The sequence below is a fragment of the Kitasatospora sp. NPDC094028 genome (assembly GCF_049543595.1).
GTDB lineage: Bacteria > Actinomycetota > Actinomycetes > Streptomycetales > Streptomycetaceae > Kitasatospora.
On the sequence record NZ_JBMVFA010000003.1, the window covers coordinates 225,875 to 281,088 of the forward strand.

The window sequence follows — 55,214 nt, forward strand, 5'->3', positions numbered from 1 at the left end:
GTCGACTTGTCGTCAGATAGCTTGCTGAACGACACAGTTGGGACGATGGCGACCCACTCGGCGGTCACACCGTCAGGACGATCTTGCCGCGCAGGTGCCCGTGCTCGCTGAGCCGGTGCGCCTCGACCGCCTCCGCCAGCGGCAGCACCCGGTGCAGCGGCAGCCGCAGGGCGCCCTCCTCGTGCAGGGCGAGCGCGGCGGCGTAGGCGCGCTGGTGGTACGGCTCGCCGCCGTCGGTGCCGCCGGTGAAGCGGACGCCGTGCTCGGGCGCGCCCATCGGGTCGGCGATGGTCAGCACGCGCTGCGCGTCGCCGGCCAGCTCGATCGACAGCGGCAGCACCCCGCCCTGGCCGGCGGCGTCCAGCACCCGGTCGACCCGGCCGCCCGGGGCGGCCGCCCGCACCCGCTCGGCCAGGCCCTCGCCGTAGGTGACCGGGATCGCGCCCAGGTCGCGCAGGTGGGCGTGGTTGGCCTCGCTCGCGGTGCCGATGACGGTGATGCCGCGCGCCCGGGCGAACTGCAGCAGCAGGGTGCCGACGCCGCCGGCCGCGCCGTGCACCAGCAGCGTCTCGCCGGGCCGGACGCCGAGGACGTCCAGGGCCCGCTCGGCGGTCTCGGCCGCCACCGGGATCGCCGCGGCCTCCGCCCAGCCGAGCGTGGCGGGCTTGTGGGCCAGCGTCGCGGCGTCCACCAGGGCGTGCTCGGCGTAGCCGCCGCCCATCGGTGCGCCGAACACCTCGTCGCCGGGCGCGAAGCCGGTCACGTCGGCGCCGACCGCCTCCACCACGCCGGCCAGCTCGTAGCCGGGGACGGCAGGGAAGACGACCGGGAAGAACGCGGCCATGGCGCCGCTGCGCAGCTTGTGGTCCAGCGGGTTGACGCCCACCGTGCGGACCGCGATCCGCACCTGGCCGGGGCCGGGGGCGGGCAGCTCGATCTCGACCGGGGCCAGCACGTCCACGTCGCCGAACCGGTCGAACGCGATCGCCTTGGTCGGGGTGCCGGCCGGCGTGCGGGTGGTGGTCTCGGTCATGGGAATCCCCTTGGTCCGTGGTGGGTTGTGGCCGGTGGCTCGTGTTCCTCCGACGTGTCCCATCCTGCGGTCCCGGCGGCGGGCGGCGGGCCGGCCGTTCGGACAGTTGCACCTGGCCGGAAGGACAGGTCGGCTCCGGCGGCCGGCGGGCTAGGCTCGGCACCATGGCCGACACCCGGGACGACACCCTGGACCACACCCTGGACACCCTGGACACCTTGAACACCGCGGACACCGCAGGCGACAGCGCGGACGGAAGCGCAGGCGACACCGCAGCCGGCAACGCGGACGACCGCACCTGGCGGGCCCACTGGGGCCGCCCCGAGGACGCGCTCGCGCACGCCGTCCAGGTCCTGCGCACGCCCCGGCCCGACCTGCTGCCGCGCCTGTCCGAGGTGCTCGGCACGCTCGTCCCGCACCAGGCGATCGCGCAGCTGAACGGCGCCTGTACCTTCTCCCCCGCCCGGACCATCGGCCCGCCCGAACTCGCCGACGCGATCAGCGGCCTCGACCTGTCCCGGCTGGCCGACCTCGCCGCCGGGGCCACCGCGCAGGGCCGGCCCTGGCAGGGCGAGACCGAACTCGCGGGCCGCACACGGACGGTGGTCGTCACCGCGACCACGCCGGGCGGCACCACCGGCGCGGTGCTGGTCCTCGTCCGGGCCGACGCCGAACCGGTCGCGCCCGGCGCGCTCACCGTGCTGCAGCAGCTGTGGGACCTCGTCGTCGCCCACTCCGAGCACCGCGCCACCGACGCCGCCCCCACCCACGCGGCGATCTCCCGCGCGGCCGCCAACGCCCGCGCCCGCAGCATCGCCGAGTTCACCGGCACGCACAACGCCGCGCTCGCCGCCGTCCTCGCGCCGCTGCGCTCGACCGCCCTCGACGACGCCACCGCCCGGCGCGCCGCCACCGACCTGGCCGTCACCGCCCTGCTCGACCTGCGCCGCGCCGCCGACCTCGACCGCGCGCTCAGCGAGGAGCCCGCCGACGCCGCGTTCGCCCGTCTCGACCGGGAACTGCGGCCGCTGCTGCGGCACACCCGGATCCGGCTCGACGTGGCGCCCCCGGTCGGGGCCGCCGCCCGGACCGTCCCCGCCGACACCGCGCACACCGCGCGCGACGCCGTCCGGGCGGCCGTGCTCGTCATGCTGGAGCAGGAGCGGCTGAGCCGGCTGCACGTCAGCTGGTCGCTCACCGGAGACACCCTGCACGCGGTCGTCCGCGACGACGGCCCCGGCCTGCTGCCCGCCGACGCCCTCGCCGTCCACCGCACGGCCGACCGGATCACCGCGCTCGGCGGCAGCTGCGCCGTCGAGGCCGTCCCCGGCTGGGGCACCACCGTCACCGTCGACCTGCCGCTCACCTCCCCCGAACCGCTCCTCGCCGCCGACCCGTTGGACGGCCTGCAGCCGCGCGAACGCGAAGTCCTGCTGGAGCTCGCCCAGGGGCGCCGCAACCGCGACATCGCCCAGGCGCTGCACATCAGCGAGTCGACGGTGAAGTTCCATGTCGCCAACATCCTCGGCAAGTTGGGCGTCGCCACCCGCGGCGAGGCGGCGGCCCTCGCGCACCGCTCCGGCCTGCCGGGCGGCACGGGGGTGCTGCACGTGGCGTCGTGACGGTCGACGGCGGGCCCGGGGTGTCGTCAGGGGCGGTGCCCGGTCGGTGAATTCGGTGGCCGCCGCCGGTCGCCGGTGATTCGCCGGTGATTCGCCGGTGGTCACACTGCCGAGATGGATCAGGTGACAGTCGCGGGTACTCCGTGGAGGCCACGCGGGCCCTGTGCGACTGGGGCTGGGCCACGCTCGACGTGCACCGCATCGAGTGGTGGGCCATGGCCGGGAACACCGGCTCGCGTGCCGTCGCCGAGAGGCTCGGCTGCACCGTCGAAGGGACACTGCGCCGTCGCGGTATCGCCAACGACGGTGAGCCGCACGACTGGTGGGCGGGCGGACTGCTGCGGCCCTGACGCCCGGGCCACGGGCGGGCCCGCCCGTGGCCGGCCGTGCGTGGCTTCGCCGTTCCCGACCACTCCGGCGGGCGGGGGTGAGAGGGTGGGCGTCCGACGACACCGTGGAACGTCCGGCGACACCGTGGAAAGCGAGACCATGACCCAGCCTCCCGCCCCCACCACCTGGGACCCGTCCGCCCCCGGCGTGCTGCGGCTGCCGTCCGGCCGGCTGCTGCGCGGCCGCGGACTGCTGCGCCCGCTGCCGCCCGGGCCCCGGCCCGAGGCCGGCTTCTACCTGCTGGGCCGGCCGCCCGCGGCGATGGACTGGCCGGGCCGGTGGGTGCGCTGGCCCGACTTCCGGCTGCCCGCCGACCGCGCCGACGCGGCCGACGCGTTCCGCGAGGCCTGGGAGCGCTGCGCGACCGAGCGCGTCGAACTCGCCTGCGCCGGCGGGCGCGGCCGCACCGGGACGGCACTCGCCTGCATCGCGATCCTGGACGGCGTCCCGCCCGCCGAGGCGGTGGCGTACGTGCGGGCGCACTACGACCGGCACGCCGTCGAGACGCCCTGGCAGCGGAAGTTCGTGGAACGCCAGCCCCCGGTGCCGGCAGGCTGAGGCCCCACGCGGTCCGGCTCGCCGTCCCGCCGTCCCGCCGTCCGGAGTCCGCCGTCCGGACGGGGAGACCGCGCCGATCGGGGAGGCGTTCGGGATCGTGGCCTCCGGACACGCGGGCGGGGCGGGCGGGGCGGGCGGGGCGGGGCGGGCCAGGCTGCGACGGGTGGACGGCCCGCCCGACGCACCCGCGGCCGGCTTCCGCCCCGCCGCCCTGAGCGAGCCCCAACCCGCCCCGGCCACGCCGGAGTTGTTCCCGAAGGGACGGGCGGGCCGGAACTCTCCGGCCCGCCCTTCGCGGCGCTGTCGACGGGGACGAGCTTCCTGCTCTTCGTCGTCGAGGTGCCCCCGGCCGCCCGGGCGCTACCCGCGGCCCGTGCCGTCGCCGGCCGTCACGGCTGGTCGCCCGCGCGCAGTTCGGTGGTGAGCCGGCGCCGGCCGGCGACCAGGGTCTCCAGGACGACGGCGAGGCCGACCAGCAGGGCCAGGCCGCCGGTGGGCAGCAGGACGGGCAGCGGCGCGGGGGCCAGGGCGTGGCCGACGCGGGCGCCGACGAGGGTCGAGAGGTCGAGGGCGGGGCCGAGCAGGGCGACGGCCGCGAGGGCGGCGAGGGCGCCGCCCGCGGTGGCGGTGAGGGTTTCGGGCAGGGCTTCGGCGACCGTCAGGGCGAGGCCCTGCCGGGGCCGCAGGCCCATGGTGCGCAGCCGGGCGAGGACGGCGGCGCGGTCGGGTGCGGCGCGCAGCAGTGTCAGGAGGACGGCGAGCAGGGCGAATCCGGCGGCGGCGAGGGCGGCGAGGCGGAAGAGTCGGCCGGCGGCCTGCTGGAGGGGGTCGGCGGCGAGTTCGGCGGCGAGTTCGCGGCTGCTGCGGACGGTGTAGCCGGGTGGGAGGCCGTGGGTGCCGCGGCCGGCGGCGGTGGCGTCGGCCTGGATGAGTTCGAGGATGCCGGTGGGCTGGGTGAGGCCGCGTTCGCGCAGCAGGGACCGGACCTGTTCGGGGTCGGGGTCGCCGGCGGCGAGCCAGGTGGTGGCCGGGGCGAGTTCGGGGAGGCGGTGGGTGGCGGGGCCGGCGGGGACGACGACGAACGGCAGGCTCGGGTCCGGCAGGGCGGGGGTGGCGGTGACGGTCCCGGCGACGGTGGTGCGCAGGTCGCTGCCGCTGGGCAGGTGCAGGGTGGGCGGTCCGGCGGCGAGGCGGGCGGCCAGGTCGCGGCTGAAGAGCGCGGGCACGGGGGTGTCGGGGCCGCCGGTGGTGGCGAGCGTGGCCGGGTCGAAGGTGCCGGCTCCGGCGGCGCGGGCGAGTTCGGCGTACGCCTGCGGTTCGGCGACGACGGCGATGACCTTGGTGTAGTCGGCGCCCGCGCCGACGAACAGGGCCCGGGGTTCGACGTGGACGGTGGTGGCGGTGCGGACGCCGGGCAGGTGGGCGGCGGCGTCGGTGAACGACGGTGCCAGGGTGGCGAATTCGGGGACGGTGACGGCGATGTCGCCGCCGGTGGCGAGGCGTGCGGCGCGGATCCGGCCGTGGTCGACGGCGTCGAGCACGGTGGTGCCGAAGCCGGTGGCGGTGACGGCGATCAGCAGGGCGAGCAGCGGCAGGGCGGAGGGCCGGCGGCGGCCGGTGGTGCCGCGTGCGGCCCGGGCGAGGCCGAGGAAGCCGATCAGGCCGCGGCCGCGGCGGGCGAGGGCGGCCAGTCGGCCGATCAGCAGCGGGTGGAGGCGGGCCAGCAGCAGTCCGGCGGTGACGGCGAGCAGCAGGGGCGCGGCGATCAGCAGCGGGTCGGACGCGGTGCCGGCGTGGCCGAGGCCGCGGCGGCGGGCTTCGGCCACGGCGGCGACGGTGACGGCCAGGACGGTGAGTTCGCCGACCAGCCGGCGCCGGCCGCCGCCCGCCCGCGCCCCGGACCCCGCCTCCGGTCGTGCCCCCGCCCCGGACCGGGACCACAGCAGCGCGGCCCGGACGGGGAAGGCCAGCAGGGCGAGCAGCGTCGCGGCGAGCGCGGCCGTCACCGCGTGGCCCCAGCGCGGGGTGGGCAGCAGTAGCAGGGCGAGTGCGGTGCCGAGCGCCGCCGCGGGCAGGACGGTCACCGCGCCCTCGCCGAGCAGCCGCAGCAGCACGCCGCCGCGCGAGCCGCCGCGGGCGCGCAGCAGGTGGAGTTCGGCGCGGCGCCGGTCGGTGGTGAGCGCGGCGGCCAGGCACAGCACGACGGCGGCGGCGCCCGCGACGCCGGCCGGGCCGATGGCGCCCAGCGGCACGGCGGCCCGGTAGCGGGCGTCGGCGCGGTCGAGGGTGTCCGGCAGGTAGGAGGCGGTGCGCAGGTCGGTGCGGCCGGTGGCGGCGACCAGGGTCTTGGCGTCGCGCCCGCTCAGGAAGGAGCGCACGGTGGCGCGGGTGCCGTCGAGCCGGTCGGCGCGCAGGGCGGCGGGGTCCACGGGCAGTCGCCAGAAGTCCTCGGCGCCGGCGCCCCAGCGGGCGAGGGCGGGCAGGCTGTCGCCGCCGGTGAAGCCGGTGGTCTGCCACCAGTCGTGGCCTTCGCCGTCGAGGCGCAGGCAGGCGCGGTCCGGGCAGCCGAGGTCCTCCCAGAACGGGTCCTGCGGGTCGTTGACCCGGTAGAGGCCGACCACCGTGGTGCTGCGCGCCGCGCCGGACTCGTTGGTGCCGTTGTCGATGGTGTCGCCGAGTTTGACGCCGATGGTCTCGGCGGCGCGGCGGTTCAGCACGATCGGCAGCGGGCCGTCCGCGGCGGCCGGTCCGGGCCAGGTGCCGTCGGTGAGGGTGACCCGGTCGGCGAGGCCGTGCAGGTAGAGCAGGTCCATCGTCGGGGCGGTGCTCGGGACGATCCGGGCGTAGCCCGGGTTGTTCAGCGGGGCCTGGCCGCCGGCCCGGGCGCCGTGGGCCTCGCCGGGCGGGGAGAGGGTCAGGGCGGTGCCGAGGCGGTCGACGAGGGCGCGCCGTACGGTGGCGAGGCCGGCGGCGGTGTCGGTCGGGCGGGTGCGGGAGGTGTACTGCAGGCTGGTCGTGTGGAGGCCGCGGTGGCTCACGTAGTCGTGCAGCGCGGCGTCGGCGCCGCGGTCCTGGATCCGCGGGAAGGCCGCCGCGAGGAAGACGGTGACGAGGGCGAGGGCCGCGGTGAGCAGCGCGGCCGGGAGGTCGGCGCGCAGCCTGGTGCGGACCCAGCGGACGGGGCGGCCCGCGGCTGCGGTGGCGGGCGCGGCGGTCCGGGCGCGGCTGGTGGTCATGCTTCCTCCGGGCCCGTCCGTGCGTGTTCGGGCCGCGCGTGGGTGTTCGGCGGCATGCTGATGACCCGTCTGTGCACGGATCACCGGCGGCGGTTCGCCGGAGAGCGGACGACTTCGCCGGACAGCGGACGATGCTGTCAGACTCGATCGAGGAACGGAAGGGTCGTGTCCGCTCTTTGCGGCGGCGGGCGGCAGTGGGCGGCGGCGGGTGGAGTCCGCGGCTGTGCGGCCCTACCGGCAGTTTGCCTCCGCCGCGAAAATTTCCGCCGACGAGCTGAACCCGGCGGGCCGCGAGGGACGTTGACGGTAGTGGAGCGGGTTCGCGGGCGTCGGCGTGCTGAGGGGCCGATGGACGCCCGGGGCTTCCCGTACCGGCGCCCACACCCCTGAGGGCGCCGGTACGGGACCAACGTCCGTATGGTGTAGGGGACTTACGTGGGGTCCGGGGCCCGGGCCGCCCGCAGGCGCGGGATCACCGGGACGGCTGCCAGGAAGGCCAGGGTGGTCAGCACGAACGGCCAGGTGAAGGCGTGGCCGCCGGAGGGCGCGGCGATCGCGCCGAGCGCCGGGGTGAGGACGGTGGCGGACGCCGCGCCGAGCAGCGCGTAAGCCCCGTTGCGCACGCCGGGCGTGAGGAAGGCCCCGCAGAGCGCGAGAGCCGTCAGCACGCCGCTGTAGCCGTACAGGCCCTGGCCGACCTGTTCCCCCGGCGCGCCGAGTGCCCAGGCGGTGAGCAGGGCGGCGGCGCTGCCCGCGCAGGCCGTCAGGGCGGCGATCCGGCTGGCCGCGAGGAGGCCGGCCAGGACCAGCAGGCCGCAGTACCACTGCGGGAGGAGGAAGACCTGTCCGAAGTCGGCGAGGAAGCCGTGCCAGAGCTGGCCCCAGGTGAGGCCGCCCGGCCCGGCGGCCGGGGCGGGCAGGGCGGCGGCCGGGACGGCGGGGTCGGGCCACAGGCGCCGGAAGCCGGGTGCGGCGACCGTCACGGCGGTGGCGACCAGGCAGAACGGTGCCGTCAGCACGGGCAGCCGCCGGGGGCCGAGCAGCGCGCCGAGGGCTGCCGTGAGCACCACGGTGACGGCGGCGCCGAGGACGGCGACGGCCACGGTGGCGGGGCGGTCCGGGTCCAGCAGGACGGCGCAGGCCAGCGCCGCCAGGCAGCCGTTGTAGCCGTGCAGCCCGGCTTCGACGGCGTCGGAGGCAGCTCCGGTTCCGCTGCCGAGGCCCAGGGCGTGCGCGACGGCGGTGGCGGCGGCGCAGCCGAGCAGGCCGTAGGCGCCGTCGTGCCAGTCGGCGGCGAACAGGGCGGTGGCGAAGAGGAGTCCGCAGGCGGCGGAGCGCATGAAGGCGACCTGGCCGAACCCGCGCAGGACGGCGACCGCCCAGGCGGCGGACGGCGGTTGGGCGGCGGACGGACGGGCCGCGGCGGGGCCCTCCGCCCCCTGGTGCTCACTCATGCCGCGCACCCTAGTGGCGCCCGGCCCGGCGGTCACCCGATGTCACCGGCTGGACGCCCACCGGAACTCCGGGGGGGGCGCAACCGAGTCCGCGCGCCCCGCCCCTCCCCGCGCCCCGCGTGCCCCACCCCCGGCCCGCGCCCCACCCCTCCCCGCGCGCCCTACTCCTCCCCCAGCAGCCGCCGCCGCAGCGAGCCCTCGGCGGCCGCCAACTGCCGCTCCGGCACGTCGCCGTGGCCGCCCGGGTTGGCGTGCAGCGTCCGGTCCGGGGAGCCGAAGGCGCCGTAGAGGGCGAGCGCCCCGGCGCGCGGGACGAGGGCGTCGTCCCACTGCATCAGGAAGTCGAGCGGCGCGGTGACCCGGCCGGCCGGCTCGTTCTGCGACTCGTGGCCGGTCAGGCCGAACACGGCGGCGCCGATCCGCGGTTCGGCGGCGGCGAGCGGGATGCCGATCACGCTGCCCAGCGACAGTCCCCAGAACCCGACCCGGCCGCAGCCCTCGCCCTCCTCCCGCAGCGCGTCCAGGACGGCGGTCCACTCGGGCACGGCCCGCTCGGCGACGGCGGTGGTGTGCCGGGCGACCCAGGCGCTGATCGGCCGACCGGCGGCCTGCAGTTCCGCGATCTCGCCGCCGAACCGCTCGTCGGCCGGGGTACGCGGCCGCTCCCCGTGCCCGGGCGCGTCGAGCGCCACCGCCGTGGACCCGGCGTCCGCGACGAACCGGCGAGCCCGGTCGACCAGTCCCGGTGCGAGCTTGTGCCCGCCGCCGCCGTGCCCGAGCAGCACCAACGGCCGGCCGTACCGCATCGGGCCGGTGGGCCGCCAGAGGACGCCGGGCACCGCGCCGAGGGTGAAGGGGTACTGGACGACGCCGTCCGAGAACGTCCGCGTACCGATCCGCACGATGAATCCCCCTTCGCCCTGCTCGCCTGCCGGGCCCGGCCGTCCGGGCCGCTCGAACAGGCGCTCCGGCAACGTATCGCGGACCGGCGCTCACGCCGGGGGGGGGGCGGGCGGGTGTCCGCGCGCGGGCCGGGCCCCGGCCGACCGGGCCGCCGGTGGTGCGGTCCGGCAGGCTCAGAGCGCCGGTCGCGCCGGTTCCAGCGCGTCGGCGCGCCGCTCCAGGTCCAGCGCGATGTCGTCCCAGTCCGGGCCGTGCGACCACAGGCTCCGGGCGGCCTCGCGCATCAGCTCCGGGTCGTCCGGGCGTTGCAGCAGCACGAGCCGGTACGCCAGGTTCCGCACCCATACCGGCAGTTGCCCGTCGACCAGGTGCGGGCACAGCTCGCGCAGCATGGCCAGGATCGGCTCCGCGCCGGCGAAGGTCAGCCGCTCGACGAAGGCGGACTCGACGTGCTCCTGCGGGCAGTCGGGCACGGGCCCGTACTCGTCCCCGTAGAGGCACCGGGCGTGCTCGGTCAGCGTGCTGTGCATGGCCGACACCCTACGAGCCCGCGCCGCGCCGATCGGACGCCGACCCCGGCTGAGCCCTGCGCACCCCCCGGGCCGTGGCACCGGGCGGAGGGGGCGGGCGGGAGGCGCGGGTAAGCGCTTTCCCCCGCCCCCGGGCTCTAGGTGGGTGAGGAGGTGCTCAATGGGAGAACCGAAGAGCGACCGGGACGAGGAGTTCCAGGCGTTCATCGTCGGGGCCTGGCCGCGGCTGCTGCGGACGGCATACCTGCTGGCCGGCGAGCAGTACGCGGCGGAGGACCTGGTCCAGTCCGCGGCGGAGCAGTCCTGCGCGTCCTGGTCGAGGGTGCGCCGGGCGGACGACCGGTACGCCTACGTGCGGCGGATCCTGGTGAACCAGCACGCCCGCCGCACCCGGCGGCGGCCGCCGGAGCTGCTCGTGGAGGCGGTGCCGGACGCGGCCGGCACCGAGGACGGCTACGCCCGCTCCGACCAGCGCGGGGCGCTGCTGGCCGCGCTGGCCACCCTGCCGCCGCGGCAGCGCCAGGCGGTGGTGCTGCGGCACTGGGAGGACCTGAGCGACAGCCAGACGGCGACGGCGATGGGCTGCTCGGTCGGCGCCGTGCGCAGTCACGCGGCGAAGGGCATCGCCAAGCTCCGCCAGGTCTCGACGCTGGTGGAACCCAAGGACAGGACCCACATCGGAGGTGCGGTATGAGCTCGAACGGTGACCACGACACGGACCTGTGGGTCAGCCTGGGCATGGCCGAGGCGGCGGCCGAGACGAAGATCGTCCCGGCGCCGCTGGCGGACATCATGCAGGGCGGCCGCCGGATCCGGCGCCGCCGCCGCACGGTGGTCGGCGCGGTGGCGCTGGCCTCGGTGGTGGCGCTGGGCGGCGGCGCGCTGGCGCAGCTGCGTCCGGCGCCGGTGGGCAGCGGCACGACGGCGCTGGCGCCGGCGGCGGCCGGGTCGTCCGCCCCGACGAACGCGGCGGCCCCGACGAACGCGGCGGCCCCGGCGCAGCGGGATCCGCTCAAGCCGACCCGGACGCTGCTCGCCCGGGGGACCACCAACGGCCACGAGTGGAAGGTGTGGCGGGCGATCTGGCCGCTCGCGCCGAAGGAGCGCGCGTTCGAGCAGGCGACGGCGTTCTGGCAGGAGCGCAGCACCTACAACCCGCGGGTGACCCGACCGACCGAGGACTTCGTCCGGCAGTACTGGCAGCCCGACTCCGACCTGGTGAACGACTACGTCGAGGTGGACGGCGTCCGGCAGAGCCACGACAGCGGCGGCAGCATCGTCGCCGAGGGGCACATCGCGGAGCAGGCCGCGCACCAGACCACCTTCGGCGCCGGCATGCTCGGCCACTACAGCAAGGACGACCCGGGCCCGTTCTTCCCGGCGGAGGTCGGGCTGGTCGACCTCGGGCCGCGCGTCGGCAAGGTGTTCGTGACCTGGTCGGACGACACCAGGACGGAGCTTCCGATCGTCACCGTGCCCGGCTCCCCGATCCGGGTGGTCGCGATGGGGCAGCCGCAGGACAAGCGGGCGAAGCTGTGGGAGTTCTTCGACCAGGACGGCGGGAAGATGCCGAACGAGGGCACCACGCTGTTCCGTTGACGCCCGGCCCGGCGGAGCCGACCGGGCGCCGGCCCCTCACCCCCGTGGGGCCGGCGCCCGGTCCTCGCGCGTCCGGAGCCGTCACCGCCGGGCGGGGTCAGACGGCCTCGGCCTCCGGCTCGGGCGTGTAGCGCGCCGCGACGAGGCGGGCGATGACGCGCAGCCGCTCGTAGTAGGAGCGGGCGTACGGGTCGGTGATCCGCGGGAGCACGGTGTCGAGCTCGCCGCAGCACTGGTGGAGCATGGCGACGCCCTGGCGGTCGAGGCCGCGGTTGAGTTCGCCGGTGACCAGGCCGGCCGTGGCGGAGTCGAGGTACACCAGGTCGATGCCCTCGATCTCGTTCCGCTTGACGCAGTCCGGGAACTTCGCCTCCCAGTGCCGGCGCCAGAGTTCGGCGAGTTCGGCGTCCGCGGGGGTGGTCGAGGGCAGTGAGGTCTCCATCCGCCCAGTCTCGCCGCCGGGGGCCGTGGCGCACCAGCACATTTCGCCGGTTCGCCCGGGCCCCCTCTCCCCTCGGCCGTCGATCAGCAGCCCTGACCGTCGACCGTCAGCCCTGACCATCGATCAGCAGCCGCGCCGCGACCGCGGCCCCGTCCGTCCGGATCCGCCCCCGCACGGCGACCGCCCGTTCGCGCGTGGCGCCGTCGAGGGCGCGGGCGAGCGCGGCGGTGAGGCTGTCGGCGCTCGGCACCGGCCGGGCACCGCCTCCACCCCGGCGACCGCCAGCCGCCGCGCGAACTCCTCGTCCGGCGGCGCGCACACCGTCGCCCGCACCCCCGACTCCCGCAGCCGCACCGCCAGCGCGGCCAGCGGCTGCACGTCCCCGCGCGACCCGTACGTGGACAGCACCACTCGCATCCCGTGGATCTCCCAACTCGCCCTGCTCCGGCCTTGAGTGGGACATTCTGGGGCGCCTGGGGGGGCCTTGCGGCAAGGCCCCCGGCGCGCTATGCCTTGAGAGTGGCGGGGAGTGGGTCCACCTCCGGTCGCCGTACCCTCAACTCCGCGCGCGGGTGTCCTGGTAGGGCAGGCCGACTGCGTAGAAGCGCTCCCAGTCCTCGCGCGACAGCCCTCCCCCGGCGATCCGGCAGGCCAGGCCGACCGGGTCGGCGGCGATGGCGGGCAGGGCGCCCAGGTCCCAGAACTGGGCGGTACCGTCCTCGCGGAGCACGAGCAGCGTCTTCCGGTCGGTGCTGAAGCGGACGTCCTGCACGTTGCCGGCGGAGTCGGGGAGGTCGACGGCCAGGCCCGGGACGGCCGGGTCGGCGACCGCGTAGAGGCGGACGAGGCCTCGTTGATCCTGACGAGGTTGCGGAAGATCGCCTCGACGGCCCGACTGCCGTCCTTGTCGAGCCCCAGGTAGACGTCCTCGGCGGTGGCCCCGATGGCGCCGTGGCACGAACCGAACATCCGATAGCAGTACGCCGTCAGCTCGCCCCGGTGCGGCTCGAATCCATCGGCCATCGCGCTGGACCGGCATCGGGCCGCCTGGCTAAGCGCCGAAGACAAGATCAGCAGCCACTCAACAGCCCCAGCCGAACAAGATCCCCAAGTGCGAGATCAAGAACTCGCCACAGCGAAGACGATGAGCCACTACTCCCGACCGGATGACTTAGGCGAGACTGTCTGACCCGGGGGCGCCAGTATTCGCTTCCGGGAATCAACGAGCGCTTTCGCCGTCTCGGCTAGTGACTGGATCTGCGTGTCACCGAGGACCTTCGACTTCAGACCCCGGTCATTCCCGTTACCACCAAAGATCGGGTCGTTCCAGGGCGCATCGAGCAACCTATAGAAGTTGCCCTCCGAGTCATCGATGTGTTTGGCATATCTGTCACAGGCGTCATCGAGCTGCCGACAGGATGACGTCAGGTTCGCCAGCAATGAGTGCGTGCTGTCCGGCTTCACCGGGTAGCACTGCTCGCCAACGAAGCCGGCGAAGAAACCTGCGATCGCCTGATTCATCTCGCCCTCCAGGGAATCGGCGATGATGCGCAGAGCGCCCTGTGCATCGCCCAGGGTCTCTTCAGTGCGCCGGTGGGCAGCCTGCCAGGTCTTCGACACCTTCCTCAGCTTGTCCGGGTTCCCACGGTACTTGTCCCCCCAGACCCACCTGTCGACACCGCTTGTTCCACCGACCACCTCCGGCAGGTTCTCATCGGCGCCTTTGGGGGTGGCCGCATACCCGCCAGACGTCGCCCACCCTGGCGCCATACCAGCACCGGGGCTGCCACTCGGATTCGGGTACGCACCGCCGAGATCCCCAACTATCGCGTCCTCAGTGGCCTGAAAGTTCCTCGCGGCCTGATGCAAATTCACAGCGCTGAGAGTCATGTACTGCCGAGCGCAGGCCAGTTGGTTCAGCACCTCTTTTGACGCCGGCTTGTACACCGCCGCGAAGATCTCTCCCGCCTCATCATCGCCGATCATCCCACCGGACTCGCTCAGGCCCGACGCAAGAATCTCCGCAGTTGCATCCAGCCCGCGGGCAGCCTCATCCAGCCTGTCGGCTCCCCTGACCAAGTCGGCTATGTTGACCGTGTATCCGCCACCCATTCCACCCCCGCTTTCTTATCAACTACGCCCCACACCAGGACATTGCGCTCAACTGGCGATCAAAGTTCAGTCGGCGCACCCCGGGCTCCCAGCGGCGCGACGCCACCCCTAGCCCAACGCCCCCACGCAGGCCCTCGTCGAGGCGTTGCAGCCGAACCACTTCACCCACGTCGCGCCAAATGCAGCCATGCCTGACCACGCGCCGCGATCCACCCTTCGGCCACCTCCGGAGGCGATCAGATGACAGGGAAGTACCAGACACCACAAAGAACTTCATCACACTATCTGACAACTCATCAGATGTTCACTCATTGGAGTGATGCGTGCATGATGCACGGAAGTGCGTGGGTAGGTCGGGTCCCGACGGGCGGGCCCCGGTCCGGTCGTCCTCCCCCCTCAGCCGGTTCGCTGCGGGGCTTACCCACCCTTGGAAGGACTTGCCTTGACCACCCAGAACGAGCCCGGAATCGAGCCCTTCGGCTTCCTCGCGCCGCCCGCGCCGCCGGAGATCCCCGCCGCGCCGGCACCCGACGAGACCTGGCCGCTGCCCGGCGGCAAGGCCTGGGTGTACCTTGCCAACCCCAAGCACGGGCTCGTCAGGCCGGTCATCCTCTCCGACGGCTTCAACACCGGCCCGAGCAAGCTCGACGAGCTCTACCACGGCCTGGAGCGCGGCCAGTTCCCCCTCATCAGCCAGCTGCGCGCCCGCGGCCGCGACCTGATCCTGATCGGCTACGACGAGCGCAGTGCCCGCATCCAGGACAACGCCCTGGCCGCCAGGGAATGCATCCAGCGGGCCAACGCCGAGAAGCTGGGCGGCGCGCAGCTGACGGTCGGCGGCTTCAGCATGGGCGGCCTGGTCACCCGCTACGCCCTGCTCCGCATGGAGAGCGACGGCATCGACCACCAGACCGCCACCTACCTGTCCTACGACAGCCCGCACCGCGGCGCCTGGATCCCGATGGCCCTCCAGGGCTTCGCCCACTTCCTCACGGCCACCCCGGCTCTGTCCAAGCAGATCAACAGCCCGGCCGCCCGCCAGCTGCTGTGGCGCCACATCGAGACCGTGGAGGGCACGCCCCGCGAGGACCCGCTGCGCACCGAGTTCCTGGCCGAGCTGGAGCGGATGGGCAGCTGGCCCCGGCGCCCGCGCCTGCTCGCCGTCGCCAACGGCGCCGGGAACGGCGGCGGCAACGGCGTGAAGCCCGGCATCGACGCCATCAAGGTCACCTCCGGCTGGTTCAAGGGGACCACCCTGCGCACCCAGTCGATGGGCACGGCCCAGGAGGTGGCCCACCTCAAGGGCCTGCTGTCCGAGAAGCGCGTGGTCACCGACGACCTGCCCGAGCTGGACGGCGCCCCCGGCGGCACCCTGGAGAGCTTCGGCATCGCCGGTGAGAAGCTGAAGGCCACCGGCACCGTCGAGATCGAGCCCGGCACCGAGTCGATCTGCTTCGTCCCCGCGGTGAGCGCGGTCTCCGTCCGCAACCTGGACACGCAGGCGGACGTCTACGCCGACATCGAGCAGTTCTCCCCGGACGAGAGCGACGTCGACGACTTCCTGTGCTCGTCGACCAACACCCCGCACAGCGCCATCACGCCCGAGCTGGCCGAGTGGATCCTGGACCGCCTGCCCGAGTGATCCCGCCCGCACCCCGGTCCGGCCCCACCGCGTGCGGCGGTGGGGCCGGACCGCGCTGTCCTCAGCCGGTGTGCAGGATCCGGAAGCGAGCGGCGTCCGCCGGATCCCGGTCGACGACCTGGACCGGCGGCCACGCCCACTGCCACACGCTGACGCCCGGCACCCGGGAGAACCGGATCCGCCTGCGGGTGCCCTCGACGTCGACGCCCGGCCAGGCCCCGGCGCCGGCCCTCTCCGACCGAAGCAGCTCGGCGAGCACGGCGACCGTGTCGTACCCCTCGAAGGCGACGAACGAGGGCGCGGCGCCCAGCCGTTCGCGCAGGCCCGTCTCGACGCGCAGGCCGAGCGGGCCGAGCCGTTCGGGCCGGTAGCGCAGGAACGGGATCGCGGAGCCGTCCCCGCCGAGCAGCGCCGTCCACTCGGCGAACTCCGGCTGCCCGGCCGGGGCGCCGATCAGGACGTCGGCGAGGCGGGGGTCGGCGCGCACGGCCCTGACCACCGAGGCGGCCGGCTCCGGATGCCCGGCGAGGAGGAGGACGGCGGTGGCACCCCGCTGGGCGAGTTCGTCGCACACGGCGGCCGGGTCGAGCACGGTCAGGTCGAGTTCGTCGACGGTGCCACCGCGCGCGGCGACGTGCTCGCGCAGGATGCGGGTCCCGGCGGCCCAGTACACGCTGGGCTGGGCGGCCACCGCGATGCGGCGATGCCCGGCGGCGAGGAGGAAGTCGGCGTAGATCCGCCAGCCGTGGGACTGGGCCGGGCACAGGCGCGCGACCGAGTCGGTCGGCTCGTCGGTGAGCGCGTCGAGCACCGCCGAGGAGCAGAGGTACGGCAGGCCGAGCGCCGAGGCCCGGGCGGCGACGGCGCGGGCAACGACGCTGTGGTACTCGCCCGCCAGGGCGGCCACGCCCAGGCCGGCGAGTTCGTCGACGGCCGTCTCGGCCCGCCGCGGATCGGCCGCCGTGTCCCGCACGAGCAGATCCAGCGGCCGTCCGCCGATCCCCCCGGCGGAGTTGACGTCGCGGACGCCCAGTTCGAGCCCGGCCAGCAGGTGCCGCCCGGCCTCGGCCCACCCGGGCCGGGTCAGCGGAGCGAGCGCCCCGATCCGTACGGACGGCCCGTCAGCGTGCAGTGGTGGAGAGGTCATGCGACGAAGTCTCCACCACCTTCCCTGCTCGTCGGGCACCGAGGCAGCCCTGGACCCTACCGGTCAACCGGGCCGCTTCAGCCCCCACCGCCACCCCCGCCACCCCCACCGCCACCGCCACCGCCACCGGGCGAAGCCCCGGTGACGGCCTGCATCTCCCGCGTGGTGATCTCCTGCCGTGGCAGGCCGTCGCAGTTGCCGAGGATCACGCCGACCCAGCCGGTGTACGGGTAGACGCTCCAGCTGGCGGTGACACCGGGGTTGCCGCCGGCGCGCCCGAACATCCACTGGCCGTTGACGATGCGGACCGGCATGTCGTAGGCCCCGAACGACGAACCGCCGTGGGGGATCTTGGCCCCGGTGAGCAGCTCGGCCCAGGGCCGGTCCAGCACCGTGCCGTCGCCCAGCGCGCGTGCGAGCCGGACCAGATCCGGTGCGGTGGCGAAGCCGCCGTCCCCGGGGGCGTCGATGAAGCTGCGGCCCGGGTTCTTGCCGAGGACGTCCGGGGACGGGCTGCTCCTGTCCAGGTTGCGGATCGCGTCCACCTGGCTGCCGTCCGCCAGCGTCATGTACGGGTGCGCGATGTGCTCGTCGGTGAGCCACTGCGGCCTGGTGCGGAACCCCGAGTCGGTCATGCCGCAGCGCCCGAAGATGTTCTCCTGCACGTAGTCCCAGTACGTCTTGCCGCTCACGGCCTCGACGATCAGCGCGGGGATGCCGATGTCGGCGCCGGAGTGTCCGGTGGGAGTGCCGGGGGCGGCCACCGGCTTGGACTGCCGGACCCACTGCTCGTAGTACTGGTGCACCTCCTCCTGGCTCTGGAAGGTGCGCTGCACGTCCTCGTCCGGGGTGTCCAGCCCGGAGGCGCCGGACAGCAGGTGGTGGATGGTCACCTGATCGGCGATGTCCTTGGGGAAGCCCTTCAGGTGGGTGCCCACCGTGTCCGACAGGCTCAGCTTTCCCTGCTGTGCCAGTTGCAGGACGGCCACCGCGCCGAACGGCTTGCCCGCCGAGGAGAGGCTGAACGCGATGCCTTCGTCATTGCGGATCCCCTTCTCCCGGTCGGCCATGCCGTAGCTGCGGGACAGCACCGTCCTGCCGCGGTGCGACAGCATCACCACGCCGGAGAACTTCCCCTCCGCGGCCAGCTTCTCCACGTACTGGTCATAGGCTCCGCCGGGACGGGTGGCCGGTGGGATCTCGAAGTCGGTGGGGACCGCTTCGGCGTGGCCGGGTCGGGAGCCCAACAGCGGCGCGCCGGCCGCCACCGCGCCCGCCGCCGCCAACCCGCCCCACCCGAGCAGCCGCCGCCGGTTGATGCCACGTACGGGATCCGAGTCCATGATCACGGTCCTCTCCTGATCGACAAATCGACCGTCGCAGGTCTACGGGGCCGCCATCGGCCATCGATCACCCACCCGTGCGGTCCCCGTGCCTCCAGTGAAGACGGACGGCTGTTGCCGTGGCGTATGCGGTTCTTGATACGCCCGCGACACACCGGAATCCGGGCGTCAGGGCACCGGCGCCTCTGTGCGCGGAAACCGGATCGTGACGAGGAGACCGCCGGCGGGACGGGGGGCGAGGTCGATGGTCCCGCCGTGTGCCCGGACGATGCTGTGCACGATGGCCAACCCGAGTCCGGCCCCGACGTGTTCGTCGGTGCGGGTGCGTTCCGTTCCGCACCGGAAGGGTTCGGTGAGGGTCGGCAGGAGCTCCGCCGGGACCTGGGGGCCGGTGTTCTCGACCCGCAGCACGCCGGCGTCCCGCTGCGACTCGGTGTGGACCGTGACGGTGCCGCCGGAGGGGAGGTTGTGGACGACGGCGTTCTGGACGAGGTTGGTCACCATCCGCAGAATGAGCGCCGCGGAGCCAGGGGTCTCCGCCTTCTCGCCGGTGACGTCGAGTGTGATCCGGCGCTTCTCGGCGAGGGGAAGCAGCGTCTCGGCGGCTTCCTCGGCGACGAGGGACAGGTCGACGGGCTCGCGGGTGAAGCTCCTGCGGTCGGCGCGGCCGAGCAGCAGGAGGGCCTCGGTGAGGTCGATCGCCCGCGCGTTGACGGTGTGGAGGCGTTCGATGAGTTCGCCCTGGTCCCGTGTGGGGTCGTCGCGGGCGAGGTCGAGGAGTGCCTTCGAGATCGCCAGCGGGGTGCGCAGTTCGTGGGAGGCGTTCGCGGCGAACCGCTGCTGTTCGGCGACGTGGGATTCGAGTTGTTCCAGCATGGTGTCGAACACGTCGGCGAGTTCCCGGAATTCGTCTCGGGGACCTTGCAGGCGGACCCGGTGGGACAGCGATCCGTCCGCGGCCAGCCGGGCCGCGTCCGCGATCCGGGTGAGCGGGGCGAGCATCCGTCCGGCGAGGATCCATCCCCCCAGGAGGCCGAACGCCAGCAGGAAGGCCAGCGCCACGGCCGCGGCGGGGGCGAACACGCGCACGAGGACGTAGCGGTTGGGTGCGACCCCGAGAAGGCCCTGGGGGCTGTCGGGGACGTAGCGCAGCAGGAACACCCGCACCACGGCCAGCAGGAGAGTGCCGGCGACGAGGAGGAATCCGGCGTAGCTGACGGTGAGTTTCAGGCGCGCGCTGAGCCCTGGGCGCCTAGGCATGCGTGCTGCCGGGGTGGGTGGTGTCCATCCCGGTGTCCGTGCCGGCGTCCGTGCCAGCGTCCGTGCCAGTGTCCGTGCCGGCGTCCGTGCCAGTGTCGATCCGGTAGCCGACGCCGGGCACCGTGGCGATGAGCCATGGTTCACCGAGCCGTCTGCGCAGAGCGGAAACGGTGATGCGGACGGCGTTGGTGAAGGGGTCGGCGCTGGCGTCCCAGGCCCGCTCCAGGAGTTCCTCGGCGCTGACGACACCGCCCTCGGCGGTGACGAGCACTTCGAGCACGGCGAACTGCTTCCGGGTGAGCGCGACGTAGCGTCCGTCGCGGAAGACCTGCCGGCGGAAGGGGTCCAGCCGCAGGCCCGCGATCTCGCTGACCGGGGGGCGGGCGTGCGCGCGTCTGCGGTCCAACGCCCGTAGCCGCAGCACGAGTTCCCGGAGCTCGAACGGTTTGGTGAGGTAGTCGTCGGCGCCGAGCTCGAACCCGGACGCCTTGTCGTCGATCCGGTCGGCAGCGGTGAGCATGAGGATCGGGATGCCGCTGCCGGACGCGACGATCCGCCGGGCGATCTCGTCGCCCGAGGGGCTGGGGATGTCGCGGTCGAGGACCGCAAGGTCGTAGGAGTTGACGCCGAGCAGTTCCAGAGCGGAGTTGCCGTCGCCGGCGACGTCGGCGGCGATCGCCTCCAGCCGCAGAGCGTCCCGGACGGCTTCGGCCAGGTACGACTCGTCCTCCACGATCAACACGCGCATACCTGGAGCCTAAGCGGCACGGCATATCGCCGACATATGCTTCGTCACCCGGCCCGAACTCGTCCCCACCGTCGCCCGCCGCGACGGCGCCTCCGAACTCCGGGCAGGCAGCGAGCTGTTCGCGGTCCGGCCCCGCTCTCGTCATCCCCACGCGGGGTCGGCCAGGCGGCGGTGCCACCAGAGGTGCGCCGTCCACTCGCGCCGGTCGGCGAAGGGGTCGGGGAGGGTGCGGCGTCGGTACTCCGTGTCCAAGGGGCGGAGCAGGAGGGCGAGTTCGGCGCGAGCGCGTGGTGGCAGGCGTTCCAGAGCGGCGTCCAGGACGTCGCGGCAGTGCCGGACGTCGTCGAAGGCGCAGCCCGGGCAGGACGGGCACTCCGAATCCCGGGGGTACAGCGGGCGGTTGCTGCGTGGATGCAGGAACGCGCGGTAGCCGCGCAGGGCTTGGTCGGTGGCGCCGGGGCCGAGGTGGAAGTCCGGGTACAGGCGCTCCACGCGGTGGACGTCCCGGCTCGCGCGGAGGGAGAGCCCGGGGATCCGCAGGGGCGGGGTGGGCGCCCAGACGCGGGGCGCGGGTTGTTGGGCGCGCAGTGCGCGCGGCCGCTTACGCGGCATGGGCCTTTCGGCAGGTGGTGGTCACGGGGACATTGTGCCAGGAGTGGGAAGTCGGTGGGGCCGACTTCCCACTCCTGGGAGTTCCAGCGTCCACTGCCGCTGCTCGGCCGTGTCCGGGACGGCGAGCCCGCGGGCTCGTTCGATCCGGGCCCATGCGGTGTCGGGGTCGGCACCGTTGAGGATGAGGAGTGCGGCCGCGAGGAGGGACGAGCGGCCGATGCCGGCGCGGCAGTGGGTGACGATGTGCGCGCCGCTGCGCAGCTGTTCGGCGAGCCCGTGGAGGGTGGGCAGGATCGCGGCGCGGTCGGGGACGGTGCGGTCGGGGATGGGTATCGCGACGAACCGCAGCCCGGCTGCGGCGGCTGCCTGCGGCTCGCCCGTGAGGCCGAGTTCGTCCAGTTCGGGGTCGGTGAGCGCGCAGACCAGGATGTCGACACCGTGGCCGCTGAGCGCGGCCATCTCGTCTTCGAGCCAGTCGCGGCCGCGGGGCCTGGCCATCGTGCTCACCCGTCCCGGGCCGGGGAGGTCGATGGTGAAGAGGGCAGGTCGCATGTCGGTTGCACCTTCGGTCGGTGGGGTCGGGTGGTGATCGGCCGAGGGCCGGGCCTGGCGGCGTCGGAATCGGCGGCAGGCACTCCGCGTCCAGGGAGCCGAGAAGGAGGGCGGGTTCGGCGCAGGGGCGCCGTGGCCGCGCGGGGCTCTGGACGGTGCCGCCATCCTGCCAGGTGGTGGGGGCGAATGCGAAGGAGGAGTGGGAAGTCGGCGGAATCGACTTCCCCCTCCGGGGGTCAGGGAGTTGGGGAGGGTGAGGCGGTTGCGGTGGGTGGCGGGGGTGCGGGGTGGCGGGCCTCGGTCACCTACTACGCCGCCACCGCCACCGTCTGACCGAACCCGACCGCTGTCGTCTCAGCTCGGGGCGGTGGTTCCGGTCAGGGTGAGGCCGACCTCCAGCCGGTCGGACATCTGGGCCGCGAGCTGCTGCGCCTCGTCCTGGGTGAACGAGCCGCTGATCACCGCGTTGCCGCCGGTGATGGAGCTGCGCACGGCCGGGTGGGACAGGATCCGGCCGTCCAGCACGATCGCGAACTCGTTGGTCGGCGTCGGCTGGGGCGCGAGCTTGCCGGTGATGTCGGCGAACGCGGCCGCCCCGGTGGCGTCGAAGGTCAGCTGGATCTGCCAGCCGGCGCCGTTCTGCTGGTCGTTGGCGACCGTCGCCGACTTCAGGTTCTGCCCGTCGACCACGACCGGGGCCAGCACCAGCTTCTCCCAGAGGTCCTTCTGGGCCGAGCAGGCGACGACCTCCGCCTCCGGGTCGGCCGTCAGCGCGGCGCGCTGGGCCGCGTCGGCGCAGTTGAGCGCATTGAACTGGGCCGCCAGCGCGGCCGGCACCGCACCCCCCGTCACCGCGTCCGCCGCCCCGGGGCCGGTCGGCATGACCAGCCCGCTCGGGGCGAGCGCGACCACCGGGCGGAAACCGAGCTGGCCCTGGGCCGCCAGCGCCGTGAACTTCTCCTTCGTCCCGCCGGCCGCCGTCACCGTGAGCGTGCCGTTGCCGCCGACCTCGACCTTCGGGTCGGCCAGGCCCAGCGCCACCGCCCGGCGCTTCACCTTCTCGGCGGTCCGCTCCAGTTCGGTCGAAGTCACAACCCGCCGGGGCGTGTAGGTGGCCGTCGCCGCGGGCCCGGCGGGAACCGTGGACGCCACCGCGGGCGTGGAAGGGGCCGGGTCACCACCGCCGTCCGACGCCGAACAGGCCGCCAGCAGCACCGCCGCACCGGACAGGAGAACGCCGTACCTGATCCTCATGCCGCCCAGTCTCCCGCCCGTCACCCCCACCGCCCTGCGGACTTGACCGACCTGTGACCTTCGGAGAGAGAGGTCGTTCGTGCTCATCGTCCTCGTCCTGCTCGTCGCGGGCGTCGGCCTGCTGCTGATCGGCTTCGACAAGCTGCACACCGCCGCACCGACCTGCTTCGGCAGGCCGATGTCGCCCGGCGACGTCTGCCACGCCCGCCCGGCGCACGTCACCGAGGGCATGCCGATGCCCCACGACTCCACCTACGCCCAGCAGTTGGACAGCCTGACCACCGGCGGCTGGACCGCCATCGGCGTCGGCGCCGTCCTGCTGGCGCTCGCGCTCGTCCTGGCGGCCGCCTTCACCGCCTCGGCCGTCCAGGAGCGGCGGGGCTGAATCAACCCGGTTGCGCCCGCGCCGTTTTCCGACCGGTCCTGGGCCGGACGGCTGCGCCAGGCCCTCGCGCACAAGTCCGGGGGCGCCCGGCTCACGACCGACACGCTGCGGTCCGTCGCGCTCGCGGTGCTGGTGACCATCGGCTTCCTCTTCACCAGGACGGCCAGCGGGCGTCGGACCTGCCGACGATCCTGCGCAGCTCCCGGGCGCCCCGCGGGGACAGGGCGTGCAGCACCGTGTCGAGGAGGGCCCGGGCTTCGAAGGGATCGCCGCAGCAGTAGCACTCGACGTCGCCGCGCTCGTAGTCGTCCCACAGTTCGCGTGCGGGGCGGCGGACGTACTCCTGCCACCTCCGCAGGGCCCGGGCCGTCTCGCCCGGCCGCAGCTGGGTGCGGGTGCGTTCGAGGTGGGTGATCTCGGAGAGCGTCCGTGCGCAGACGCCGTCGATCACGGGTCGTGCGCCGTGGGCCGGGTGGCGGGGGCTCCCGGCCCGGACCTGGTCCGGCCGTCTACGCGGCATGGGCCTTTCGGTTGGTCGTCATGCGGGGCATGCTGCCACGGATCCGGTCCCCGGCGCCGGGATTTTCCGCCCGCGCGGAGGTGGCTACGCCGGGTGTTCCCGGCCGATCGCCCGCAGGACGTCGGCGAGCCAGACCAGGTGGTGCCCCACGGCGCCGTCCTGGTCGGCGACCAGGGCCCTCAGGTGCTGCCAGGACTCGGAGACCTGGCCGATCGTCAGCTCGCCGGGCTCCCGGGTGACGTCGTACGTCTCGCGCGGGGGGACGGCCCAGAAGTAGTCCGCCTCCAGGGCGACGGCGCCGCCCGCCGCCCCGGCCTCCAGGTGGCGCAGCAGCACGTCGACCGCCGCGCGCAGTTCAGCGAGGGACACGTTCAGGGGCTCACCGCTCATGATCACCATCATCCGGCATCGACGCGGGCCGGCGGCCCGCGGTCACGCCGCCGGCAGGACGCGCCAGGCCGGTTCGAGGGTCAGCAGGTGGCCGGTCAGCGCGCGGACGTCGCCCGCGAGCCTGGCGCGCGAGCGCAGGCCGGGCAGGTACTCGGCGGCGTAGTGCCGGTGGGCGGCGGCGTCCGCCCACAGGCCCAGGACGTGCGCGCGGCCGCCCGCCGGATCCCAGCCGCCCACCTGCCCGACCAGGCCCGGCTGGTCGCCGATCGCCGACCAGGCGCGTTGGGCCGCGGCGAACCGCCCCCGCGCGGCGTCCGGCACCTCGCAGCCGATCCACTTGCCCCACATGCGCGTCCGGCCTCCCAGTGGTGCGGCACCCGACGAGCCGTCACCAGGGCATCATCGGCCGCGGACCGGGCCGGCCGTCAATCGGCCGCCGGGCCCAGCGGATCCGGGACCGGCGACGTACGACCTCGCGCCCCGTGCACCGTGCACCGCGCCCCGCGACCCGTGCACCACACAAGTCCCGGCAACACCAAGGCTCACCGCTTCCGCGCGGCGGGTCGTTGGCGTACCGTCAGGCCGACCGAGCGCCACGCGCGCCGCCCGCGCGCCGCCCGCGTCCGAGAAACCCGAGGAGCCCCATGGCCGACACCGTCAGCGCCCTCGCCGCCCGCGTCCACGAGCTGCTGGTGGCGACCCTGAGCAGCCCGGTCGCCGCGGCCATCCCCGGGCAGGGCGCGTTCGCCTCGCTGGCGCGGGCGTTCCTGGGCGCCCCGCAGGGCGTCGACCTCGCGGCCGGCTTCCACGACGTGATCGCGCGCGCCGCCGTGCTCGGCCCGGACGCCGCGTGGCTCGTCGCCGCCGGACACAGCGGCCTGTCCGGCCTGGCGTTCAAGCGCGGGCAGTCCGACCAGGCGCTGTACCACCTCAACGCCGCCGTCTCCTCCGGCTTCAACGACTGCGTGGCGCTGCACAGCGAGGTGCTGCGTCCGTTCCACGCCGACCTGGCCTTCCGGGGCGCCTACGAGCGGATGGTGATCTCCCCCGCCGACCTGGACGAGGTCGTCTGGGCCCACCGGGAGATCCTGATCATGTCCCGGGACGCCACCCGGGCGTCCGTCGACAACATCGGCCGTCTCGACACGGGGATCTCGGCACTCCCCCAGGCCCCGCTGCCGACCCGGGTGCCGGACACCCCCGGTGTCCTGGCCACCCGCCTCGAACTGTCCGCCGTCCAGACCGCGCTCCAGCGGGCCGCCATCAAGGCCGACACCAGCCGAGCCTCCGGCAACGTGTCGCTCAGCCTCGTCTCCGACGACTGGGACTACGCCCGCGCCCGGCGCGGCGCCTGGCGCGCTGACGAGCTCGAAACCCACCGCCAGCAGGCCGCCGCCGCCCGCGCGTTCGTGGAGCGGCCCGGCGTCAGCACCGTCCCCGGCCCCTGCCCGCCGCTCGGGTCGATCGTCCCCCCGGCATAGGCTCAGCGCCCGTTCGGCGGGGACGGATTCGAGCAGGGCCGTCATCGGCGGGGAGGCGAGTCCGCCGCCGGTGCCGATCGGGACGGTGGCCGGCAGCAGGAGCCGGGTCGGCCCGTGCGCGCCGACCGCCGGGATCCCCAGGAAGCAGCAGTCGGGAAGGAGTTGGGCGCCCGCCATGGGGTAGCGCGCGCCGGCCCGCCAGGATGTTCGCGGCCAGGAGGAAGACCGTCAGCGGCAGGAACGACAGCCCCGTCCTGACCGGGGACCAGCCGCGCTCCCGCTGGAAGATCAGCGAGAACACGAACACGATCCCGTGGCAGGAGAGGTTCAGCGCGGACCCGGCCGCCGGGCAGGAGACGGACACCCGCCGTTCCCGCCACCGCCGGCGCCGCCCGGCGCGGCGAGCCCGTCGAGGAACTCCTCGACCAACTGCCTTAGGGCCTCCGGCTGTTCGAGGTGGACGTCGTGGCCCGCCGCGGGGACGCTGGCGGCCACCGTCCGCGGGCGCCGTTCGAGCATGGCCGCCGCCTCGGGTGCGGGGATGATGCCCGACCGGCCGAGCACGAGCAGTGTCGGGCAGTCGATGCCCGTCCACTCGTCCCAGAAGGAGCGCCGGGCGAGCTCGGCCAGTGCCTCGACCATCGCGCCGCGGTCGAAGCGCGGCCACCAGCCGCCGTCGCGCTCCTCCAGCCCGGCCGCCCAGGCCTCGCCGACCGCACCGCCGCCGAAGAACTCGACGGCGGCCGGGCGCGACGGGAAGGGCGTCGGCCAGGCGTCGAGCGCGGCGCCGATCTCGGCCGGCAGGCCGGGCTGGGGGCCGCCCGGGCCCGCCTCGACGAGGACGAGCCCGCGTGCCAGACCGGGGTGGGCGGCGGCGGTGAGCATGGCGGTGTGGCCGCCCAGCGACTGCCCCACCAGGACGGGCCGGTGCAGGCCGAGTCGCTCGACCACGGAGACGACGTCGGCGACGTACGCGGCACGGGAGAGGTCGGCCGGCCGGCGTTCGCTCGCGCCGTGGCCGCGCTGGTCGACGGCGACGACGCGATGGCGGCGGCTCAGGCCCCGGGCGAGGGCGTCCCATTCGCCCGCGTGGCCGGCCAGCCCGTGCAGCAGGACGACCGGCGGGCCGGATCCGCCCCAGTCGCGGCAGGAGAGGCGGACGCCCTCGCGGTCGACGGTGCGTTCGGTCCAGGTCATGCCGGGTCCTCCGGGGGCGGGCAGGGTCGGCGGGGTGGCGTCTCAGGCGGACGGGCGGGTGGCCTTGCCGTCGAGCCAGAGGGTGTCGGACTCGTCGCGGTGCGACCCGGTGGTGCCGACGTGCTTCGCGTCGATCCTGGGGCCGTTCTTGATGACGTGGACGAGGGCCATGCCGTGGCCGCGCCCCAGCTCGTAGTCCTCCTTGAGCCAGGCGAGGATCACGCCCGCCTTGGTGGACGGGTCGTCGAAACCGCGCTCCTGCGCCAGCGCGATGAAGGCGCGGGGGGTCAGCCCCGTCTTGGTCTCGATGGTGTCCAGGTACGCCTGAAAGGACATGCGTCCGTTTCCTTCCCGCCGGATGATCATTAGACGAGGATTGATGATCGGCGATCGAACATGAATGATCAACGTCCTTTCCCGGGGCCGGGGGAAAACGTGAGGGGATGGGTGGGAATGTCGGACAAGGTGCTGGTGCTCGGGTTCGCGGTGCCGATCGGGGTGGGGCTCGTCGCCATGTTCGTGCGGCGGGCCGTCCTCGTGTGGCGTCTGTGGCGGCGCGGGGTCAGGACGCGGGGGAACGTGGTCGACCACGTGCGCCGGGAGACCGCGTACTGGCCGTACTGGGAGGTCGCGGTGCTCTTCGACCTGGCAGGCGGCGGGCGGGTGCGGGCGACGTGCGCCGTCCGGTTCGACCAGCTGTTCCGGGTGGGGCAGGAGGTGCCGGTGGTGTACCTGCCGGAGGATCCGCGGCGGATGCGGGTGTTCACGGCCGGGCACCTGGTGGGGGCGGTGCTGTCGCACCTGGTGCTGCTGCTGGTGGGTGCGGGCCTGCTGGTGTTCGGGGCGGTGTTCGCCGCCCGGGGCTGACCGGGCCGTACGGGCGGGTGCGTACGGGCGGGTGCCGGACGGGCGGGTGCCGGACGGCCCGGGGAGGGAGTCGGTCATCGGCCCCTCATGCCCGCGGGCCCGGGGGGCACGTCACGCAGTTTTCACGCGGTCGTCATCCGGCCGGCCGTGACCTGCGGTGACGCCACCTCAGGCGCCGCCGACCAGGGGCGCTTCGTGTGCGGACGTTCAACGCCGGGGTGACGTCGTGTCGATGTGACGACGAGGCACCGCATGGATAGCGCACACCCTTTCACGTCAATCACACGGTATGACTAATATCGGCTCGTCAACTCGTTAACTCGTCAACTCGTTATGGTCCGCACCCCGGACGGCCCGCCCCCTCAAGGCCTGCCGCCATCCCCTAGGAGTCAGCTCTGCGCGCGCGTGCGAATCGGCGGCCCCCGACGCCGAAGGCCCCCCGCAGGCGACCACGCCTGTCCCTGCGGACGGCACTTCTCGTCCTGGCCGTCGTCCCCAGCCTCGCTCTGGTGGCCCTGTGGGCCGTCACCAGCGGCCGGACCGTCCTCGACTTCGACCGGCAGGCCGACCAGGGTCTGCTCGCCCAGAAGGCCGGCCAGCCCTCCAACCACGTCTACTACAACCTCCAGGACGAGCGCCGGCTCACCGCCGAGGCGCTCGCCCGGCCCGGCACCGACGCCGACCGGCTGCGCAGACAGCGGCAGGCCACCGACGAGGCGGTGCGCCAGTTCCAGGCCCTGTCCGCCGAGACCGCCGACAGCGCGCCCCAGGAGGTCCGGGACGCCGTCGCCGAGGCCCGGCAGGCGATGAACCGGCTGCCCGAGCAGCGGGCCGCCGTGGACCGCGCCCTCGCCGACCGCGCGCCCGCCGACCAGCAGGCCGTCTACAGCTACTACACCGACCTGATCGCGGTGGACCTGCGGCTGTTCACCGCCCTCAGCCACGTCGACACCGGCGAGGTCACCTGGATCTCCAAGACCCTGGTGAACGCCTTCTGGGCCAAGGAGATGCTCGCCCGCGAGGACGCGATCCTGGCCCGCGGCTGGCCCGCCGGGCTGCTCGCCAGCGCCGACTACCAGCAGGTCCAGCTCGCCATCGGCGCCCAGGACCACCTCGTCACCGTCCAGGTCCTCCCCTACCTGCCCGGCGGCGAGACCGCGGCCTGGCACCAGCTGATGACCGGCCCCGCCTGGCAGGCCAAGACCGCCGTCGAGCAGCAGCTCACCCGGCCCACCGCCGCCGACGCCACCGGCGCCGTCCGGCTCCCGGCCGCCCAGGACCAGTGGCGCCAGGCCGTCGACCAGCTCAACCCGCAGCTGGTCAAGGCCCTCGAAACCCGCACCGACGGCGTCGTCGAGGTCGGCAAGGGCGCCATCCTCCACCTGCTCACCGTCGTCGTGCTCACCACCGTCGTCGGCCTGGTGACCGTCGTCGCGGTCGCCGTCGCCTCCTGGCGGATCAGCCGCTCGCTGCGCCGCCGCATCGGCGAACTGCACTCCCAGGCCGAGGAGATGGGCCGCACCCTGCCCGAGGTGGTCGACCGCCTCGGCCGCGGCGAGCAGGTCGACGCCCGCACCCTCGCCCCCGAGGTCCAGGACGACGCCGCCGGCCGGGCCCGCACCGACGAGCTCGCCCGCCTCGGCGACGCCCTCAACCTGGCCCGCTCCGCCGCGCTCGCCGCCGCCGTCCGGCAGGCCGAGCAGCACCGCGGCTTCGAGCGGCTGCTGCAGCGCATCGCCCGCCGCACCCAGCTGCTGATCGGCCGCCAGCTGCGCAAGCTGGACGAGCTGGAGCGCAGGCACGAGGACCCGGAGGTCCTGGAGGGCCTGTTCGACCTCGACCACCTCACCGCCCGGCTGCGCCGCTACGAGGAGAACCTCGTCATCATGGCCGGCGGCCAGCCGCAGCGGCGCTGGCGCAAGCCCGTCCAGCTGCTGGACGTGCTGCGCGCCGCGCAGGGCGAGGTGCCGGACTACCGCAGGATCGCCCTGGAGGTCGAGGGGCGGCCGTGGCTGTCCGAGCGGGCGGTCGGGCCGGTCGTGCACGTGCTCGCCGAGCTGATGGAGAACGCCACCACCTTCTCCAAGCCGCCCACCCCGGTGGACGTCCGGGCCGCCATGGTCGGGCGCGGGCTCGCGATCGAGATCGAGGACCGCGGCCTCGGCATGGAGCCGGACCAGTACCTCGCGGCCAACGAACTGATGAACCGCCCGCCGCGCACCGACGTGCTCACCCGGGCCGACGACGTCCGGCTCGGCTTCCACGTGATCGCCCGGCTCGCCGCGCACACCGGGCTGAAGATCGAGTTCCGGCCGTCCGCGTTCGGCGGCACCCGGGTCGTCGTGCTCGTCCCCGACGAGCTGGTCATCGACGGCGACACCTGGCTGCCGGAGGCCGTCCCGACCGAGCCGGAGATCCCGTTGGTGGCGCAGTCGCGCCGGGCGCTGCTCGGCGTCGACGAGGAGCCGGCCGCACCGGTCGGGCCGCCCCTCTCGCCGCTGGAGGCCACCCGGCGGCCGAACCCGCCGGCACGGCTGCCGGACGGGCCGGCGCGGCAGCCCGCGCGGGCCGAGGAGCCGGGGGCGGCCGGGAAGGCCGCTCAGCACGCTCAGCGCGCGAAGGCCGCGAAGGCCTCGCAGGCCTCGCAGGCCGCGCAGGCCTCGGCGGCCGGGAAGCCCGAGCACCCCGAGCAGCCGATCCAGCACAGCTCCCCCGCCTACCCCGACATCGCCTACGCCCGGGTCACCGACGCCGAGGCCCCCTACGCGGACGAGCAGTACCGCCCCGCCGACCACTACCGGCTGGCCGAGCGGCGCACCGCCGGGCCCCCGCCCCCGCCCCCGCCCGGCCCGGTCTTCGGCGGGCAGCCGCCGCTGCCGCAGCGCGTCCGCCAGGCCAGCCTGGCCGCCGAGCTGCGCGTGCCGCCGGCCACCCAGCAGTGGGTCGACGCGCCCGCCCCGGCGGAGGTGCCGCCGCAGCACCCGGTGCGGCGCTCCGGCGCCACCATCGGCGCCTTCCAGCGGCAGTCCCGCGCCGCCCGCGGCCGGGGCCTCGCCGCCGCCCCGGACGAGCGCCCGGCCCCCGGGGCCGGCGCGCCCGGCCCCTTCCCGCGCGCCCACGCGGCCGCGGACCCCGGAACCACACGAACGGATGAGCAGGAATGAACCGCACCACCGCCACCCCGCAGGACCTCGACTGGCTGCTGGACGGACTCGTCGACTCCGTGCCCGGCACGCGCAACGCCGTCCTGCTCTCCGACGACGGCCTGGTGGTCAGCCACTCCCGCAGCATCGAGCGGGCCGACGCCGAGCGGCTGGCCGCCGTCGCCACCGGCCAGCAGTCCCTCGCCCGGGGCGTCGGCCAGCTCTTCGACGGCGGGCCGGTGCACCAGGTGATCGTCGAGCTCGCGGAGTGCTGGCTGTTCGTCATCGCCGCCGCCCAGGGCACCCACCTGGCCGTGATCGCCTCCCAGGAGGTCGACGCCGAGGTGATGTCCGTCGCCATGCACACCCTGGTGCAGCAGGTCGGGCAGAAGCTCACCACCCCGACGCGCGACGGGGCCGGCTCCTTCGACGCCTTCGTCGCCCGGGCCCGGGGCTGACCCGGGTGGGTCCGTACGAACCGCACGGCCCGCACGGCCCGGACGGCCGGGACGGCCCCGGCTCCCGGCCCGAGCCCGCCGAGCCGGGACGGGTGCCGGGCCGGGAGCCGCACTGGAGCGAACTGGCCGAGCAGGACGCCGAGGACGACGGCGGCATCATGGTCCGCCCGTACACCATCACCCGCGGCCGCACCGCGCCCGAGCGCGACGACCTCACCCTCATCACCGTGCTGACCACCAACGGGGAGGCCGCCGACGCCGCCCTGGCCCGGGGCACCCGCTCCGGGCCGCGCGCCCTGCAGCCCGAGCACCGGCGGATCCTCGACCGCTGCCGGCACCCGGCCGCCGTCGCCGAGCTCGCGGCCGACCTCGACCTGCCGGTCTCGGTCACCAAGATCCTGCTCGGCGACCTGGTCGCCCAGGGCCTGCTGACCGCCCGGGCGCCGCTCGCGGTGGCCCGTGCCGCCGACGGCACGGGCCGGGGCGCGGGCAACGGCGCGGTCGGCCTGGACCACGGCCTGCTCTCGGCCGTACGCGACGGACTCCGGAGACTCTGAACCACCATGGCAACCCCCCACCCCAGCACCACCGTCGAAGCACCCGCGGCCGTCAAGATCCTCATCGCCGGCGGCTTCGGCGTCGGCAAGACCACGATGGTCGGCGCGGTCAGCGAGGTCGCGCCGCTGCGCACCGAGGAGTACCTGACCCGGGCCAGCGTCGGCGTCGACGACCTGGCCGGCATCGACCAGAAGGACACCACCACCGTCGCCCTGGACTTCGGGCGGATCACCGTCAGCCCCGAGCTGGTCGTCTACCTGTTCGGCACGCCCGGCCAGGAACGCTTCTGGTTCATGTGGAACGACCTGGTCAACGGCGCCCTCGGCGGCGTCGTCATCGCCGACACCCGGCGCCTGGAGACCAGCTTCGCCTCGATCGACTTCTTCGAGGGCCGCGGCATCCCCTTCGTGGTCGCCATCAACTGCTTCCACGGCGAGAACACCCGCACCCCGGAGGAGATCCGGGCCGCCCTCGACCTCGACCCGCAGGTGCCGCTGCTGATCGGCGACGTCCGCGAGCGCGCCTTCGGCCGGGACGTGCTGCTCGCCCTCGTCGACCACCTGATGGACCTCGCCGCCGCCGTCCCGGTCGGCTGAGCACCCCTTCCGCGCCTTCCCGTCCGATCGTTCGGAGAACCACCGCCCCATGACCCCACCCCTGCGCATCCTCGTCCACGGCGGCGGCATCGGCGGGCTCACCGCCGCCACCGCCCTCGCCCGGCGCGGCCACCACGTCGACGTCGCCGAACTGCGGGACGGGCTGGAAGCCCTCGGCGTCGGCATCATCCAGCCCTCCAACGCGCTGCACGTGATGCGCGAGATCGGCGTGCTCGACGCCTGCCTCGCCGCCGGCTTCGGGTGGGAGACCCTGACCATCTGCGACCCGGCCGGCGGCGTCCTCGCCCGCATCCCGCAGCCCCGGATGGACGGCGCGCCCGCCAACAACGGCATCCCCCGCCCGGCCCTCGCCCGCGTCCTCGCCGACGCCGCCGCACGGGCCGGCGCGGCGCTGCGCTTCGGCACCACCCTCGCCGAACTCGCCGAGGACGCCGAGGGCGTGGACGTCACGCTCACCGACGGCCACCGCGCCCGCTACGACCTGGTGGTCGGCTTCGACGGCATCGGCTCGCCGCTGCGCCGCCGGCTCCACGGCGACGCCTACCCGCCCGAGTACACCGGATTCGCCAACTGGCGCGTCACCCTGCCGCGTTCGCCCGGGCTGGACGGCGTGCTGATGTCCTCCGGCAACCTGCGGGCCAAGGCGCTGCTCACCCCGATCAGCGACGAACTCATGTACCTGGGCTCGGTGTTCGCCGAGGCCGAGGACTTCCGTCCCGACCCCGGCCGGGCCCACGAGCAGCTGCGCGAGCGGCTGGCCGGCTTCGGCGGCCCGATCGCCGACGCCCTCGCCCAGGTCACCGACCCGGCGGCCGTGGTGTACTCCCGGATCTCCCAGGTCACCGTCGAGGCGCCCTGGCACATCGGCCGGATCGTGCTGGCCGGCGACGCCGCGCACGCCTCGACCCCGCACCTCGCCCAGGGCGCCGCGATGGCCGTCGAGGACGCCCTCGTCCTCGCCCAGGCCCTGGACGCCGAGCCCGACGTCCGGTCCGCGCTCACCGCGTGGGAGGAGCGGCGCAGGCCGCGCGCCATGTGGGTCCAGGCGCTCTCCCGGGCCGTCCTCAAGCAGGAGACCGGCACCCCGACCACCGAGGAGGAGGACGCCCTGCTGGAGGTCGGCATCCCCGGCGCGGCCCACGTCCTCGTCCAGCCGTACTGAGGCCGGGCCCCGCAGGCCCCCGGGGGCCGGGCTCCCACGCGTACTTGCCGACGCGCGGGAGCCCGCAGCAGGTCGGCAGGCGACCTGATCGGCCATCAGTCCTGGGGGTACGGTGACACAGGCGTCCCTGTTCCGCATGCTCGGTTGGGACGAGGTGGAGATCGGCCCGGAACGGGTGATCCCGGCCAGCGGCTCCAGCGGACCGCTCGGCACCTTCTGCACCTGGCTGCGGCTGACCGGCGCACCGACCACGAGGGCTTCGTGCGGATCAGCCTGCTCAACGAGCCCGCGCTGGACGGGCGCCGCGCCCTCGCCGGGTGAGTGCGGCGCGGGCCGGTCTCAGCGCGGGGCGATCTCCGCGCGGCGCTCCCACACCGCGGCCGAGATCCGGGCCAGCAGGCGGGCCGCCGGGTCGGTGCGGTCGGCACCGTCGGCGAGCGGGCCGGCGTAGCAGACGGCGAGCAGGTAGGGCGGGCAGTCGGGCGGGTGCACCAGGCCGACGCAGTGCCGGGCGCCGGGCACCCAGCCGTTCTTGAAGGCGATCCGGGTGCCCGGCGGCAGCCCGGCCGCGAGGTCGACCCGGAACTCGTTGCGCTCCAGCAGGGCCAGCAGCTCCGGCTCGTCGGCGAGCGAGCGCAGCAGCCGCACCAAGTCCCGTGCGGTGACGCGGTTGTGGATCCCGGCGGAGCGCGCGGCGTAGTCCTCGATGCCGCGCGGGCTGGCGCTGCGGGTCGCCCCGGCGCGGCGCCACACCTCGGCCACTGCCCGCTGGTCGGTGCGGGTGAGGCAGAGGTTGGTGGCCAGGTTGGAGGAGTGGGTGATCATCCGCTCGGCGAGCAGCCGCAGCGGGGCCCGGCCGCCGAGCAGCTGCCAGGGCAGCGGATCGCTGTCCCAGGACGGGTCGTTGCCGAACTCCCCGCCGACGACGGACTCGAAGCGGTTCTCCACCGGCACCTCGGCGTCCAGGTCGGCCCCGCCGCGGTGCAGCGCGGCGAGCACCGCGACCTTCATGGTGCTCGCCGCGTCGTACAGCTCGTCCGGGAACCGGGTGAACACCGGCTCCGCGTCGCCCGCCCAGGGGGCCACCACGATCGACAGCATGGCGGCGAGGGTAGTGCGGGTACGGGCGACGGCGGAAGGAGGCGCGAGGCCTCAGCTGGTGGTCGGGCGGGCGGACGGGAGCGCCGCCGAGCCGCCCAGCAGCGGCCATTCGCGGTGGAACGGCGGCAGCGGGATCTTCTTCTCGAACAGCGGGGTGCCGAAGATCTTCAGATGGGCGAGCAGGCTGCCGTTCAGGTCGACACCGCCGACCAGCGACCAACTGCCCTGCGCCTGCGGCGCCTTGCCGGAGGAGTCGGCGACCAGCGAGCCCTCGGCGCGAGCGCTCAGGTAGGGGGCGACGGTGGCCTCGACACCGACCGTGTCGTACAGGCCGACGTTGACCTCGGCGCCCAGCGCGGCGCGCACCGAGGCCTTGCCGTTGAGCTTCACGTGCACCGGGGAGACCTTGGTGTCGGCGCTGGTCGTCGACGCCCAGCCCTTGCCGCCGGTGTAGTCGGCCTTCACGGCCCAGGTGCCGGCCGCGTCCTGCTCGGCCTCCAGGTGCACCTGGCCGTCCGCACCGACCTCCAGGTAGCAGGTGAGGCCGAGGTTGACCACGATCGGCAGGCCGGCGACGGTCAGCACCGGGCTGGCCTGCAGCTTGGCGAACGGCACCCGGACGGGCTGGGCGCCGGTGCCGCGGGCGGCGTCGCCGGTGACCTTCCACTGCGCGTGGGCGTCCACGTCGAAGCCGACCGAGGCGGTGCGCGGGCTGCCGCCGGAGGCGCCGTGGTAGGCGAAGTGCACGGCGGGGTGCAGCTGGAGGGAGCCGGCGGCCTCCAGGCTGAGGCCGTCCGGCAGCGGGACGGGAGCCTTGACGTCGAGCTTCAGGGTGCCGGAGGCGTCCGCCTTCACGCCGCCGCTGACGCCGGCTCCGCCCTCTTCCTTGAAGTCGGCCTGCACCGCGCCATCGGTCTTCGGGGCGTCCGTCTTCGGGCCGTCCGTCTTCGGGCCGGGGACGGCGTCCGCACTGACCGTCGACGTGAGGTCCTTGACCAGCGGCGTGACGGTGATGCCGTGCGCGTCGACCGGCACCTGACCGTCCGCCTCGGTGGCGCCGAGCAGTTCGCTCAGCGTGGCGGGGCGGGTGGTGAGGGCGAGCGTGTCGCCCGCGCCCGGCTTGACACCGGTGACGGCGACCAGCGCGCCCTGCGGCGCGGCGGCGGTGGGCGGGCTGGCGATCAGCTGACCGGCCTGGACGGCGGGCGCCGCACCCTGGCTCGGGGCCGCGCTCGGGGCCGCGCCGGAGCCGCCGCCCGACAGCACGGCCGTGCCGGCGGCCGCGTCGTACCCGGTGAGCTGCAGGTTGGTCGTGGTGGCGGTGACGGCGCCGCCGTCCTTGCCCGGGTTGCCGATCGCGGCGCGGTGGTCGCCCGCCGGGGCGGCGGTGACCGGCGCCGCCCCGCCCTGCTGCGGGCGGCCGGTGGCGGGCGCCCCGGCCCGGGCGTGCGGCGTGCCGTTGGCGGGCGCGGCGGCGGCCGGGCTGCCCCCGGCTGCCGTGGTGCTCGCGGCGGCGGTGGCGGTCGGATCGGGCGCGGACTGCGCACCGGCGGGGGCACTGGCACGGCCGCAGCCGGCGGCCCCGACGAGGAGGAGGGAGAGGAGCGCCGGGCCGGCGGCCCTGGCTATCGAGGGTTTGAACACGCGGCGTCATGTTACTGACGAGGAATCATTTTGTCGAAGCGGGGTCAACGCGCCTCAGAATGGCGATTCCGCAGGTCAGCCTACTAGTCGGGCGGCCGGGAGCGGACCGCGGTCCAGCGGTGTGAGATCCGCCTCGCCGGCCAGCTCCGCCAGGTACCGGGCGCGCGGCGCCGGCACCGCGCCGAGGCTGCGCACGTGCGGCCCGTCCCACTGGGCGTCCAGCAGCCGCCCGCCGGCCGCGCCGAACCGGGCGGCGAGGTCCGCGACGGCGACCCGGGCCGCGTCCGGGCGGCGGTGGAACATCGAGTCCAGGCTCAGCACCGGCCCGGCGACGACGCCGAACACCCCGCCGATCAGCTCCTCCCCCTCCCACACCTCCCCGCTGTGCGCGGCGCCGGCGGCGTTCAGCCGCTCCAGCGCGGCGCGCAACTCGGCGGTCAGCCAGGCCGGTTGACGCCCCTCGGCGCAGCCCGCGAGGACCTGCCCGAAGGCGCGGTCGGCGCTCGTCCACCAGGCGACCCCGTTGCGCAGCCGCCGGGCGAGCCAGCTCGGCAGCCGCACGCCGCCCGGCCGCGCGGCGGGCCCGAGCGCGATGACCGGCCGGGGGTCGGGCGACCACCAGGCCAGCGCGTACGGGTCGGCGCCCGGCGCACCCGGCAGCAGCGCGATCTCCCCGGCCTCGACCGCGTCGCCGTACCGCGCCTCGGCGTAGGCGGCCACGAACTCGTCCGCCGCGGGCAGCGGGAACAGCCCGCGCCGGTACCCGGCCAGCAGCTCCGCCGGCCCGAGCACCCCGCCGAACGCCACCGGCCCGTCACCGGGGGCGCGCCGCAGGTCAAGCCGGTCGAAGGCGCTCACACCGCCCGCCCGCGGCGCGCTCATCCCGGCGCTCCCAGAAACCCGTCCGCCGCCAGCCGGTCCAGGTAGTGGTCGAGCAGGGCGGCGTCGACGGCGGGCAGCTCGACGCCGCTGCCGGCCAGCGCCGTCTCGGTGTTCTCCCGGTCGAACACCGGGAAGGTCGGCCTGAAGTACAGCTCGCTGATGGTGAGTTCGCTCCCGGGCGCGCGGTCGACGAAGAGCGGGACGAACGGCGCGATCGGGTGGGTGGGGTGCCCGGCGGCGAAGCGGATCAGCCGCCGCACCCACTCGCCGTACGGGAGCCGCTCGATCCGGTGGCCGCGGGCGCGGAGCCGGTCGGCGAGGTCGGCGAGGTCGGCGGGCTCCGGGGAGGTGAGGTGGTAGACCTCGCCGTCGGCGGGGGCGTGCGCGGCGATGTGGGCGACGGCCTCGGCGAACCGGTCGGCGGGCACGAAGTCGAGCGGCAGCCGGACGTCGGGGTAGCCGCCGCTGTCGGCGAAGTAGGCGATCAGCGCGCAGAGTTCGGTGCCGGTGTTCATGGTGCCGGTGGTGCTGTCGCCGGTGACGTCGTTGGTGCGCAGCACGGTGACCGGCAGTCCGGCGGCGGCGGCCTGGTGCAGCAGCCGTTCGGCGACCCACTTGCTCTCGACGTAGCCGACGCCGAGCCGGTCGGGGTGGGCGAGCGGGGTGCGTTCGCTGACCTCGCCGATGCCGGCGGCGCCGAAGCCGGCGAGGACGGCGAGGGTGGAGAGGTAGTGCACGGGGACGCCCCGGCGGTGCCCGGCGAGCCGGACGACCTCCCGGGTGCCGGTGACGTTGGCGGCGCGCAGCTGGTGGTACGGGTAGAGGAAGTTGACCTGTCCGCCGAGGTGGTGGATGGCGTCCAGGTGGTCGGCCAGCCAGTCGAACTGACGGTCCGTCAGCCCGAGCGAGGGCCGGGTGAGGTCGCCGACCAGCGGCACCACCCGGGGGTCGGCGAGGTCGTGGCGCAGGAAGCGCTGGTGGGCGGCGCGCAGCCGTTCCAGGGCGTGTTCCTCGTCGGGGGCGCGGACGAGGCAGTGGATGCGGGCCCGGGTGGTGGCGAGCAGGGTGTGCAGCAGGTGGGCGCCGCAGAAGCCGGTGGCGCCGGTGAGCAGGATCTCGGCGGGTTCGGCGCGGCTGGGCGCGGGGCTCCAGGACTGCCGTACGGGCGTGCCGAGTCGGGCCTCGGTGGCCCAGTCGACGGCGCCCTCGCCGCCGTCCGCGCCGTCGCGGGCGGCCCGCAGGGCGGCGGCGAAGGCGCGCAGGGTGGGGGCGCGCAGCAGGGCTCGGGTGAGGGTGCGGACGTGGCCGACGTCGAGGCCGAAGACGGTGCGGGCCCGGGCGAGCATCTCCATGGCGAGCAGTGAGGTGCCGCCGAGGGCGAAGAAGTCGTCGTCGGGGCCGACGTGTTCGGTGCCGAGCAGGTCGGCCCAGAGCTGTCCGAGGGTGGCCTCCGCCCCCCGGGCGGGCGCGTCGTGCGGGGCCGCTGCCGCCGGGGCCCCGGCCGGGACCGCCGCGCTCGGCGCGGTCGCGGCCTGCGGCAGCCGCTGCCGGTCGATCTTGCCCACCGGGGTGAGCGGCATGGCCTCCAGCGGGACGAACGCGGTCGGGACGAGGTGCGCGGGCAGCCGCTCGGCGAGGTGGGCGCGCAGCCGCTCGCCGTCGCGGGCGCGGCGCAGCGTGTAGTAGGCGGTGAGCGTGCGGGTGCCGTCCGGGCCGGTGCCGTCCGCGGCGATCCGGGCCTGGCGGACGTCGGGGTGGGCGGCGAGGACGGCCTCGATCTCGGCGGGGTCGACGCGGTGGCCGCGGATCTTCACCTGGTCGTCGAAGCGGCCGAGGATCTCCAGTTCGCCGTCCGAGCGCCAGCGTCCGGCGTCGCCGGTGCGGTACATCCGCTCGCCGGGGGCCGGCGCGTACGGGTCGGGCAGGAAGGATTCGGCGGTGAGGGCGGGGCTGCGCCAGTAGCCGCGGGCCAGGCCGGGCCCGGCGAGGTGGATCTCGCCCTTCTCGCCGGGCCGGACGGGGTTCAGCCGGGCGTCCAGGACGTGCACCCGCACGCCGGGCAGCGGCCGGCCGATCGGCACCGACTGCGGGTGCCCGGCGCCGTCCAGCAGGGCGGGGGTGAGCTCGCAGAGGGTGGAGGTGACGGCCGCCTCGGTGACGCCGTAGGCGTTGAGCAGGCGGACGCCGGGCAGCCGGGCCAGGCTGTCGCGGCAGTCGTCGGCGTGCACGGTGTCCCCGCCGACGACGAGCAGCCGCAGGCCGTCCGGGGCCGGCCCGGCGGGCGGCAGCAGGTGCAGCAGCTGGTGCCAGTAGGCGGGCGTGAGGTCGGCGACGGCGAGGCGGTCGGTGCGCAGCCGGTCGGCGAGTTCGGTGGGCGCCCAGGCGGGCGCGCCGCCGAGGGCGACGGTGGCGCCGGCGAGCAGGGGCGCGAAGGCCTGCTCCAGGGCGGTGTCGAAGCCGAGCGCGGCGAGCTGCAGGACGCGTTCGCCGGGGGCCAGCCGGTAGGCGCGGATCACCCGCTGCAGGGTGAACAGCAGGGCGCGGTGGGTGACGGGTACGCCCTTGGGGCGGCCGGTGGTGCCGGAGGTGTAGATCAGGTAGGCGAGGTCCCCGGGGCCGGGCGGCTCGGCCCCGGGGCCCGGGCCGTCCGCGTCCACCGTCAGCGGGTCGACGCCCGGCAGCCCGGCAGCCCCGGTGACCGCGACCCGGGCCCCGCTGTCCGCGACCAGCCCGGCGAGGCGCCGCGCCGGGCTCGCCGGGTCCAGCGGCAGCAGCGCGCCGCCGGCCTTGAGCACCGCCAGCCAGGCCGTCACCAGGCCGGTGCCGCGCTCCAGGCAGACCGGCACCACCTGCTCGGGGCCGACCCCGCGGGCGCGCAGCGCGGCGGCCAACCGCTCGCTGCGCCGGTCGAGTTCGCGGTAGCTCAGGGTGCCGTCCTCGGCGAGGACGGCGATCGCCTCCGGGTCGTGCGCGGCCCGGGCGCGGAACAGCGCGGGTACGGTGTCGCCGCCGCCCCCGGGCTCCGCCGGCCGGTCCGGGCCACCGGGGAAGCCCAGTTCGGCGGGCCGCCACTCGCGCTCCACGTACGCCCGGCAGTCCTCGCGGCCGGCCGGCCCGTACACCGCCCGCCAGCCGTCCGGGACGGCCAGGTCGCCGGGCCACAGCGCGCACCGACCGTGGCCGTCCCGGACCACGGCGTGACGGGCGGGACGCGCATCCTTCTCCACGCCCCGTGCGCTGTCGGCTGCGTCGTCCACCGGCTTGACCTCGTGCTGTGGCGGCAGAATGCTGGGAGATGCGACATTTCCGACTATACGCACTCGCGCCGCACCCACGACACGCGAACGGCCCCACGGGATCCGGCGGGGCCCGGCCGGTGACGGACGCGCGGTGCGCACCACAGGGCACCGGAGAACGCCCGGCCGTCGACCCGTCGACCCGCCGGGCGCCACTGGGCCGGTGCCGGCCCGACCCGCCCCCGCCCGTCCTCCCCGACCCGAGCGGCCGGGTGAAGTCGCGGAGGAGGTAGCCTCGTTGACCCGTCGGCGACAGGGACTGATGGCCTGCTACCTCCTCTGGATGGTGGTCTTCACCGGCATCTACTACCTCGCCCCGGCGCAGCGCATCATCTGGTGGACGGGCATCGGCCTCGGCGGCGTCGCCGCGATCGTGCTGGGCGTGCGGCTCAACCGCCCGGCGCACGCGTCCTGCTGGTACCTGCTGGCGCTGGCCAACCTGAGCTTCACGGCGGGCGAGGTGGTGCAGGCCGTCCAGTTGGACATCCTGCACCGGCCCAACCCGTTCCCGTCCGTCGCGGACGCCTTCTACCTGGCCGAGTTCGTGCTGTACGCGGCCGGCGCGCTCGGCTTCATCCGCTGGCGGACGGCCCGTCAGGACCACGCCGGGCTGCTGGACGCGCTGATCCCCACCATCGGCCTCGCCCTGCTGTCCTGGATCTACCTGATCCTGCCGTACGCCCGGAACCCGGACCTGTCCTGGCTGCAGAAGGCCGTCTCGATCGCCTACCCGCTCGGCGACATCCTGGTCCTGGCCCTGCTGATGCGGCTGATCACCCCGCGCGGCGGCAGCTCCCGCTCGCTGCAGCTGCTCGCGGTCGGCACCCTCGGCATCCTGACCTCGGACGTGCTGTACGGGCTGATCCAGCTGCACGGCACCTGGCACATCGGCACCCCGGTCGAGCTGGGCTGGGCGGCGTTCTACACCGCGTGGGGCGCGGCGGCGCTGCACCCGTCGATGGTCGAGCTGACCCGGCCGGTGCCCACCCAGCAGCCGGACCTCGGCCCGGCCCGGTTCACCCTGCTCACGCTGGCCGCCTTGATCGCCCCGGCGATCCTGATCGTCGAGTCGCTGGACGGGAACACCACCAACGCGGGCGTGATCGGGGCGTTCTCGGCGGTGCTGTACCTGCTGGTGCTGGCCCGGCTCGCGGTCGTGGTCGCGGCCCGGCGCCAGGCCGTCGCCCGGGAGCGGACGCTGCGCGAGGCGGGCTCCCGGCTGACCTCGGCGGTCACGGTGGAGGAGGTCACGGCGGCGGTGCAGGCGGCCGCGGCCACGCTGATGCCCGCCGAGTCGGGGCACGTCGCGCTGCTGGCGGTCTCCCGGGCCGACGCGCCGGGCTCCCCGGGCTCCCCGGGCTCGCGCGGCGGCTCGCCGGGCGGCTCTCCGGGCTCGCGCGGCGGCTCGCCGGGCGGCTCACCGGGCGGCTCACCGGGCGGCTCCCCGGCCGACGACGAGCTGCTGGCGCTCGCCGCCGACCGGGAGACCCGGCTGCTGGCCACCCCCGGCCTGCCCGGCGCCCTGGCCGCCCACCTGAGCGGCATGCCCGCCGCGCTGCTCTGCCCGCTCACCCTGGCCGAGCGCCCGTCCGGCGACCCGCTGATCGGCGCGCTGGTCGTCACCGGCACCGAGCAGGAGCTGACCAGTCTGTGGGGCTCGCTGGAGATCCTGGCCGCGCAGGCCGCGCTGGCCGTCGAGCGGGTGGTGCTGAGCCGGGAGGTGACCCGCCGCAACAGCGAGCTGTACTTCCGCACCCTGGTGCAGAACGCGAGCGACGTCATCCTGATCCTCGACGCCGACGACGGCGTGCGCTACGCCTCCTCGTCCGCCGAACAGGTGCTCGGCTACCCGAGCCTGGACGGGCGGCGCTTCACCGAACTCGTCCCGCCGGAGGACAGCCGGGAGGTCGGCAAGGCGCTGGCCCGGATGCGCGGGCCCGACGACCCGCCGGCCGCGACGCGCAGCGAGCAGCCGCGCGAGCACTGGCGGCTGCTGCGCCAGGACCGCACCCCGATCGAGGCCGAGGTCCGGCACACCGACCTGCGCGCCGACCCGACCGTCGCCGGCCTGGTGCTCACCCTGCGCGACGTGACCGAGCAGCGCCGGATGGAACGCGAACTCACCCACCGGGCCTTCCACGACTCGCTGACCGGCCTGGCCAACCGGGTGCTGTTCGCCGACCGGGTCGGCCACGCGCTGTCGCGCGGGGAGCGCAGCGGGGCCGTCACCGGGGTGCTGTTCATCGACCTGGACGACTTCAAGATGGTCAACGACACCCAGGGCCACGCGGTCGGCGACGAGCTGCTGGTGGCGGTGTCACTGCGGATCTCCACGGCGCTGCGCAGCTCGGACACTGCGGCCCGGCTCGGCGGCGACGAGTTCGCGGTGCTGGTGGAGGACGCGCTGGCGCCCGCCGACGTGGACGCGATCGCGGACGTGGTGCTCGGGGTGTTCGTCGAGCCGTTCCGGCTGCGCGCGGGCGCCGTCCGGGTGGGCGCGAGCGTCGGGGTGGCGACCACCGAGGACAGCGTGGACGCGGCCGAGCTGCTCACCCACGCCGACCTGGCGCTGTACGCGGCGAAGGCCGCCGGGCGCCGCCAGTGGCGCCACTACCGGCCGGCCCTGCAGGCGGGGTTGGTGGAGCGGCACGAGCTGAACGAGCACCTGGACGTGGCGATCGCCGAATCCGCCTTCCAGCTGTACTACCAGCCGATCGTCGACCTGCGCACCGGCGACCTGGTCTCCTTCGAGGCGCTGGTGCGCTGGCCGCACGACCGGCGCGGCATGGTGCTGCCCGACGAGTTCATCGCGCTCGCCGAGGAGAGCGGCCAGATCGTCCCGCTCGGCGCCTGGGTGCTGGAGCGCGCCACCCAGGAGGCGGCCGGCTGGCACGCGGCCAGCTCGACCGTGCGGACGGCGGCCGGCCGGGCGCCGCTGCGGGTCAACGTCAACGTCTCGGCCCGCCAGTTCCGCGACCCGGGCTTCGTCGACGTGGTGCGCAACGCCCTCGGCGACTCGGGCCTGCCGCCGTGCTCGCTGGTCCTGGAGCTCACCGAGTCGGTGCTGATGCGCCGCGACGAGCGGATCAACGACGACATGGCGACCCTGGACGGCCTGGGCGTCGGCATCGCCATCGACGACTTCGGCACCGGCTACTCCTCGCTGTCCTACCTGCGGGAGTTCCCGATCTCCATCCTCAAGATCGACAAGTCCTTCATCGACGGCCTCGGCCACTCCCCGCAGCAGCACGCCCTGGTCGAGGGCATCACCCGGATCGCCGAGACCCTGGGCGTCAGCGTCATCGCCGAGGGCATCGAGCAACCCGAACAGCGCGACCTGCTCGCCGCCATGGGCTGCCCGCTCGGACAGGGCTACCTCTTCGCCCACCCCCTGACCGCCGCACAGGCCCGCGCACTCGTCCGCGACGCGACGTACGAACCGCGCTGAGCCCGTCCGCGCCCCGCCCCCCGGGCGGGCTCACTGGTCGCTGCCCTTGGAGATGACGGCGTGGTCGCCCGCGAGGCCGTCCGTGAAGCCGCCGCTCGCGGCGTCCGCCGCGCCGTTGGCGAGGCTTTGGACCTTGTCCGGGCCGAGGCCGGCGGCGGCGCCGACGTCGATGACGGCCTGCCGGGCGCCGCCCATCGCACCGCCCCTGGACTGGGCGTAGTCGTCGCCGCCCTGGTCGCGGCCGACCTCGGTGGTGTCGATCTTGTTGGCCTTGACCACCATGTCGGTGATCGAGTCGGCCAGGCCCGGCAGCTTGTCGGCCAGCGGCACCTTCTCCGGGATCAGGCCCAGGGTGCTGTGGAAGACGTCCTTGACCAGGCCGCCGTTGCGCTCCACCGCGTCGTTGTACGCCTGGTCGGAGGCGGCGTGCTGGTTGTGCACCTGGTCGATCCGGGCCTCGCCGAGGACACCGCTGACCACCCCGCCGGAGCGGGCGGCGTGGTTGACGTCCTCGCTCATCTGCCAGTCGGCCGCGCCGCCGCCCGCCACGTGGCCCTGGATGAGGGCGGTGCTGTACGCCTGGTTGGCGTTGGCGACCACGGCGTACGAGTCCGGATCGCGCCCGAGGGCGTCCAGGAACCTGAGCGTGTGGGACGCGTTCAGCCCGGCCGGCGCGCCCTTGACGGGCAGGTTCGGATCCCCGGCCACCGACCGCTGGACGTCACCGATGTAGTCGGCGGTCATCTGGCCCAGGCTCGGCCGCATCGAGGAGAGCTTGCCGTCGCCCTTGAGGTCCTCCAGCACCCCGCCGTCGCCGTGGCTCGTCCCGAAGGTGTCCACCACCCGCTTCAGCAGGCCCGACTGGGCGGCGTCGTGCCCGACCGGCCGGCCGTCCGCCGTCAGGGCCTCCGGCCGCCCGGGGGCGTGGCCGGAGGTGGCCGCCTCCAGGGCCTGGCCGAGCGCGGCCGGGCCCGCCTTGCTCGGGTGGCCCCAGGCGTCCTTGTCGAGGGTGTCCGACCTCCAGTCCTTGTCGTGGACGTAGTAGTCGAGGTAGTCGGCCGGCTTGGCCTGGCCGCCGGCGACGGTGCCGTCGGCGACGTTGTAGGCCGTCGCCGGGTGGGTGAAGAACTCGGTGGCCGCCGCGGGGCTGTGCGCGAGTGCGGTCAGGACCGCCGTGGTCGGCTGGTAGCCGGCGCCGTCCTTGGGGTCGCCGAGCAGGCTCAGGCCGTGGCTCAGCCCGTCCGGGATCGGCGCCGGCCAGTGCCCGTCGTGCTGGTGGGCGTCCATCTGCGTGATGTGCTCGGCGATCGGGGTGAGGAAGTGCGGGTCGTAGTCGCCCGTCTCCAGGATGGGGGCGATCAGCTGGTAGCCGAGGTACACCGGGGCCGGGCCGTGCGGCTTGCCCGACCCGTACCACGCCGGTGCGGCGCCGGCCCGGCGCAGCTGTGCGGCCCAGTCGTCGGACAGGTGCGGCTGCCGGTCCGAGTGGGTGGCGGCGGCCAGGCCGAGGCCGAGGTTCTTCTGCAGCTCCTTGTAGGCGGCCCAGCGGGCGTCGCCCGTCCTGCTGACGTGCACCGGGTCGCCGACCATGGAGTACCAGGACTTGACCAGGCCGTCCGGGGTGAGGTCCTGGTAGAACCTGGTACTGAACGTCGGATCGGCCGAGTTCAGCGCCAACAGGGCGTTCAGTTCGGTGAGTTCGGGGTCACTGATGTCCCCGCCCTTCTGCATGAGGGCCGCGGCGCGGGCGCCGTCCGCCTCGGGGCCGCCGATCGCCCGGCCGTTGAACGCGTGGTCCGTGCCGGTGGCCGCGTCGGAGTTCAGCGCGCCGGCCATCCGCTCGTCGGCGGCGGTGGCCTCGGCGACGGCGGCGTCCATGGCCGCGCGGGCGGCGTCGGCCTTGGCGCCCCACTCCTGCTGGTAGAGCAGGTGCAGGTCCGGGTCGTGCCGGGTGGCGGTGTCCGCGGGCGGCCAGCCGACGACGCCGCTGTCGCTGACCGTCAGCTTCGCGGCGCGGGCGTCCGCGACGGCCTTGTCCAGCTTGGACCTGGCCGCCCCGATGTCCTTCGCCGCCTCCTTGAAGACCGAGGCGAGCGCGTTCGCCTCGGTGACGGCGTCGGTCAGCTGGTCGTTGACGCGTTTCAGCCCGGCTCTCGCGAGGGCGGCCGCGGGGCCGTTCCAGCAGGCGGAGTCGACCTTGCCGGTCACCGTGCCCGTCCAGTCGCCGTCCAGGGACTTGAGCTTCTGCGCGACGGTGGTCCAGGCGGTCGCGGCGGTGTCCAGGACACCGAGGTCGGCGGTGCTGAGATCGTGGAAGTCCACCATGTCCGTGCCCCCTCTCAGACCGTCATGTTGCGCCGCACGTGGGTCTCGTGCTGCTCGTAGGTGGTGGAACTGCCGCGCAGGGCCTGGGTGGTCTCGCCGATGGTCTTCGCGAGCGCGTCGACGCACTGGTCCCAGGTGGCGGCCGCGGTCTTCGCCGCCTTGCCGGTGGCCCAGTTCGCCAGCGCGGTGGCGACCTTGCCGGTCGCCTCGTCGGCGCCGCGCCCGTCCGTGGTCAGCCGGCCGTGGAGCTGGTCGGCGTTGTTCGCGGCGGTGGTCAGCGCGACCGTGTCGGCGCTGAAGCCGGCGCCCCCTCCGCTCGGCCCCTGCGCCGAGTTGAGCCGGGTACGGGCGGGCGCCGCGCCCCGGGCCTCCTCCTGGGCCCGGGCCTGCGCGGTCAGGTTGCCGTCCGCGTCGTAGGCCCACGGATTCATCATCCGGTCGAACTCTCTGGCCCGGTCGTCCACTTCATCGCCCCCTCTGCGCCGGGGCACTGCGGGGCCCGGCGTGCCACCAGTAGAGCGCCGCGGGTGCGGCGGCGGTTGCGCTGCTGCGGGCACGAAATGAAAGCCGCCCGGGACGGGTCGGGCGCGTGGTGCGCTGCGCACTACCGGGTGAGCACCCCACCGGAAAGTGCGTTCTTGATCATCCACGGCCGGTCGCGGAGGCTGATTCCCATGACCCAGAACCCCGTGGGGACGTCCCCGAAGACCGCTGTCACCCTGCTCGGCCTCGGCGCCATGGGCACCGCCCTCGCCCACGCCTGGCTCGCCGCCGGGCACCCGCTCACCGTCTGGAACCGCACCGCCGCCCGCGCCGAACCCCTCGCCGCCGAGGGCGCCGTCGTCGCCGCCACCGCCGCCGCGGCCGTCGCGGCGAACCGGCTGGTGGTCGTCTGCCTGCTGGACGACGCCTCCGTCGACGAGGCCCTGGCCGACGCCGACCTGACCGGCAAGGACGTGGTCAACCTGGTCACCAGCACCCCCGCCCAGGCCCGGGCCCGCGCCACCTGGGCCACCGCGCGCGGCGCCCGCTACCTGGACGGCGGCATCATGGCCGTCCCCCCGATGATCGGCGTCCCGGCCGCCGGCCCGTACGTCTTCTACAGCGGCTCGGCCGCCCTCTTCGAGGAGCACCGCGGCACCCTCGCCGCCCCCGCCGACACCCGCTACGTCGGCCCGGACGCCGGCCACGCGGCCCTGCACGACGTGGCCCTGCTCAGCGCCATGTACGGCATGTTCGCCGGCGTCACCCACGCCTTCGCCCTCGTCCGCGGCGACACCGTCGCCCCCACCGACCTGGCCCCCCTCCTCACCGGCTGGCTCACCGCGATGACCGCCTCCGTCCCCGACACCGCCCGGCGCCTGGAATCCGGCGACTACACCACCGGCGTCGTCTCCAACCTCGCCATGCAGGCCGCCGGCCGCCACACCCTCCTCGGCACCGCCGAGGAGCAGGGCGTCAGCCCCGAACTCCTCACCCCCTTCTTCCACCTGATGCAACGCCGCCTGGCCACCGCCTCCCCCACCGAGGACCTCACCGGCCTCACCGACCTCCTGCGGAGCTAACCGGCGCCGGTGAGGAAGGCGCCGATCTCGTGGGCGACGGTTTCGGGCTCGTCCAGCATCGACAGGACGTACGCGCCGGGGACGGCGGCGTAGCGGCCGGCCGGGAGCAACCGGGCGAGCTGGTGGCCGTGTTCGGGGGGCATGACGCGGTTGTCGGGCGACCAGAGGACGAGGGCCGGGCCGGTGAAGTGGCGCAGGGCCTCGGTGTCGCGGATCAGTCGGCGCCTGTCGACCGGGCCGTGGCAGTAGGCGAGCAGGTCGCGGCGGATGCGCGGGTCGCCGAGGACGGGTGTCGTCCAGCGGCGGATCATGTCGTCCGGGACGGGGCGCCTGGTCATCTGCCCGTAGACCATCGGGAGCCGGCGCAGCGGGCGGATGCGGAGGTTGTGGGCGACGAACCGCACGCCGCCGGGCAGCCGGGTGGTGACGGTCAGCATCTTGCCGGGGAGCCCGGGCGGGAAGTTGTCGAAGGCCTCGCAGGGGAGGATCACCTGTCGGGCGACGCGCCGGTCGAGTCCGTGGGCGGTGAGGAAGAGCGAGCCGCCCCAGTCGGCGTGCACGAGGGTGACGGCTTCGAGGTCGAGGGCGTCGAGGAAGTCGGCGACGAGCCGGATCTGTCCGCGCAGCGTGAGGTCGGCGTCGGGCCGCATGGGGCGCCGGTGGGAGCCGAGGGGCAGGACGGGCCGCAGGTAGCTGAAGCCCGGGGGCAGTAAGGGCAGGACCCGGTCCCACACGGTGTGGTCCATCAGGAGTCCGTGGAGCAGGACGACGGGCGGCCCGGAGCCCGCCACGTCGTATTCGACGACACCGGCCGGGAGTTCGACTTCGCGCACGGCAACCTCCACTAGAACGGTCTCTCTAGAGTGACCGTTCTAGCATGGGACCATGGAAGGCGTGAAGACTGACGAGCGAATCGCGCTGGCGATGGCGGAACTGCTGCGCACCCAGGGATACGGCGCCACGGGCATCAACCAGCTCGCCCGTGCCGCCGGCGCGCCCACCGGGTCGATCTACCACCACTTCAAGGGCGGGAAGCGCGAGGTCGCGGCGGCGGCACTGCGGCAGACCGGGGCCGCCTACATCCAGCTGCTGCCGCTCCTGCTCGACGCGCACGCCGATCTCGCGGTCGCGATCGAGGCGTCGTTCGCCGCGGCGGCCGAGGACATGGCGAACACCGGCTGGGCCAACATGTGCCCGGTCGGCACCGTCACGGCCGAGATCGCCGACACCGAGCCGGAACTGCGCGAGGTCGCGGCGGAGGTGATGGGGGGCTGGATCGAGGAGGGCACCCGGTACTTCGTCGGCCGCGGGCTGTCCGAGACGCACGCCCACGACGTCGCCCTCGCCCTGCTCACCGCGCTCGAAGGGGCGTTCCTCCTCGCCCGCGGGCTGCGCTCCGCCGAGCCCTTCCTGGCCGCCGGACGCACGCTCGCGGTGTACGTCGCATCGCTGGAGACACAGGAGCCCCGGGGCTCGGGGGCGGCGCTTCCCGGGCACTGAGGCCGAGGTCGGCGCCGGCGCGGGAGCGCAGGAAGTCGGCGGGGCCGACTTCCTGCGCGGCGGCTCACTGGTCGAGGACCGCCTGGTAGCCAACGGCGTCGAGGAGCTTGTCGAGCTCGGCCTTCTTCGACGGCTTGAGCTTGAAGATCCAGGCCTCGTAGGGCTCGCTGTTGATGAGCTCCGGCTCGCCCTCCAGCTCCTCGTTCACGGCGACCACCTCGCCGCCGACCGGGGTGTAGATGTCCGACGCAGCCTTGACCGACTCGACGATGCCCACCGGCTCCCCGGCCTCGAAGACCTTGCCGGTCTTCGGCGACTCGACGAACACCACGTCGCCGAGCGCCTTCTGGGCGTGGTCGCTGAGGCCGATCGCCACCGTGCCGTCCGGCTGCAGCTGCGCCCACTCGTGCGACTCGGCGTACCGCCGGTCGGCGGGGATGTTCGACATGCTCGCTCCACTGGTTCGTAGGTGATCAGCGGGCCCAGCATGCCCGAGGCGGGCGGGGAGCGGTGTCAGCCACGCGCCGGGAGCCGACGGCGCGTCAACTCGGCTTGACCGCCCGGCTTCGCCGGTGCCGCGCGGGAAGTCGACCCCGTCGACTTCCCGTGCGACCGCTCACGACGAGGCGGCCCTGATCTCCTCCAGGGACTCGTCGAGCACCACCCGGGCCCGGGTGAACCAGTCGGCGATCACCGCGATCTCTTCCGGCGCGTAGTCGGCGAACAGGGCGCCGATCCGCTCGTAGAACGGGCCGTACACCTGGAGGATCCGCTGCTGCGCGTCCTCGGCCATCACGACGCGCACCCGCCGCCGGTCGCCCGGGTCGGCCTCGCGGCGGGCGTAGCCGGCCTTCTCCAGACGGTTGAGCACGCCGGTGACGGCGCCGGTGGTGAGCTGGGCCCGTTCGGCGAGGTCGCCGGCGGCCAGCGGCTCCCCGGCGAGCGCGGCCTCGATGACGAAGCCGAGGCAGGTGAGGTCGGTGACGTTGAGCCCGAGCCGGGCGGCGATGTCCTGCTGCCCGAACTGGGCGAGCGCGATCATGCGGTCCATCGCGTACAGCGCCTGTTCGGGCGTGGCCCGGGGGCGCGGCTTGCCCTTCACCCAGGATCTCCTTAGCATCTAAGTAACTTATCTCGCGAGATAAATGGTCTGGTCGGGACGACCGGACCGCTGACCTCCACCTCCCCATCTCACACCACGGGAGCAGCCATGAGCACACACGGCGACCACGACATGGGGCACACCGTCGCGGGCTGGACCGGGTCCGTCATCGCCATCCTCGGCTTCGCCGTCGCCGGCGGCGCCCTCGTCCTCGGCTCGGCGGCCGGACTCTGGGCCGGCGGCGCGCTCACCGCCCTCGGCGGCATCGCCGGCTGGCTGCTCCACCTCGCCGGCCACGGCAAACCCACCGGCCCGCGCCCGCCCCACCTCCGCCACTGGCGCACCCCCGACCCGGCCGGGCGCCACGGCCACGCCGACTGCCTCGGCTGCCGCCTCGCCGGCAGGCGTCAGTCGGTACGAGGCCCGCACCGGGCAGCCGACCAACGGGCGGTGGCGGTACGTGATCGACAACCCCTTCGGGACGGCCTGAGGGCCGGCCCGCGGTCGGCGGGCCGGCCGGTCAGCCGATGGAGGGGGTGAGGGTGCCCACACCCGGCAGTTCCTTCGGGTTCACCGTGCAGAAGAAGGCCCGGCTCCTGGCGCGGTTGAGGTAGAAGCTGCCGGTGTAGCGGCCGTGCGTCACCGCGGTGTCGAACGCGTCCGCGTGCAGCCAGCCGTCCGGGCCGCCGATCTCGTCCTTCAGCTCCGCCGGCACGGCGCACCCGATGGGCCGCTCCTGCCATTCGGCGCTCATCATCAGCCCGACCAGGGTGACCGGCGGCAGCGTGACCACGCCGTCGAACTCGACGTCGGTCGGCCCGGGCACCCCCGGCCGTGCGTTCGGGTCGGTCCCCACGCCGAGCGGCCGGCTCACCCAGGTCGTCTCCGAGAACTCCCCCAGCTCCGGGAACAGCTTCGTCACGGTCGCGGTGTCGTGCCCCACCTGCGCCTTCGCCGGCTTCGCCGCCTCGGGCGCCGCTCGGCCGCCACTGCCACCGCAGCCCGACACCGCCAGGGCCACCCCCGCCGCGGCGAGCACCAGCCGCGGCGCCGCCCCTCGCCGATCCGTCCGGATCACCGTACTGCCCCCCTTCGACGGCGACCGGTTCGCCGCCGAAGGTGATCATGCAGCACGGGTGCCGACGCACCAAAGGCTATGCGTACACGGTCGCCGCACCGAGGGCTCCGGAGGCGAACGTCGGCCCCGGGGCCCGTACGGGCCTCAGACCGCCATGCCCGCCGTGGCCACCGCCGTGGGCGGGGTGGTGCTGCCGGCCGTCGTGCCGAGGGTGCGTTCGACCTTGGCGACGGCGGTGCGGTACTGCATCGACGCCGTCTGCGAGGAGGTGTCGTCGCGCTGGAAGTAGCCGAAGGCCATGCCGACCGTGCCGAAGCGCTCGATGCCGACGTAGGCGTTGAGCTGGACCCCGCCGACCGACCCGTCGAGGCGGACGGCGGGAGCGTCCGGGCGGTCGCCGAGGGTGATCGGCGTGACGTTGAAGGTCACCGCGTCGGGCGTGCCGGCGTCGAAGGTGAGGGTGTGGCAGGTCTTGAAGGCGTCGACGGCCTTGGCGAAGTCGGTGGTGATCTTGTCGTTGTCCTCGGCCGTCAGGGACTCGGTCACCATCGGGTTGCCGCCCTGGCCGTCGAGTTCGACCTCGGCGTGCGGGACGGACGGGTCGGGTTGCCCGGCATGCGAGTTGAGCAGGGCACTGAGCGCGTCGCAGCCGCTGACCGGGGTGGGGCTCTCGCCCGGGGTGGGGCTCTCGGTGTTCGGCACCTCGGTGTAGCCGGACTGCGGGCCGAGGTCGTTCGCGGTGAGCAGGGCCGCCTTCAGCTGGTCGGCGGACGGCAGTACCTGCAGGGGCGCGGCGCCCGCGAGGTGCGCCGGGCCCAGGACGACGGCCGCGGCGAGCGCTGCGGCGCTGAGGGCGTGGAGAGGCCTCGGTCGAGACATGCCGACCCCCGGTCGAGAGTGCGGACAGGGACAGTTCACCAGTGTCCCACCGGGGTCCGGGCACGGCGCGCTCGCGGGGATCACCCCAGGTCAGAGCATCTGGGACGATCCCCGCGGCGGTGCGCCGTCAGATCGCCGCGGCCAGCTCGGTGCCCTGCTTGATGGCCCGCTTGGCGTCCAGTTCGGCGGCCACGTCCGCGCCGCCGATCAGGTGCGCGGTCACGCCGAGCGCGCCCAGCGCCTCGTACAGGTCCCGGCGCGGCTCCTGGCCGGTGCACAGCACCACGGTGTCGACGGGCAGCAGCTGCCGTTCGCCGTCCACGGTGACGTGCAGCCCGGCGTCGTCGATCAGGTCGTAGCTCGCGCCCGCGACCATGGTGACGCCGCGGTGCTTGAGCTCGGTGCGGTGGATCCAGCCGGTGGTCTTGCCCAGCCCGGCACCGACCTTGCTGGTCTTGCGCTGCAGCAGGTGGACCTGGCGCGGCGGCCGCGGCCGCTCGGGGGCGCGCAGGCCGCCGCGCTCGCGGTACTCCGCGTCGATGCCCCACTTCGCCTGGAACACCGGCGGGTTGAGGCTGGCCTCGTCGCCCTGGTCGGTGAGGAACTCGGCGACGTCGAAGCCGATGCCGCCCGCGCCGAGGATCGCGACCCGCTCGCCGACCGGCGCGCCGTCGCGCAGCACGTCGAGGTAGCCGAGCACCTTGGGGTGGTCGACGCCGGGGATGTCGGTGGGAGTGCGCGGGGTGACGCCGGTGGCGACGACGACCTCGTCGAAGCCCTCGGCGGCCAGCTGCTCCGCGGTGACGACGGCGCCGAGCCGCAGCGTGACGGCCAACTCGGCCAGCCGGGTGCGGTAGTAGCGCAGCGTCTCGCCGAACTCCTCCTTGCCGGGGATGCGCCGGGCGATGTTCAGCTGCCCGCCGACCTCCTCGGCGGCGTCGAACAGCGTCACGTCGTGGCCGCGCTCGGCGGCTGAGACGGCGAACGCGAGCCCCGCCGGGCCGGCCCCGACCACGCCGACGCGCTTGCGCAACTTGGTGGGCGCGAGCACGAGTTCGGTCTCGTGGCAGGCGCGCGGGTTGACCAGGCAGGAGGTGATCTGGAGGCTGAAGGTGTGGTCCAGGCAGGCCTGGTTGCAGCCGATGCAGGTGTTGATGGAGTCGGCGCGGCCTTCGCTCGCCTTGGCGACGAAGTCGGCGTCGGCGAGCAGCGGGCGGGCCATCGAGACCAGGTCGGCGCAGCCGTCCGCGAGCAACTGCTCCCCGATCTCGGGGGTGTTGATGCGGTTGGTGGTGACCAGCGGGATGCCGACCTTGCCCATCACCTTCTTCGTCACCCAGGCGAAGGCGCCGCGCGGGACGGACGTGGCGATGGTGGGGATGCGGGCCTCGTGCCAGCCGATGCCGGTGTTGATGATCGTCGCGCCGGCGGCCTCGACGGCCTGGGCGAGCTGCACCACCTCGTCGAAGGTGGAGCCGCCGGGCACCAGGTCGAGCATGGAGAGGCGGTAGACGATGATGAAGTCCTCGCCGACCCGCTCGCGGACCCGGCGGACGATCTCGACCGGGAAGCGCATCCGGCGCTCGTACGGGCCGCCCCACTCGTCCTCGCGGCGGTTGGTCGCGGCGACGATGAACTCGTTGATCAGGTAGCCCTCGGAGCCCATGATCTCGACGCCGTCGTAGCCGGCCCGGCGGGCGAGTTCGGCGCAGCGGGCGAAGTCCTCGACGGTCTGCTCGACCTGCTCGGCGGTGAGTTCGTTGGGGACGAACGGGCTGATCGGCGCCTGCAGCGCGCTGGGGGCGACCAGGTTCGGGTGGTAGGCGTAGCGGCCGAAGTGCAGGATCTGCAGGGCGATCTTCCCGCCGGCGGCGTGCACGGCGTCGGTGACGACGCGGTGCTTCTCGGCCTCCTCCTCGGTGGTGAGCATCGCGCCGCCGTCCCAGGGGCGGCCGGCCTCGTTGGGGGCGATGCCGCCGGTGACGATCAGGCCGACGCCGCCGCGGGCGCGCTCGGCGTAGAAGGCGGCCATCCGGTCGTAGCCGCCGGGGGCCTCCTCCAGGCCGACGTGCATCGAGCCCATGACCACCCGGTTGGGCAGGGTGGTGAAGCCGAGGTCGAGCGGGCTGAGCAGGTGCGGGTAGCGGCTGGCGCCGGGGGCGGTGCCTGGCTCGGGGCTCATCGACGTCTCCTGGTGGGGCGGCGGCTGGTGGCGGTTGTTACCGCAGGGTAGGGGACGGCTCCGGCCCTATGCAACAAGTTGCATAGTGGGGATCGGCACAGCGAAGCCCCGGCCTCCAGAGCACTGGGGGCCGGGGCTGCCGAAGGCCTGCGGTCAGACCGGGATCAGACGTTCACGCCGTAGTCGGTGGCGATGCCGCGCAGGCCCGAGGCGTAGCCCTGGCCGATGGCGCGGAACTTCCACTCGGCACCGTTGCGGTACAGCTCGCCGAAGACCATCGCGGTCTCGGTCGAGGCGTCCTCGCTGAGGTCGTAGCGGGCGATCTCCTGGCCGTTGGCCTGGTTCACGACCCGGATGAACGCGTTGCGGACCTGCCCGAAGTTCTGCAGCCGGGCGTCGGCGTCGTAGATCGACACCGGGAAGACCACCTTGGCGACGTCGGCCGGCACCCGGGCGAGGTCGACCTTGATCTGCTCGTCGTCGCCGTCGCCGCCACCGGTCAGGTTGTCGCCGCTGTGCTCGACCGAACCCTCGGGGCTGCGCAGGTTGTTGAAGAAGACGAAGTGCTGGTCCGAGACCACCTTGCCGAGCGCGTTGCACAGCAGCGCACTGGCGTCCAGGTCGTAGTCGGCCCCGGTGGTGGTGCGCACGTCCCAGCCGAGACCCACGATCACGGCGCTCAGCCCCGGCGCCTCCTTGCTCAGCGAGACGTTGCCGCCCTTGGCCAGCGAAACTCCCACAATGCCCTCCTCGGATCTCTCCCTGCGGACGAATCTACAACACTGTAGAGATCACGAGAATCCGCCTGCAGGCGGGCTCCGCCCCGGGGATTTCTCAGGGCCGCCGGAGGGAACCGCCGATCACTGCGCCGGGGAGCGGCGGCAGACCTAGACTGGCGGTTGATCCCCTCCCGCTGCAGGCACCGTCGACGGAGGTCCCGATGCGCAGGCGGTACAGCTTCCACCTCGACGAGGGCGGCCACTCCGTCACCGTCAAC

The 55,214-nt window shown here is 74.6% G+C and carries 53 protein-coding genes and 1 pseudogene (1 of these 54 cut by a window edge); 19 read left to right on the top strand and 35 right to left on the bottom strand.

Annotated elements, in window-relative coordinates; translation table 11 throughout:
• Nucleotides 1-64: 64 nt before the first annotated feature.
• On the bottom strand, nt 65-1,033 hold the full coding sequence (locus ACPC54_RS06705) for a quinone oxidoreductase family protein (protein WP_498961924.1): 969 nt from the start codon (nt 1,031-1,033) through the stop codon (nt 65-67).
• 164 nt (nt 1,034-1,197) lie between these two features.
• Here ACPC54_RS06705 and ACPC54_RS06710 point away from each other — a divergent pair, with 164 nt between their 5' ends.
• The 3 genes from ACPC54_RS06710 to ACPC54_RS06720 all read left to right on the top strand — a co-directional run bounded on the left by ACPC54_RS06710 (nt 1,198) and on the right by ACPC54_RS06720 (nt 3,603).
• The gene (locus ACPC54_RS06710) at nt 1,198-2,655 is read left to right on the top strand and encodes a helix-turn-helix transcriptional regulator (RefSeq protein ID WP_498961926.1); all 1,458 of its coding nucleotides are present in this window, start codon (nt 1,198-1,200) and stop codon (nt 2,653-2,655) included.
• Between the two features lie 86 nt (nt 2,656-2,741).
• Complete coding sequence (locus ACPC54_RS06715; protein ID WP_498961928.1) at nt 2,742-3,005, top strand: GNAT family N-acetyltransferase; 264 nt, start codon at nt 2,742-2,744, stop codon at nt 3,003-3,005.
• 139 nt (nt 3,006-3,144) lie between these two features.
• Nucleotides 3,145-3,603 carry a protein-tyrosine phosphatase family protein gene (locus ACPC54_RS06720; protein WP_498961930.1) on the top strand — a complete coding sequence of 153 codons (459 nt, stop codon included), beginning with the start codon at nt 3,145-3,147 and terminating at the stop codon, nt 3,601-3,603.
• 389 nt (nt 3,604-3,992) lie between these two features.
• Here ACPC54_RS06720 and ACPC54_RS06725 read toward each other — a convergent pair whose 3' ends face one another.
• The 4 genes from ACPC54_RS06725 to ACPC54_RS06740 all read right to left on the bottom strand — a co-directional run bounded on the left by ACPC54_RS06725 (nt 3,993) and on the right by ACPC54_RS06740 (nt 9,726).
• A complete protein-coding gene (locus tag ACPC54_RS06725) occupies nt 3,993-6,839 on the bottom strand; it encodes a hypothetical protein (RefSeq protein WP_498961932.1) in 2,847 nt (948 codons plus the stop codon).
• A gap of 431 nt (nt 6,840-7,270) precedes the next feature.
• Nucleotides 7,271-8,293 carry an urea transporter gene (locus ACPC54_RS06730; protein ID WP_498961934.1) on the bottom strand — a complete coding sequence of 341 codons (1,023 nt, stop codon included), beginning with the start codon at nt 8,291-8,293 and terminating at the stop codon, nt 7,271-7,273.
• Between the two features lie 161 nt (nt 8,294-8,454).
• Nucleotides 8,455-9,195, bottom strand: a complete 741-nt coding sequence (locus tag ACPC54_RS06735) for a dienelactone hydrolase family protein (protein ID WP_498961936.1) — start codon at nt 9,193-9,195, stop codon at nt 8,455-8,457.
• A gap of 174 nt (nt 9,196-9,369) precedes the next feature.
• A complete protein-coding gene (locus ACPC54_RS06740) occupies nt 9,370-9,726 on the bottom strand; it encodes an RNA-binding protein (RefSeq protein WP_498961938.1) in 357 nt (118 codons plus the stop codon).
• A 160-nt stretch (nt 9,727-9,886) separates the two neighbouring features.
• On the opposite strand from ACPC54_RS06740, the gene ACPC54_RS06745 reads away from it, so the two are divergent.
• Both ACPC54_RS06745 and ACPC54_RS06750 read left to right on the top strand, forming a co-directional pair.
• Nucleotides 9,887-10,420 carry a SigE family RNA polymerase sigma factor gene (locus tag ACPC54_RS06745; RefSeq protein WP_498961940.1) on the top strand — a complete coding sequence of 178 codons (534 nt, stop codon included), beginning with the start codon at nt 9,887-9,889 and terminating at the stop codon, nt 10,418-10,420.
• Nucleotides 10,417-11,325: a hypothetical protein gene (locus tag ACPC54_RS06750; protein WP_498961942.1), complete on the top strand. Its 909-nt coding sequence runs from the start codon at nt 10,417-10,419 to the stop codon at nt 11,323-11,325. Before ACPC54_RS06745 ends, ACPC54_RS06750 begins: the two co-directional genes overlap by 4 nt.
• 97 nt (nt 11,326-11,422) lie before the next feature.
• Here ACPC54_RS06750 and ACPC54_RS06755 read toward each other — a convergent pair whose 3' ends face one another.
• The 5 genes and pseudogenes from ACPC54_RS06755 to ACPC54_RS06775 all read right to left on the bottom strand — a co-directional run bounded on the left by ACPC54_RS06755 (nt 11,423) and on the right by ACPC54_RS06775 (nt 13,879).
• Nucleotides 11,423-11,767 carry a hypothetical protein gene (locus ACPC54_RS06755; RefSeq protein ID WP_498961944.1) on the bottom strand — a complete coding sequence of 115 codons (345 nt, stop codon included), beginning with the start codon at nt 11,765-11,767 and terminating at the stop codon, nt 11,423-11,425.
• A 106-nt stretch (nt 11,768-11,873) separates the two neighbouring features.
• Nucleotides 11,874-12,017, bottom strand: a complete 144-nt coding sequence (locus ACPC54_RS06760) for a hypothetical protein (protein ID WP_498962465.1) — start codon at nt 12,015-12,017, stop codon at nt 11,874-11,876.
• A gap of 306 nt (nt 12,018-12,323) precedes the next feature.
• Nucleotides 12,324-12,539, bottom strand: a complete 216-nt coding sequence (locus tag ACPC54_RS06765) for a hypothetical protein (protein ID WP_498962467.1) — start codon at nt 12,537-12,539, stop codon at nt 12,324-12,326.
• 50 nt (nt 12,540-12,589) lie between these two features.
• A pseudogene (locus ACPC54_RS06770) lies at nt 12,590-12,790 on the bottom strand (nSTAND1 domain-containing NTPase); the annotation flags it as partial.
• Nucleotides 12,791-12,919: 129 nt separating this feature from the next.
• A complete protein-coding gene (locus ACPC54_RS06775; protein ID WP_498961946.1) occupies nt 12,920-13,879 on the bottom strand; it encodes a hypothetical protein in 960 nt (319 codons plus the stop codon).
• Between the two features lie 442 nt (nt 13,880-14,321).
• Between ACPC54_RS06775 and ACPC54_RS06780 the strand changes: the two genes are divergently transcribed.
• Nucleotides 14,322-15,521 (top strand): esterase/lipase family protein, encoded by a 1,200-nt coding sequence (locus tag ACPC54_RS06780; protein WP_498961948.1) that lies wholly within the window; start codon nt 14,322-14,324, stop codon nt 15,519-15,521.
• A gap of 61 nt (nt 15,522-15,582) precedes the next feature.
• Here the strand turns inward: ACPC54_RS06780 and ACPC54_RS06785 are convergent, their stop codons facing one another.
• The 7 genes from ACPC54_RS06785 to ACPC54_RS06815 all read right to left on the bottom strand — a co-directional run bounded on the left by ACPC54_RS06785 (nt 15,583) and on the right by ACPC54_RS06815 (nt 22,437).
• Nucleotides 15,583-16,668, bottom strand: coding sequence for an ABC transporter substrate-binding protein (locus ACPC54_RS06785; RefSeq protein WP_498961950.1), 1,086 nt, complete (start codon nt 16,666-16,668; stop codon nt 15,583-15,585).
• Nucleotides 16,669-16,745: 77 nt separating this feature from the next.
• Entirely contained in the window at nt 16,746-18,011 is a 1,266-nt protein-coding gene (locus ACPC54_RS06790) for a serine hydrolase domain-containing protein (protein ID WP_498962441.1), read from the bottom strand.
• A gap of 168 nt (nt 18,012-18,179) precedes the next feature.
• Nucleotides 18,180-19,271, bottom strand: coding sequence for a sensor histidine kinase (locus ACPC54_RS06795; RefSeq protein WP_498961951.1), 1,092 nt, complete (start codon nt 19,269-19,271; stop codon nt 18,180-18,182).
• Nucleotides 19,264-20,019, bottom strand: coding sequence for a response regulator transcription factor (locus ACPC54_RS06800; RefSeq protein ID WP_498961954.1), 756 nt, complete (start codon nt 20,017-20,019; stop codon nt 19,264-19,266). Before ACPC54_RS06800 ends, ACPC54_RS06795 begins: the two co-directional genes overlap by 8 nt.
• A gap of 141 nt (nt 20,020-20,160) precedes the next feature.
• Nucleotides 20,161-20,631 (bottom strand): hypothetical protein, encoded by a 471-nt coding sequence (locus ACPC54_RS06805; protein WP_498961956.1) that lies wholly within the window; start codon nt 20,629-20,631, stop codon nt 20,161-20,163.
• Between the two features lie 21 nt (nt 20,632-20,652).
• On the bottom strand, nt 20,653-21,183 hold the full coding sequence (locus tag ACPC54_RS06810; RefSeq protein ID WP_498961958.1) for a phosphatase domain-containing putative toxin: 531 nt from the start codon (nt 21,181-21,183) through the stop codon (nt 20,653-20,655).
• 354 nt (nt 21,184-21,537) lie between these two features.
• The gene (locus tag ACPC54_RS06815; protein WP_498961960.1) at nt 21,538-22,437 is read right to left on the bottom strand and encodes a SecDF P1 head subdomain-containing protein; all 900 of its coding nucleotides are present in this window, start codon (nt 22,435-22,437) and stop codon (nt 21,538-21,540) included.
• Between the two features lie 79 nt (nt 22,438-22,516).
• Between ACPC54_RS06815 and ACPC54_RS06820 the strand changes: the two genes are divergently transcribed.
• Nucleotides 22,517-22,822, top strand: coding sequence for a hypothetical protein (locus ACPC54_RS06820; RefSeq protein WP_498961962.1), 306 nt, complete (start codon nt 22,517-22,519; stop codon nt 22,820-22,822).
• 151 nt (nt 22,823-22,973) lie between these two features.
• Here ACPC54_RS06820 and ACPC54_RS06825 read toward each other — a convergent pair whose 3' ends face one another.
• The 3 genes from ACPC54_RS06825 to ACPC54_RS06835 all read right to left on the bottom strand — a co-directional run bounded on the left by ACPC54_RS06825 (nt 22,974) and on the right by ACPC54_RS06835 (nt 24,080).
• Complete coding sequence (locus ACPC54_RS06825; protein WP_498961964.1) at nt 22,974-23,342, bottom strand: hypothetical protein; 369 nt, start codon at nt 23,340-23,342, stop codon at nt 22,974-22,976.
• Nucleotides 23,343-23,426: 84 nt separating this feature from the next.
• Nucleotides 23,427-23,732, bottom strand: a complete 306-nt coding sequence (locus tag ACPC54_RS06830) for a hypothetical protein (RefSeq protein WP_498961966.1) — start codon at nt 23,730-23,732, stop codon at nt 23,427-23,429.
• Nucleotides 23,733-23,774: 42 nt separating this feature from the next.
• Complete coding sequence (locus ACPC54_RS06835) at nt 23,775-24,080, bottom strand: DUF4937 domain-containing protein (protein WP_498961968.1); 306 nt, start codon at nt 24,078-24,080, stop codon at nt 23,775-23,777.
• 296 nt (nt 24,081-24,376) lie between these two features.
• Between ACPC54_RS06835 and ACPC54_RS06840 the strand changes: the two genes are divergently transcribed.
• The gene (locus tag ACPC54_RS06840; protein WP_498961970.1) at nt 24,377-25,213 is read left to right on the top strand and encodes a hypothetical protein; all 837 of its coding nucleotides are present in this window, start codon (nt 24,377-24,379) and stop codon (nt 25,211-25,213) included.
• A 327-nt stretch (nt 25,214-25,540) separates the two neighbouring features.
• Here ACPC54_RS06840 and ACPC54_RS06845 read toward each other — a convergent pair whose 3' ends face one another.
• Together ACPC54_RS06845 and ACPC54_RS06850 are read right to left on the bottom strand one after the other, a co-directional pair.
• Nucleotides 25,541-26,410, bottom strand: coding sequence for an alpha/beta fold hydrolase (locus ACPC54_RS06845; RefSeq protein WP_498961972.1), 870 nt, complete (start codon nt 26,408-26,410; stop codon nt 25,541-25,543).
• Nucleotides 26,411-26,452: 42 nt separating this feature from the next.
• Nucleotides 26,453-26,746 (bottom strand): DUF4287 domain-containing protein, encoded by a 294-nt coding sequence (locus ACPC54_RS06850; protein WP_498961974.1) that lies wholly within the window; start codon nt 26,744-26,746, stop codon nt 26,453-26,455.
• A gap of 117 nt (nt 26,747-26,863) precedes the next feature.
• Between ACPC54_RS06850 and ACPC54_RS06855 the strand changes: the two genes are divergently transcribed.
• From ACPC54_RS06855 to ACPC54_RS06880, 6 genes are all read left to right on the top strand, one after another.
• Nucleotides 26,864-27,277 (top strand): DUF3592 domain-containing protein, encoded by a 414-nt coding sequence (locus ACPC54_RS06855; RefSeq protein WP_498961976.1) that lies wholly within the window; start codon nt 26,864-26,866, stop codon nt 27,275-27,277.
• Between the two features lie 509 nt (nt 27,278-27,786).
• Nucleotides 27,787-30,441 (top strand): sensor histidine kinase, encoded by a 2,655-nt coding sequence (locus ACPC54_RS06860; protein WP_498961978.1) that lies wholly within the window; start codon nt 27,787-27,789, stop codon nt 30,439-30,441.
• Nucleotides 30,438-30,878, top strand: coding sequence for a roadblock/LC7 domain-containing protein (locus ACPC54_RS06865; protein WP_498961980.1), 441 nt, complete (start codon nt 30,438-30,440; stop codon nt 30,876-30,878). The genes ACPC54_RS06860 and ACPC54_RS06865 overlap by 4 nt, the downstream gene beginning before the upstream one ends.
• Before the next feature lie 5 nt (nt 30,879-30,883).
• Nucleotides 30,884-31,435: a DUF742 domain-containing protein gene (locus ACPC54_RS06870; RefSeq protein WP_498961982.1), complete on the top strand. Its 552-nt coding sequence runs from the start codon at nt 30,884-30,886 to the stop codon at nt 31,433-31,435.
• 6 nt (nt 31,436-31,441) lie between these two features.
• Entirely contained in the window at nt 31,442-32,032 is a 591-nt protein-coding gene (locus ACPC54_RS06875) for a GTP-binding protein (RefSeq protein ID WP_498961984.1), read from the top strand.
• Nucleotides 32,033-32,081: 49 nt separating this feature from the next.
• A complete protein-coding gene (locus ACPC54_RS06880) occupies nt 32,082-33,215 on the top strand; it encodes an FAD-dependent monooxygenase (RefSeq protein ID WP_498961986.1) in 1,134 nt (377 codons plus the stop codon).
• Nucleotides 33,216-33,554: 339 nt separating this feature from the next.
• Here the strand turns inward: ACPC54_RS06880 and ACPC54_RS06885 are convergent, their stop codons facing one another.
• The 4 genes from ACPC54_RS06885 to ACPC54_RS06900 form a co-directional block, all read right to left on the bottom strand.
• Nucleotides 33,555-34,316, bottom strand: coding sequence for a serine hydrolase (locus ACPC54_RS06885; protein WP_498961988.1), 762 nt, complete (start codon nt 34,314-34,316; stop codon nt 33,555-33,557).
• A 51-nt stretch (nt 34,317-34,367) separates the two neighbouring features.
• Complete coding sequence (locus tag ACPC54_RS06890) at nt 34,368-35,960, bottom strand: hypothetical protein (protein ID WP_498961990.1); 1,593 nt, start codon at nt 35,958-35,960, stop codon at nt 34,368-34,370.
• A gap of 75 nt (nt 35,961-36,035) precedes the next feature.
• Nucleotides 36,036-36,842 (bottom strand): leucyl/phenylalanyl-tRNA--protein transferase, encoded by an 807-nt coding sequence (locus ACPC54_RS06895; RefSeq protein ID WP_498961993.1) that lies wholly within the window; start codon nt 36,840-36,842, stop codon nt 36,036-36,038.
• Nucleotides 36,839-40,099: an amino acid adenylation domain-containing protein gene (locus tag ACPC54_RS06900; RefSeq protein WP_498961995.1), complete on the bottom strand. Its 3,261-nt coding sequence runs from the start codon at nt 40,097-40,099 to the stop codon at nt 36,839-36,841. The genes ACPC54_RS06895 and ACPC54_RS06900 overlap by 4 nt, the downstream gene beginning before the upstream one ends.
• 277 nt (nt 40,100-40,376) lie before the next feature.
• Here ACPC54_RS06900 and ACPC54_RS06905 point away from each other — a divergent pair, with 277 nt between their 5' ends.
• Complete coding sequence (locus ACPC54_RS06905) at nt 40,377-43,586, top strand: EAL domain-containing protein (protein ID WP_498961997.1); 3,210 nt, start codon at nt 40,377-40,379, stop codon at nt 43,584-43,586.
• A gap of 30 nt (nt 43,587-43,616) precedes the next feature.
• Here ACPC54_RS06905 and ACPC54_RS06910 read toward each other — a convergent pair whose 3' ends face one another.
• Nucleotides 43,617-45,911 carry a hypothetical protein gene (locus tag ACPC54_RS06910; protein WP_498961999.1) on the bottom strand — a complete coding sequence of 765 codons (2,295 nt, stop codon included), beginning with the start codon at nt 45,909-45,911 and terminating at the stop codon, nt 43,617-43,619.
• Between the two features lie 14 nt (nt 45,912-45,925).
• Nucleotides 45,926-46,345, bottom strand: a complete 420-nt coding sequence (locus ACPC54_RS06915; protein WP_498962001.1) for a hypothetical protein — start codon at nt 46,343-46,345, stop codon at nt 45,926-45,928.
• A 240-nt stretch (nt 46,346-46,585) separates the two neighbouring features.
• Here ACPC54_RS06915 and ACPC54_RS06920 point away from each other — a divergent pair, with 240 nt between their 5' ends.
• Nucleotides 46,586-47,476, top strand: coding sequence for an imine reductase family protein (locus ACPC54_RS06920; RefSeq protein ID WP_498962003.1), 891 nt, complete (start codon nt 46,586-46,588; stop codon nt 47,474-47,476).
• On the opposite strand, the gene ACPC54_RS06925 is transcribed toward ACPC54_RS06920, so the two are convergent.
• On the bottom strand, nt 47,473-48,309 hold the full coding sequence (locus ACPC54_RS06925) for an alpha/beta fold hydrolase (protein ID WP_498962005.1): 837 nt from the start codon (nt 48,307-48,309) through the stop codon (nt 47,473-47,475). The genes ACPC54_RS06920 and ACPC54_RS06925 overlap by 4 nt on opposite strands.
• A 52-nt stretch (nt 48,310-48,361) precedes the next feature.
• Here ACPC54_RS06925 and ACPC54_RS06930 point away from each other — a divergent pair, with 52 nt between their 5' ends.
• On the top strand, nt 48,362-48,976 hold the full coding sequence (locus ACPC54_RS06930; protein WP_498962007.1) for a TetR/AcrR family transcriptional regulator: 615 nt from the start codon (nt 48,362-48,364) through the stop codon (nt 48,974-48,976).
• Between the two features lie 64 nt (nt 48,977-49,040).
• Here ACPC54_RS06930 and gcvH read toward each other — a convergent pair whose 3' ends face one another.
• The gene (gene gcvH, locus ACPC54_RS06935; RefSeq protein ID WP_498962009.1) at nt 49,041-49,424 is read right to left on the bottom strand and encodes a glycine cleavage system protein GcvH; all 384 of its coding nucleotides are present in this window, start codon (nt 49,422-49,424) and stop codon (nt 49,041-49,043) included.
• Between the two features lie 168 nt (nt 49,425-49,592).
• Nucleotides 49,593-50,078, bottom strand: a complete 486-nt coding sequence (locus ACPC54_RS06940) for a MarR family transcriptional regulator (RefSeq protein WP_498962011.1) — start codon at nt 50,076-50,078, stop codon at nt 49,593-49,595.
• Nucleotides 50,079-50,186: 108 nt separating this feature from the next.
• Here ACPC54_RS06940 and ACPC54_RS06945 point away from each other — a divergent pair, with 108 nt between their 5' ends.
• A complete protein-coding gene (locus tag ACPC54_RS06945) occupies nt 50,187-50,618 on the top strand; it encodes an HGxxPAAW family protein (RefSeq protein ID WP_498962012.1) in 432 nt (143 codons plus the stop codon).
• Here ACPC54_RS06945 and ACPC54_RS06950 read toward each other — a convergent pair.
• The 4 genes from ACPC54_RS06950 to ACPC54_RS06965 all read right to left on the bottom strand — a co-directional run bounded on the left by ACPC54_RS06950 (nt 50,599) and on the right by ACPC54_RS06965 (nt 54,957).
• Nucleotides 50,599-51,156: a hypothetical protein gene (locus ACPC54_RS06950; protein ID WP_498962014.1), complete on the bottom strand. Its 558-nt coding sequence runs from the start codon at nt 51,154-51,156 to the stop codon at nt 50,599-50,601. The two genes, ACPC54_RS06945 and ACPC54_RS06950, sit on opposite strands and share 20 nt — an antisense overlap.
• A gap of 144 nt (nt 51,157-51,300) precedes the next feature.
• Nucleotides 51,301-52,035: a hypothetical protein gene (locus tag ACPC54_RS06955; protein WP_498962016.1), complete on the bottom strand. Its 735-nt coding sequence runs from the start codon at nt 52,033-52,035 to the stop codon at nt 51,301-51,303.
• Nucleotides 52,036-52,162: 127 nt separating this feature from the next.
• Nucleotides 52,163-54,217, bottom strand: coding sequence for an oxidoreductase (locus ACPC54_RS06960; RefSeq protein ID WP_498962018.1), 2,055 nt, complete (start codon nt 54,215-54,217; stop codon nt 52,163-52,165).
• Nucleotides 54,218-54,381: 164 nt separating this feature from the next.
• A complete protein-coding gene (locus ACPC54_RS06965; protein ID WP_045709215.1) occupies nt 54,382-54,957 on the bottom strand; it encodes a TerD family protein in 576 nt (191 codons plus the stop codon).
• Between the two features lie 200 nt (nt 54,958-55,157).
• Here ACPC54_RS06965 and ACPC54_RS06970 point away from each other — a divergent pair, with 200 nt between their 5' ends.
• Nucleotides 55,158-55,214: the 5' portion of a hypothetical protein gene (locus ACPC54_RS06970; RefSeq protein ID WP_498962021.1), read on the top strand. It continues 237 nt past the right edge of the window; the window shows 57 of its 294 coding nt (coding positions 1-57); its start codon is at nt 55,158-55,160; its stop codon lies beyond the right edge, outside the window.

Excerpts from the sequence above, each read along its gene's own strand:
- ACPC54_RS06705 (WP_498961924.1), bottom strand. The coding sequence starts at position 1,033 with ATGACCGAGACCACCACCCGCACGCCGGCCGGCACCCCGACCAAGGCG.
- ACPC54_RS06710 (WP_498961926.1), top strand. The coding sequence starts at position 1,198 with ATGGCCGACACCCGGGACGACACCCTGGACCACACCCTGGACACCCTG.
- ACPC54_RS06720 (WP_498961930.1), top strand. The coding sequence starts at position 3,145 with ATGACCCAGCCTCCCGCCCCCACCACCTGGGACCCGTCCGCCCCCGGC.
- ACPC54_RS06725 (WP_498961932.1), bottom strand. The coding sequence starts at position 6,839 with ATGACCACCAGCCGCGCCCGGACCGCCGCGCCCGCCACCGCAGCCGCG.
- ACPC54_RS06730 (WP_498961934.1), bottom strand. The coding sequence starts at position 8,293 with ATGAGTGAGCACCAGGGGGCGGAGGGCCCCGCCGCGGCCCGTCCGTCC.
- ACPC54_RS06740 (WP_498961938.1), bottom strand. The coding sequence starts at position 9,726 with ATGCACAGCACGCTGACCGAGCACGCCCGGTGCCTCTACGGGGACGAG.
- ACPC54_RS06745 (WP_498961940.1), top strand. The coding sequence starts at position 9,887 with ATGGGAGAACCGAAGAGCGACCGGGACGAGGAGTTCCAGGCGTTCATC.
- ACPC54_RS06750 (WP_498961942.1), top strand. The coding sequence starts at position 10,417 with ATGAGCTCGAACGGTGACCACGACACGGACCTGTGGGTCAGCCTGGGC.
- ACPC54_RS06755 (WP_498961944.1), bottom strand. The coding sequence starts at position 11,767 with ATGGAGACCTCACTGCCCTCGACCACCCCCGCGGACGCCGAACTCGCC.
- ACPC54_RS06775 (WP_498961946.1), bottom strand. The coding sequence starts at position 13,879 with ATGGGTGGCGGATACACGGTCAACATAGCCGACTTGGTCAGGGGAGCC.
- ACPC54_RS06785 (WP_498961950.1), bottom strand. The coding sequence starts at position 16,668 with ATGACCTCTCCACCACTGCACGCTGACGGGCCGTCCGTACGGATCGGG.
- ACPC54_RS06790 (WP_498962441.1), bottom strand. The coding sequence starts at position 18,011 with ATGGACTCGGATCCCGTACGTGGCATCAACCGGCGGCGGCTGCTCGGG.
- ACPC54_RS06795 (WP_498961951.1), bottom strand. The coding sequence starts at position 19,271 with ATGCCTAGGCGCCCAGGGCTCAGCGCGCGCCTGAAACTCACCGTCAGC.
- ACPC54_RS06800 (WP_498961954.1), bottom strand. The coding sequence starts at position 20,019 with ATGCGCGTGTTGATCGTGGAGGACGAGTCGTACCTGGCCGAAGCCGTC.
- ACPC54_RS06805 (WP_498961956.1), bottom strand. The coding sequence starts at position 20,631 with ATGCCGCGTAAGCGGCCGCGCGCACTGCGCGCCCAACAACCCGCGCCC.
- ACPC54_RS06810 (WP_498961958.1), bottom strand. The coding sequence starts at position 21,183 with ATGCGACCTGCCCTCTTCACCATCGACCTCCCCGGCCCGGGACGGGTG.
- ACPC54_RS06815 (WP_498961960.1), bottom strand. The coding sequence starts at position 22,437 with ATGAGGATCAGGTACGGCGTTCTCCTGTCCGGTGCGGCGGTGCTGCTG.
- ACPC54_RS06825 (WP_498961964.1), bottom strand. The coding sequence starts at position 23,342 with ATGCCGCGTAGACGGCCGGACCAGGTCCGGGCCGGGAGCCCCCGCCAC.
- ACPC54_RS06830 (WP_498961966.1), bottom strand. The coding sequence starts at position 23,732 with ATGAGCGGTGAGCCCCTGAACGTGTCCCTCGCTGAACTGCGCGCGGCG.
- ACPC54_RS06835 (WP_498961968.1), bottom strand. The coding sequence starts at position 24,080 with ATGTGGGGCAAGTGGATCGGCTGCGAGGTGCCGGACGCCGCGCGGGGG.
- ACPC54_RS06840 (WP_498961970.1), top strand. The coding sequence starts at position 24,377 with ATGGCCGACACCGTCAGCGCCCTCGCCGCCCGCGTCCACGAGCTGCTG.
- ACPC54_RS06845 (WP_498961972.1), bottom strand. The coding sequence starts at position 26,410 with ATGACCTGGACCGAACGCACCGTCGACCGCGAGGGCGTCCGCCTCTCC.
- ACPC54_RS06850 (WP_498961974.1), bottom strand. The coding sequence starts at position 26,746 with ATGTCCTTTCAGGCGTACCTGGACACCATCGAGACCAAGACGGGGCTG.
- ACPC54_RS06855 (WP_498961976.1), top strand. The coding sequence starts at position 26,864 with ATGTCGGACAAGGTGCTGGTGCTCGGGTTCGCGGTGCCGATCGGGGTG.
- ACPC54_RS06865 (WP_498961980.1), top strand. The coding sequence starts at position 30,438 with ATGAACCGCACCACCGCCACCCCGCAGGACCTCGACTGGCTGCTGGAC.
- ACPC54_RS06875 (WP_498961984.1), top strand. The coding sequence starts at position 31,442 with ATGGCAACCCCCCACCCCAGCACCACCGTCGAAGCACCCGCGGCCGTC.
- ACPC54_RS06880 (WP_498961986.1), top strand. The coding sequence starts at position 32,082 with ATGACCCCACCCCTGCGCATCCTCGTCCACGGCGGCGGCATCGGCGGG.
- ACPC54_RS06885 (WP_498961988.1), bottom strand. The coding sequence starts at position 34,316 with ATGCTGTCGATCGTGGTGGCCCCCTGGGCGGGCGACGCGGAGCCGGTG.
- ACPC54_RS06895 (WP_498961993.1), bottom strand. The coding sequence starts at position 36,842 with ATGAGCGCGCCGCGGGCGGGCGGTGTGAGCGCCTTCGACCGGCTTGAC.
- ACPC54_RS06910 (WP_498961999.1), bottom strand. The coding sequence starts at position 45,911 with ATGGTGGACTTCCACGATCTCAGCACCGCCGACCTCGGTGTCCTGGAC.
- ACPC54_RS06915 (WP_498962001.1), bottom strand. The coding sequence starts at position 46,345 with ATGATGAATCCGTGGGCCTACGACGCGGACGGCAACCTGACCGCGCAG.
- ACPC54_RS06920 (WP_498962003.1), top strand. The coding sequence starts at position 46,586 with ATGACCCAGAACCCCGTGGGGACGTCCCCGAAGACCGCTGTCACCCTG.
- ACPC54_RS06930 (WP_498962007.1), top strand. The coding sequence starts at position 48,362 with ATGGAAGGCGTGAAGACTGACGAGCGAATCGCGCTGGCGATGGCGGAA.
- gcvH (WP_498962009.1), bottom strand. The coding sequence starts at position 49,424 with ATGTCGAACATCCCCGCCGACCGGCGGTACGCCGAGTCGCACGAGTGG.
- ACPC54_RS06945 (WP_498962012.1), top strand. The coding sequence starts at position 50,187 with ATGAGCACACACGGCGACCACGACATGGGGCACACCGTCGCGGGCTGG.
- ACPC54_RS06955 (WP_498962016.1), bottom strand. The coding sequence starts at position 52,035 with ATGTCTCGACCGAGGCCTCTCCACGCCCTCAGCGCCGCAGCGCTCGCC.
- ACPC54_RS06960 (WP_498962018.1), bottom strand. The coding sequence starts at position 54,217 with ATGAGCCCCGAGCCAGGCACCGCCCCCGGCGCCAGCCGCTACCCGCAC.